This window comes from Stenotrophomonas sp. 1L-E-5-B-C3 (genome assembly GCF_057292075.1).
In genome coordinates, this window is the sequence record NZ_JBXAWS010000001.1 from 501526 (window position 1) to 545580 (window position 44055).

Consider the following 44055-nt stretch of genomic DNA (forward strand, 5'->3'; position numbering starts at 1 on the left):
CCTCGGCAGATTCACCGCGCTTGATCTCGATGTAGATGCGCATGCCGTCCTTGTCGGACTCATCGCGCAGCTCGCTGATGCCTTCGATCTTCTTTTCCTTGACCAGCTCGGCGATCTTTTCGATCAGACGCGCCTTGTTCACCTGGTAAGGAATTTCAGTGACGATGATCGATTCGCGGCCGTTGTCGGCCACTTCGATGTCCGCCTTGGCACGGATGCGCACGCGGCCACGGCCGGTGCGGTAGCCGGCGATGATGCCGGCGGTGCCATTGATGATGCCGGCAGTCGGGAAGTCCGGGCCCGGGATGTACTCCATCAGGCCGTCGACATCGATTTCCGGGTTGTCGATCAGCGCGATGCAGGCGTTGATCGACTCGGTCAGGTTGTGCGGCGGGATGTTGGTGGCCATGCCCACCGCGATGCCGGCCGAACCGTTGACCAGCAGGTTCGGGAACCGGGTCGGCATGACCGTCGGCTCCAGTTCCTTCTCGTCGTAGTTGGGCTGGAAATCGACGGTTTCCTTGTCGATGTCCGCCATCAGCTCATGCGCAAGGCGCGACATGCGCGCCTCGGTGTATCGCATCGCCGCAGCGGAATCGCCGTCGACCGAACCGAAGTTACCCTGGCCATCGACCAGCATGTAACGCAGCGAGAACGGCTGCGCCAGGCGCACCAGCGTGTCGTACACCGACTGATCGCCATGCGGGTGGTACTTACCGATGACGTCACCGACGATACGCGCCGACTTGAAGTAGGGCTTGTTGCTGTGCGCGTTCAACTCGTTCATCGCGAACAGCACACGACGATGCACCGGCTTGAGGCCATCGCGCGCATCTGGCAGCGCGCGGCCCACGATCACGCTCATGGCGTAATCGAGGTAGCTCTTGCGCATCTCGTCTTCCAGGTTGACCTGGATGATTTCCTTGGCGGTTTCTGCCATTCGGGTTCCGTTGTCTGGTAGCGGTCCAGTCCGGCGCAGCCCTCTGCGGGAGGGGGTCGTGCCGGAACCTCGATTCAACCTGTGGATACTACCACAACAGGCCGTTCCCTGCCTCCATTTACGGGGATTTTACCGGCACAAATCAGGAACTTAGGGGGACTGCCGGCCAGCGGCCGGCACTACCGGGGGCGGAGCTCACGCTGCCCCCTCCCCTGTGCCTCAACCGCCGAAGGCGGCGCGCATGTTCCCGGCGGTCGGGTTCAGGATCACGCCACGCTCGGTCACGATGGCGTCGATCAGCTCACCCGGGGTCACGTCGAATACCGGGTTCCAGGCGGCGATGCCCTCGGCCACGGTGCGGGTGCCGCCCACGCCGTACAGCTCGCCCGGGTCACGCTGCTCGATCTCGATCTGGCTGCCATCCACGGTCTCCATGTCTACCGTGGAAGACGGGGCCACAACCATGAACTTCACCCCATGGTGGCGGGCGGCGATGGCCAGCTGGTAGGTGCCGATCTTGTTGGCGGTATCGCCATTGGCGCAGATGCGGTCGGCGCCGACGATCACCCATTGCACCGCGCCGGTCTTCATCAGGTGCGAAGCCGCCGAGTCGGCGATCAGCGTGGCGTCGATGCCATCCTGTTGCAGCTCCCACACGGTCAGGCGCGCGCCCTGCAGCCACGGCCGGGTCTCGCCAGCGAACACGCGGGCGATGCGATGCTGGGCCATGCCGGCGCGGATCACGCCCAGGGCGGTACCGAAGCCAGCGGTAGCCAGCGAGCCGGTGTTGCAATGGGTCAGCACGCCACTGCCCGCTTCGATCAGGCCCGCACCGAGCGCGCCCATGTGGCGGTTGGCGGCCAGGTCTTCCTCGGCGATGGCCTGCGCCTCCGCCTCCAGCAGCGCCTTCCAATCGGTACCGGCGGCACTCAGGCAACGACGCATGCGCGCCAACGCCCAGGCCAGGTTCACCGCCGTCGGGCGCGAAGCATTGAGCCGCTGCAGCGCAGGTTCCAGCTGCTGCAGGGCATGCGCGCCATCGGCAGCCTGCACGTCCCGCGCAGCCAGCACCACACCCCAGGCAGCGGCAATGCCGATCGCCGGCGCGCCGCGCACGGTCAGCGCATGGATCGATGCAGCAACCTCGTCGCTGTCATGGCAGACCACGTGTTCAACCACAAACGGCAGCTTGCGCTGGTCGAGCAGTTGCAGGGCTTCGCCGGTCCACAGGATCGGGCGGATGTGGTCGTAACGGGCGTAGTCGATGTCGGAGGCAGTGTTCATGAGCCCATTGTAGGGCCAGGCCCCGCGTGGTTGGAGCCTGCCCGGACTCAATTCACCGAGAATTCGGCACGGCAGCCGCCGTCCACCCAGATCCCGTTGCGGCTCCAGCCCCAGGTGCTGCCCTCTTCGCACGGCGTGCTGGACAGCTGCTGGGTAACGACCGCTCCAACGGAGATGCTGGCACCGCAGAAGCGGCGCTTCTTCGACTTCGATTCGCAGGTCAGACGCCGCGGCACGTCGACGAAACGACCCTCGTCGTCGGCCACTTCGAAATCGCCCTGGCAGCCACGCGTGGTCCAGACTTCATTGCGCTTGTAGCCCCAACCCTGCCCTTCCCGGCACGGAAGCACCGACAGCTGGCGCAGCAGGCGTACCGGGGCGCCATCGAGCCGCACCGGGCAGCTCTGCGGGCGACCGTTGGACTCACAGCGCACAACCCGGCGCACGAGGCGCTTGCCCTGGGTGCTGGCCGGTGCTGCCGCCCCCTGCGCACGGCGTGCGCGGAACTCGGCACGGCAACCAAGGGTGACCCACACACCACTGCGGTCGGTCCCCCACTCACTGCCGCGGATGCAGCTGTTGCTGGACAGCTGGCGGACCAGGTCGATGCCGTTGCTGACATCGATATCGCAGTGCACCCAGGCCATGTCACGCGATTCGCAGGTCACCACTTCGCCGTCATAGCCGGCCTGCTGGGCCAACGCCGACGACGGTGCGAACACCCCCCATATCGCGAGGGAGTACACCGGTACAGCGACGACCGCGAACCACTTGACCAAAGGCTTCCCCACGAGACTGGATGAACTGCCATGCCAGTGTGAGGCACGTGGGATGATGAGAGCATCATCCTGCTTGCTGAATCAAGCGCGAAATCCGTCGATTCCGTTCAGCCTGAAGATTTCAGAAAGACCCGAAAAACTCAGGCGTGGGCAAAATCGTAGGCCAGCACATCGGCGATGCGCGGCGTGCGGTTCATCGCCATCAGCAGGCGATCGATGCCCACCGCCACGCCGGCACAGGCCGGCATCGACGGCAGCGCTGCCAGCAGTGCCTCATCCAGCGCCGGCTGCACCTGCCCGCGCTCATGCCGACGCTGCAGATCACGCTGGAAGCGCGCACGCTGCTCCTGCGCGTCATTCAGTTCGTGATAGCCGTTGGCCAGCTCCACCGCCCCCAGGTATAGCTCGAAACGCTCGGCCAACGGCGGCGTGCCGGGGCGGATGCGCGCCAACGCGGCCTGGCTGGCCGGCCAGTCGTGGACCACGGTCATGACCGCGTCATCGAAGTGCGGTTGGATGTGGTGGGTCATCAGCAGGTCCAGCCAGTCGTCGCGGGTCAACCCGACCGGATCGATATGCACGTCGCCCAGTGCGGCACGCAGCGCGGCTTCATCGGCACCGAACGGATCCACGCCTACATGCTGCTGGAACAGCTCGCGATAACTCAACACGCGCAAGCGGGCGCTGCGCCCGACCAGCGCCAGCGCCAGCCCGACCAACTCGGCGGTTTCCTGCACCAGCCTATGGTGATCCCAGCCGACCCGGTACCACTCCAGCATGGTGAATTCCGGATTGTGGCGACCACCCGCTTCGCCATTGCGGAACACACGGCCCAGCTCATAGCAGTCGCCGACGCCCGCAGCGAGCAGGCGCTTGAGCGGATACTCCGGTGAGGTGCGCAACCAGCGGCGGCGGCCACCGGCATCGACATGCCCGGTGAAATCGGTGTGGAAGCTGTCGATGTTCGGCTCGGTGTTGCCGGCCACCGACAGGATCGGGGTTTCCACTTCCAGCACATCGCGCTCGGCGAAGAAGCGGCGCACCAGCGCGTTCAGCGCGGCGCGCTGCTGCAGCGCGCGCAGCAGGGCCTCGCTCACAGGATGCCCTCCGGGCGCGGATGGTCCAGCGGCAGGGTCAGCAGGTCACGGGTGTCGTCGATGTAGCCGCTGGCCAGGTACAGGCGTCGGGCCAGTTCGTTGTGGTGGTTCACTTCCAGGCGCAGGCGGCTGACGCCACGACCGCGTGCGCGCTGTTCGCAGATCGCCAGGGCCTGTTTGCCGCGACCACGACCGCGCGCGCGATGGCTCAGGTACAGCTCGTCCAGCAGCATGAAGTGACCGCCCTGCTCCAGGCTGAAACCCATCGCGATCACCGCATAGCCGACCACCTCGCCGGCTTCGTCCAGCCACAGCAGTACTTCACCGTTGCGCGGGTCGGCCAGCAGTGCATCCACGCCGCGACGCACGCGGGCGTCGTCGAAGTCGATCTTGTCTTCGGCGTAGAACTCGCGCATCAACGCGATCAACAGTTCCTCATCGGCACGGGTGGCCAGGCGGAAATCCAGCGGGGCGGTCTGCATCGGTGTTCCTTTGTATTTCATGCCGGGCGCAGAAGCGCCCGACGGGGGCTTCATTCGTGTTCGGCGAGATAGGCCCGCAGGCGGTCTTCGTCCCACACCGGCACGCCCAGCGACTGCGCCTTGTCCAGCTTGGAGCCGGCCTCGGTACCGGCCACCACGAAGCTGGTCTTCTTCGAGACGCTGCCGGAAACCTTGGCACCCAACGCTTCCAGGCGCTCCTTGGCGGCATCGCGGGTGAGCTGGGCCAGGGTGCCGGTCAGCACCACGGTCTGCCCATCCAGCGGGCCAGCCACGATCTCCGCAAGCGCGGGGGCCTTGGCCAGAATCTGCCGCATCGCTTTCTCAGCAGCCAGCAGCATCGCGCCATGGCCCTCGGCATCGAGCCACTCGGCCAGTCCGCGTGCGGTGTCGTCGGGCAAGCCGGCGTTGACGAACTGGCCATGCTCGGCGTCGAGCACTGCCTGCGCGCTGGGCAACGCAGCGACCAGTTTTTCCGCACGCAGGCGGGTGATGCCGGGAATCTCCGATTCCACCAGCAACTGCGCCAGGTCCAGGCCCTCGCGCAGCTTGGCGCTGGGGGCATGTGCATCGCTGATGCGCACCTGGCCGACCTGCAACAGATCATCGATGGCCTGCTGGTTGCCCTGCTGTTCGAAGAAATGACCGAGCGAGCGGGCTACTTCGCCACCGATGTCCGGCACGCGCTTGAACAGCGGCCACGGCAGATGGCGGATCAACTCCAGATCGCCAAACCACTGCGCCAGCGCCTTGGCCGTGCTTTCGCCGACGTGTTCGATGCCCAGTGCGAACAGCAGGCGTTCGAGCGTGGCAGCACGACTGGCGTCGATCGCCGCGATCAGGTTGTCAGCCCACTTGGTGGCGATCTTCTTCGTGTTCCATTCAAAGCTGGCCGGCTGCACCAGTGCCTGCGCGCGCCAGCCCGGATCGTTGCCGTCCAGCTTGAGCACGGCATTGAGCACCGCGCCGCTGCCTTCGGCAGGCAGATGCAGCTTCAGTGCGGCAGCCAATGCCGAAGGATCTTCGGCATCCAGCACCAGTTTCAGGTGCAGCAGCTGGTCACGGCTGAGCCGGTACAGATCGGCCACGCCCTTGACGATGCCGGCGTCGACCAGGGTCTCGATGTACTTGTCGCCGAGACCGTCGATGTCCATCGCGCGGCGCGAGGCGAAGTGCGCGATGGCTTCCTTGCGCTGCGCTGGGCAGGACAGCTCGCCCGAACAACGCCACGCCGCCGCTCCCTCCTCGCGCACGATCTCCGAGCCACACACCGGGCACTGCGTCGGCATCTGCCAAGGCGTGGTGCCCTGCGGACGGCGGTCGAGGATGACGCTGACCACTTCCGGGATCACGTCACCGGCACGGCGCACGATCACGCTGTCGCCGACGCGCACATCGAGGCGCGCGATCTGGTCGGCATTGTGCAGGGTGGCATTGGAGACGATCACACCGGCCACGGCCACCGGCGCCAAGCGCGCGACCGGCGTGGCGGCACCGGTGCGGCCGATCTGGATCTCGATCGCTTCCACGGTGGTGCTCTGTTCCTGCGCCGGGAACTTGTGTGCGATGGCCCAGCGCGGTGCGCGCGACACGAAGCCCATCGCCTGCTGCCCGGCGCGGTCGTCCAGCTTGTAGACCACGCCGTCGATATCGAACGGCAGGCCGTCACGGCGCTCGCCGATGTCACGGTAGTAGCCAAGCAGGCCATCGGTGCCATCCACCACCCTGCACAGCGCACTGACCGGGAAGCCCCAGCTGCCGAGCTGTGCCAGCGTGCCCGAATGGGTATCGGGAAGCTCGCCACCCTGCACCTCGCCGGTGCCGTAGGCAAAGAAACTCAGCTTGCGCTGCGCGCTGATCTTCGGGTCGAGCTGGCGCAGCGAGCCGGCCGCAGCATTGCGCGGATTGGCCAGCACCTTGCCACCCTGCAGGCGCGCACGCTCGTTGTAGGCCTCGAAGTCGGCGCGGGCCATGTAGACCTCGCCGCGTACTTCCAGCACATCCGGCCAGTCCTTGCCGTTCAGGCGCTTGGGGATATCGCCGATCTCGCGCAGGTTGGCCGTCACGTCTTCGCCGGTGCTGCCATCACCGCGGGTCGCGCCCAGTACGAAATGCCCCTCTTCGTAGCGCAGGCTGATTGCCAGGCCGTCCATCTTCGGCTCGGCCGAGAACTGCAGGCTGCGGCGGCCCAGGCGCTCATCGATGCGACGCACGAAATCGGCCACTTCCTCATCGCTGAAAGCATTGGACAACGACAACATCGGCACCGCGTGGCACACCTCGGCGAAACGGCCCGAGGGACGCGCTCCTACCTGCTGGGTCGGGCTGTCGGCACGGGCCAGTTCCGGATGCTCGCGCTCCAGCGCTTCCAGTTCGCGCACCATCCGGTCGTAGTCGACGTCGGGGATCTCCGGTGCATCCAGCTCGTGGTAGGCGCGGTTGGCCTGGGCGATCTGCCGGCGAAGGTCTTCGGCGCGTTCGGCGGGGCTGGGGCTCATCGGGATCCGGTGGTTCTGGGATGGCCGGGAATTCTACCGCGCCCGGGCGTCAGGCCCTGTAACACCACCGCCTTTGTAGCGTCGAGCTTGCTCGACTGACGCTCCCCCGCTCTGGCAGGTGCCAACCACTCCCCGCTCGGGTAGGTGCCAACCATTCCCCGCTCGGGTAGGTGCCAACCTTGGTTGGCACATCTGCAGTCGAGCACGACTCGACTCTACAAAAGTGGGCTTGCCGCCCGCCCCCACCGGCGCTAGCGTGCAGCAGCTACCCTTCGGAATCCCGCCCGTGACCCTGCCTGCCTCCCGTCGCCGTTTCCTGCAACTGGCCGGTGCCGGCCTTGCCGTGGCCGGCAGCAGCCTGCCCCGCCTTGCCCAGGCCCAGCCTGCTGCGGCCGCAACGGCGCCGCCCAGCGAGGGCGCGGTACTGCTGAACTTCAATGAATGCCCATACGGCCCCTCGCCCGCCGCCCAGCAGGCGGCGTGCGACAGCATCGCCAGCTGCGGCCGCTACCGCTTCGAGCTGGCGGGCCAGGTGCGCGACGCTTTCATCGGGCAGGCCGGCATCCCGGCCGATCATGTGCGCCTTTACCCCGGTTCCAGCGAACCGCTGAATCGTGCCGCCACGCTGTGGACCGGCCCGCAGGCGGGACTGGTAGTTGCCGACCCGACCTTCGAAACGCTGGGTGAGGTGGCCGCCGCGCACGGCGCGCACGTGCAGAAGGTGCCGCTGCGCGATGACGGCGCACACGACCTGCGTGCGATGGTGGCTGCCGCGCATGCACGCCCGACCGGGCTGCTGTACGTATGCAATCCGAACAACCCCACCGGCTCGATCAGCCCACCGGTCGAGCTCGCCTGGCTGCTGGCCCACAAGCCTGCGGCCACCCGTGTGCTGGTCGACGAGGCCTATCTGCAGTACAGCGAACAGCCCAGCCTGATCGCGCAGGTGGCCCAGCGCGATGACCTGATCGTGCTGCGCACGTTTTCCAAGCTGTACGGCATGGCCGGCCTGCGCCTGGGCGTGGCCGCTGCACATCCGGACCGGCTGCGTGAACTGGCCAGCCTCGGCGACAATCCGCTGCCGGTACCGGCACTGGCAGCGGCACTGGCCAGCCTGCGCGATCCGCATCTGATCCCACAGCGGCGCCTGCAGAATGCCAAGGCACGTCAGGCCACCGTCGCCTGGCTCGGCAAGCGCGGCTTCAACTGCGTGCCTTCGGAGGCGAACTGCTTCGTGGTCGACGTCCAGCGTGACGGCGGCGCGTTCGCCAAGGCAATGGCGGAGAACGGCGTGGTGATCGGTCGCAGCTGGCCGATCTGGCCGCAGCGCGTGCGGGTGACCGTGGGCACCGAAGAAGAGATGGCGGCGTTCCGCAAGGCGTTCGCGAAGGTGGCCGGCGTACCGGCGTAGACCGCATCCACGCATGGCGTGGATCTACTATTGTGGGTGCCGACCGTTGGTCGGGGTGGGTGCCGACCGTTGGTCGGGGTGGGTGCCGACCGTTGGTCGGCACGCCATGGCGCTTACCAGCGCGGGGTCTTGGTCAGCGGCGGTGCCTGGTGCTGGCGATCATAGGCACGCAGCTCGTCGCGGATGTGTGCGATGCGCTGACGACCCAGGGCATTGCGGCCGTCATCCAGCACCACGCCGTCGAGCAGTTCGGCCATGCGCTGCACGGTCGGCAGCATCTTCTCCCAGGCATCCAGCGCGGTCAGCGGTGCCGGCAGGGTCAGGAAGAAGGCGATGGCCGGAGTCTCCATGGCGCGGATGTTGGCCATGTCGAAGCTGCCCGGATTGATGACGCTGGCCATCGAGAAGATCGGTCCGCGCTCGGGGTAGCCCTCCACCAGGCGGTGGAACACGTTCATATGGCCGAAGACCAGGCCAGTCTTCTCGGCGGCCACCACGATGTCCTCGCCGCGCAGCTGTTCGCCGGCGCGGGCCGCCACCAGCAGCGAAACGATCTTGTCGAAATCCTGGGTAGCGCGCTTGCCGAGATCGCTGGCTGCGCCCAGGTCGGTGTCGGGCAGGCCAAGTTCGGCCTGCTCGCCTTCCCCGCCCATGCCCGGTTCAATGCGGCCATCGGCCACGGGGACGCCGTCATCGCCCAGCACCGGCTCGCGGCGTTCACCGCTGGTCGGTTCCGCGCCTTCCACGCGGCGCCCCTGGGGCTTCTTTTTCGGACGGCCAAACAGGAAGATCGCGGCGATCAACAGCAGGCCGGCGGCCAGGATGCCGATGCGCAACAGTGCCGTGTCGGACATTCGATAGGTTCTCCGGCTAGTTCATTCAGGTAACTAGGATGGCACGTCAGGCCGCGCCCGCCAATCGTGCGGCTTCTTCCAGGTCCACGCTGACCAGGCGGCTGACGCCCGGCTCGCGCATGGTCACGCCCGACAGCTGGTGCGCGGCCTCCATGGTCGCCTTGTTGTGGCTGACGAACAGGAACTGCACCTTCTCGCTCATTTCCTTGACCATGTTGGCCAGGCGGCCGACGTTGGCCTCGTCCAGCGGCGCGTCCACCTCGTCCAGCAGGCAGAACGGCGCGGGGTTCAGCTGGAAGATGGCGAACACCAGCGCTACCGCGGTCATTGCCTTTTCGCCACCGGACAGCAGCGAGATGCTGGACACGCGCTTGCCCGGCGGGCGCGCCATGATGGTCACGCCGGTGTCGAGCAGGTCTTCACCGGTCAGTTCCAGGTAGGCGTGTCCGCCACCGAACAGGCGCGGGTACAGAGCCTGCACGCCGGCATTGACGCGGTCGAAAGTGTCCTTGAAGCGGCCGCGGGTCTCGCGGTCGATCTTGCGGATGGCATCTTCCAGGGTCTCCAGCGCAGTGGTCAGGTCCACATGCTGCGCGTCCAGGTACTCCGAGCGCTGCGAGGCCTCGCCGTACTCGTGGATGGCCGCCAGGTTGACCGGCTCCAGCCGGCGCATGCGGCCGTCGATCTGGTGCACGGCCTGCTCCCAGTCGCCCAGGCGGGCTTCTTCGGGCAGCGCGTTGAGCACATCCTGCATCACGAAACCAGCCTTCTCCACCGCAGCCTGCAGCGTGTCGGCACTGAGCACCAGCGCCTGCTGGTCCAGCTTGCGCTGGGAAATACGCTCGCGCTGGGCCAGTGCCTGTTCGTCGCGTTGGTGGCGGGTCTGCTCGTAATTGCGCAGTTCGGCATCAATGCCGTCCAGCAGCGTACGCGCCTCGGTCAGCACACGGTCGGCACGCACGCGCTCTTCCAGCGCGTTCTGGTGCTCGGCCTGCAGCGATTCGACCGGCGAATCACCCTCATCGAGCTGCGAGTGCAGTTCGCCCAGGCGTGAATCGAGCTGGCCACGCTGGGTGCTCATGCGCTCCAGTGCCTGGCTCAACGAGGCGAGCTGTGCACGCTGCGATTCCAGGGTCAGGGCCAGCGAATGCGAACGCTCGCGCACCGCGCGTGCGGCTTCACGGGCCAGGTCGCGCGCGTCGGTCAGCTGGCGTCGTTCGCCTTCCAAGCCTTGCCGGGTCGATTCCAGATCGCCCATGCTGCTGACCGCGTTTTCCAGCCGCGAGCGCGCCTCGCGCACCTGTTCGTTGTTGGCATCCAGCGTTTCCAGCAGCTGCTTCAGCTCGCCCTCGATACGATCGATGCGCGTGCGCGCGGCTTCCACCTTGCCCTGCTGGCCCTGCAGCTGGCCGGCCAGCTCGGACACCGCACGGTGCGCCTGGTACAGCGCCCGTTGCGCATCTTCGCGCTGCTGTTCGGCGGCCCGCAGCTGCTCGCGGAAGCCGGACAGCTGTTCTTCCAGCTCGGCCTCGCGGTCCTGCAGCGCCTCGATCTGCTCACGCAGCTCGTTGATCTCGCGTTCGCGCAGCAGCGCGCCCTGCTGGGCCGCACCGGAGCGCGCGACGCGCAGCCAGCCCTGGCCCAGGCGCTCGCCACCCTGGGTGATGATCGAATCGCCTTCGGGCAGGCGGGCCTGCAACGTTTTCGCTTCGGCCAGATCGCTTGCAGCGTGCAGATGGGCCAGCAGGCGACGGATCGCCGCCGGGCCACGCACACGAGCGGCCAGCGAGGTAGGGGCAACCTTCAGATCTGCGTCGTCGCTGGCAACCAGCGCAATACGGCCATCGCCGAGCTCACCCAGTGCATCGACCAGGCTGGACGGATCGTCCACCAGCACGCCTTCGATCAATTGGCCAAGCGCGCTTTCCACCGCGTTTTCCCAGCCGGCGTCGACATCCAGCCGCTCGCCGACACGCGCGGCCGAATCCAGCCCACGTGCCTTCAGCCAGGCCACGGCGGCGCCCTGCTCCTGGCCAAGTGCAGCCTGCTGCAGAGTCTCCAGCGAGGCCAGCCGGCCACGCAGGCCGTTGACCTGCTTGTGCAGCTCGGCCAGCTCGTTCTGTCCGTTGCGCTGCTGTTCCTGCACTGCTGCCACGCCCTGCTTGCGCAGCTCGACGTCTTCACTCAACTCATCCAGCGCGGTCTTCTGCGTGTCGTGCTGCAGGTGCAGCTGCTCGAAGGCTTCTTCAAGCGCATCCACGTCCAGCCCCGCGCGTTCGGCCGCCAGCGCCTCGCGACGACGGTCGGCATCGAGGACCTGCTTGTCCAGGTAGTCCACGCGGGTACGCTCGACATCGCCAGCACGCGAGGCTTCGGAGCTCTGCGAGGTATGCTGCTCCCAGCGCTGCTGCCAGTGAGCCAAGCGCTCTTCCGCTTCGCGCAGGCTCTCCTGCTTGATCTCGTTTTCTTCCTGCAGCGCTTCCAGCTGCGGGGTCGCGGCGTCCACCGCCTCGCGCAGCACCATCAACCTGGCCTCATCGCCACTGATGTGCTGGCCGAGCTCGGACAGGGCCTGGCGGGTTTCATCACGCGCCTTGTGCAGGCGCTGCGACAGTTCGCGCTGATGCTGGATCTGCTGTTCGACACGGGCCAACGTGCTGCCGACCTGATAGACCGCGGCCTGCGCGGTATTCAACGCGTCAGCGGCCTCTTCGCGGCGCACGCGCGAGGTCTCGATGCGGGCCTCGGCGTCGCGCTGGTCGGCGATCAGCTGCTGCAGCCTGGTCTCTTCCTGCGACAGGCCTTCGCGCAACTTGGACAGGCGTCCATCCAGGCCACGGAACTCCAGCGCCTTCCACTCCGCGTCCTTGACCCGGCGTTCTTCCTGCAGCGCCTGGTACTGCTCGGCCTGCCGGGCCTGGCGCTTGAGGTGCTCCAGCTGCTTGCTGATCTCGTCACGCAGGTCGCCCAACCGGTCCAGGTTCTCGCGGGTGTGGCGGATGCGGGTCTCGGTTTCCTTGCGGCGCTCCTTGTACTTGGAGATGCCGGCGGCCTCTTCCAGGTACACGCGCAGGTCTTCCGGGCGCGCCTCGATGATCTGGCTGATCATGCCCTGCTCGATGATCGAGTAGCTGCGCGGGCCCAGGCCGGTGCCGAGGAACAGATCGGTGATGTCGCGGCGGCGGCACTTGGTGCCGTTGAGGTAATAGTTGCTGGTGCCGTCGCGGCTGACCGTGCGCTTGACCGAGATTTCGTTGAACGAGGCGTATTCGCCCGAGATCGTGTGGTCGGAGTTGTCGAAGATCAGCTCGACGGTGGCCTGCGAGACCGGCTTGCGGGCATTGGAACCGGAAAAGATCACGTCGGTCAGCGAGTCGCCGCGCAGGCGGCTGGCCGAACTCTCGCCCATGACCCAGCGCACGGCGTCGATGATGTTCGACTTGCCGCAGCCATTGGGCCCCACCACGCCGGTCATGTTGGTCGGCAGGTGCAGGGTGGTCGGATCGACGAACGACTTGAAGCCGGACAGCTTGATCGTGGAAAGACGCATAGGGTTTCCGGACTGGGGCCGGCAAGCGGCCTGCGTTTACCCTCCAAGTCATTGATCCGATTGGGATCGCTGGCCGTGGAACGGATGTGACGCCCTGAGTATACCGATGTGGCCGTGTTCTACGAATGGGCGTGGAACATTGCCTGGCCGGGGGCGCTGGTCGAGCGTCGCCCGGCGCCCCGGATCGGGCATTCGCCCAAAACAAAACGGGCACCCTCGCGGGCGCCCGTTCTGCGGTGATACCAGGCCTTGCGGCGTGGGATCAGGCCTTTTCGGCTTCGACCACAACCTTGACGGTGGTTTCAACGTCAGCGTGCAGGTGCACCAGGACGTCGTACTCACCGATGTTGCGGAAGGCGCCTTCGCCCAGGATGACTTCGCTCTTGTTCAGCTCGAGGCCGGCAGCGGTGAAGGCATCAGCGATTTCGCGGGCGCCGACCGAGCCGTACAGCTTGCCTTCGGTCGAAGCGTTGGCGGCGATGGTCACGCTCGCGCCTTCCAGCTTGGCCTTGCGGGCGTCAGCGTCGGCGTGGATGGCCTGGGCCTTGGCTTCGTAGTCGGCGCGCTTGGCTTCGAACTCGGCCTTGTTGCTCTCGGTGGCCGGAACGGCCTTGCCCTGCGGCACGAGGAAGTTACGGCCGTAGCCCGGCTTCACGTCGACCAGGTCGCCCAGGTTGCCGAGGTTGGTGACTTTCTGCAGAAGGATCAGCTGCATGGTATTGCTCCAGATGAGTTATTCGTTAGCGAGGCGATGGCCCCGCAACAAAGGCTGTCCGAATAGCTGGCACAGGGGAGCGGCACGTGGCCGCCCCGCCGGCATCAGATGTCGTGGTTGTCGGTGTACGGGATCAGGGCCAGGAAGCGAGCGCGCTTGACGGCGGTCGCCAGCTGACGCTGGTACTTCGACTTGGTACCGGTGACGCGGCTCGGCACGATCTTGCCGTTCTCGGTCAGGTACTGGCGCAGGGTGTTGAGATCCTTGTAATCGATCTCCTTGACACCTTCAGCGGTGAACTTGCAGAACTTGCGGCGACGGAAGAACTTGGACATGTCAGTGCTCCTTAGGCGGCCGAAGCGGCGTCGTCGCCGGCATCGTTGTCAGCGGCGGGGGTGGTTTCGCCTTCTTCGTCATCACGACGACGACGCTCACCACGCTCGGGCTTGTCGCCCTTCTCGTCCTTGCTCTTCATGATCAGCGACTGCTCGGTGTCAGCCTCGTCACGCTTGATGACCAGGTTGCGCAGCACGGCGTCGTTGAAGCGGAAGCTTTCGGTCAGCTCGTTCAGCACGGCCTGGTCGGCTTCGATGTTCAGCAGCACGTAGTGCGCCTTCACCAGGTTCTGGATCGGGTACGCCAGCTGGCGGCGGCCCCAGTCTTCCAGACGGTGGATGGTGCCGTTGCCGTTCTCGACCAGCGACTTGTAGCGCTCGATCATGGCCGGGACCTGCTCGCTCTGGTCCGGATGGACCATGAACACGATTTCGTAATGACGACTCATGTTTTTTCTACCTTTCGGATGTGGCCTTGCGGCCGGACAGCCCCCCGCCGTTGATACCGCGGTGGGGCAAGGATTCCCGCCAGGGAGGCAGGAAGCCGCGCATTATGGCGCAGATGGGGTGGCCGGGCAACCGGCGGGCCATAGGGCAACCTGAACCGGGGGGCAGCCTTCATGCCAACCAAGGTTGGCCGCTACCGGAGCCCCGCACAGTCCACGAATCCGCCTGGATTCACCCCAGGTCGACGTGAAGGCGATGCTGGCCGCATTCCAGGCACTGGAACAGGCAGCCGACCATCATCCCGTCCCGGCTCAGGTGCGCCAGCACCCAGTCGGCGTCGCGTGGATTGACTGCCGCCACATCGGGCCGGACCTGATCGAGGATGGGCAGCAGATCTTCGCTGCCGGCGAAGCCGAGGAAGGCGCAAGGTCGTTCACAATGGCTCAGCCATACCGATTGCTGCCAGGACGAGTAGCCCGGGGTGCGCTCGCAGATCTCCAGCAGCAGCTCGCGGGCGATGGTCGGCGGCGGATCGGCCGGATCCGGGGATACCCCCTCGATATCGCTCCAGCCGGTGAATTCACCCTCGTAATTGGCCGCTGCCCTGCCATCGGCGATACACCAGGGGCACAGGTAATCGGGACGCAGAGGTGTGTAGAACGGCCCCCGGTAACGAAGCGTCCGCGACTGACCGCAGCAGTCACAGATCCCGTCGACCTCTTCGAAGGAGAGGGCGTAGGCCTTGGGGTGATAAATGAAAAGCGGTCGTTCCATCCGTGAATCCCGTCCCTGCCGACCAAGGTCGGCATCTACCAGAGCAGGTTCCGATAGCATCGGACCACGCCCGGCGGACGCCAGAACCGGCCGTCAGGCCTTGTCGGCGTCGGTGGTGAAGCTTTCGCCGCAGCCACACTCGGCGGTGGCGTTGGGGTTGCTGAACGTAAAGGTCTCGCTCAGTCCGTGCTTGCCGAAGTCGATCACGGTGCCATCCACCAGCGCCAGACTCTTGGCATCGACGTAGATCTTCACGCCATCCTGGTCGAACACGGTATCGCCCTCGCGCTCGTCGCGGGCCAGGTCGGTGATGTGACCCCAGCCCGAGCAGCCGGTCTTGGTTACGCCGAAACGCAGGCCCAGCGCGCCGGGGGTCTGGGCGACAAAGCGCTGCACGCGCTCGAAGGCAATGGGGGTCAGGCTGACGGCCATGGGGCTACTCCAGAGGTACGGGGACATTATAAGGAGCCGACGGCCGCGAAAAATGCCTCGCAAGCAGAACGCTGCAACCGGTAAACTCCCGTGTTCACAGATCGAGTCGATCAGCAGAGGATTCAAGTCATGACGGTGGTCAGCGTTGAACATGCGCTTGCCGGGAAGATCCCGGAAGGCGGCGAAGTCACGGTACGCGGATGGGTGCGCACGGTGCGCGGTTCAGCGAATCTGGCTTTCGTGAATGTGAGCGACGGCTCCTGCTTCGCCCCGATCCAGGTCGTGGCCGGCGACAGCCTGGCCAACTTCGACGAAATCAAGCGCCTGACCAGCGGCTGCTCGGTCATCGCCACCGGCACCCTGGTGAAGTCGCAGGGCAAGGGCCAGTCGTTCGAGATCCAGGCAAGCGCGCTGGAAGTGGTCGGCTGGGTTGAAGACCCGCTCACCTATCCGATCCAGCCCAAGCCGATGTCGCCGGAGTTCCTGCGCGAAGTGGCGCACCTGCGCCCGCGCACCAACCTGTTCGGCGCGGTCACCCGCATCCGCAACTGCCTGGCCCAGGCCGTGCACCGTTTCTTCCACGAGAACGGCTTCAACTGGATCAGCACCCCGATCATCACCACCTCCGACGCCGAAGGCGCCGGCCAGATGTTCCGTGTGTCCACCCTGGACATGGTGAACCTGCCACGTGACGAGAAGGGCGCCATCGATTTCAGCCGCGACTTCTTCGGCAAGGAAACCTTCCTGACCGTGTCCGGCCAGCTGAACGTCGAGGCCTACTGCCTGGCGCTGAGCAAGGTCTACACCTTCGGCCCGACCTTCCGCGCCGAGAACAGCCACACCACCCGCCACCTGGCGGAGTTCTGGATGATCGAGCCGGAAATCGCCTTCGCCGACCTGGCCGAAGACGCGCGCCTGGCCGAAGAGTTCCTGAAGTACCTGTTCCGCGCAGTGCTCGACGAGCGCGGCGACGACCTGGCCTTCATCGCCGAGCGCGTGGACAAGAACGCGATCACCAAGCTGGAAGACTTCATCAATGCGCCGTTCGAGCGCATCGACTACACCGATGCGGTCAGCCTGCTGCAGAAATCCGGCAAGAAGTTCGACTTCCCGGTGGAATGGGGCCTGGACCTGCAGACCGAGCACGAGCGCTGGCTGACCGAGGAACACGTCGGCCGCCCGGTGGTGGTGACCAACTACCCCGAGCACATCAAGGCCTTCTACATGCGCCTGAACGACGACGGCAAGACCGTCGCGGCGATGGACGTGCTGGCCCCGGGCATCGGCGAGATCATCGGCGGCAGCCAGCGCGAAGAGCGCCTGGACGTGCTGGACGCGCGCATGGCCCAGTTCGGCCTGGATCGTGAGCACTACAGCTGGTACCGCGATTTCCGCCGCTATGGTTCGGTGCCGCACGCCGGCTTCGGGCTCGGCTTCGAGCGCCTGGTGGTCTACGTCTGCGGGCTGTCCAACATCCGCGATGCGATCCCCTACCCGCGCACCCCGGGCAGCGCGGACTTCTAAGCCACCCCACACGACCACGGAGGTACTGTCCCCATGACCCTGTTCTTCGCCCTCTGTTTCGTTGGCGTCGCAGTGGCCGGGTTCAGTGCCTTCGTGATCTTCTGGCCGCTGACCCTGGTGCACGTGCGCGATCGCCATCCGGCGCTTGCCGAGCGCTTCGGCAGTGGCGCCTTCCTCAAGCCCGACGCCCTGGGCTGGTTGCTGCGCCGCGATTACCGGCAGCAACCGGACCGATCGCTGTCCGGGCTGGCGACACCGGCCTGGGTATCGCTGCTGACCCTGCTGACCGGACTGGGCATGGCTGCCCTGCTCTGGTTGGCCTCGCTCTGGTAAGACACACATGAACGACATCTCCGCCGCGCGCGACAGCTGGTGGCTGGCCAGCCTCGGCAACACCCTGATCTGGGCACGCCTTCGCATCCGTGCCGCCGGCACCGCCGAAGTGCTCGACAGTGATGGCAATACGCTGAGCTATGACAGCGAAGACACCGCCCGTTCGCAGCTGTTCGACGCCGAGTTCGTCGAGTACGACGGCCTGGACGAGGAAGACGCGCTGGTGCGTGGCTTCTCGCTGCATGAAGTGCAGCCGCCGCACGCCGACAACGATGAGGGCCTGCGCGGCCGCATGGTGCAGTCCCTCGGGGCCCGCGCCTGAGACCACGCCATGTTCACCCCACGCGCCTTCGCCGAGACCGACCTGCTCTGGCTGGACCGCCTGCTGGCGCGTGATCCGTTCGTCACCGTGCTCACGACCGGCAGTGATGGTCTGCCGGAGCTGACCCGGATACCCGTGCTGTACCGGCGTGACGGCGACCAGATCGAACTGCGCGGCCACTGGGCGCGCGCCAACCCGCAGTCGCGCCACAGCGGCGCGGCCAAGGTCCTTATCGACGGTCCGCACGGCTATGTCTCGGCCAGCTGGTACCCGGACAAGGAGCCCGCCGCGCGGGTGCCGACCTGGAACTACGCCGCCGCCGAACTGCGCGGCCAGCTGCAGACGTTCGACGATGCTGAAGCGCTGGCTGAACTGGTCGGCGCGATCAGCGACCGCTTCGAAGCCAGCGTCGGCCAGTCCTGGCAGTTCGATGCAACGCGCACGGAGCATGGCCCGGAACTGCGCGCCATCGTCGGCTTCCGCTTCCAGGTTGAACACGTGCAGTTGAAGCTGAAGCTGAGCCAGAACCATCCAGAGGCCAACCAGCAGGCGGTGATCGCCGCGCTGGACACGCTGGCCACTCCCTCCTCACAGGAACTGGCGCAGTGGATGCGCTGGCATCGCGAACAGGCCGCCACCGGCGGCTGAACGCCACAGATTCCCGCGCCGCAGCTGGACAGCTGCAGCTCGCCCCTACCCGACGCCAGGGAAACCGCACATGAAAGACATCCGCCGCCTGCTGCAGAACAATCGAGACTGGGCCGACCGCGTCGCCAAGGAAGATCCCGACTTCTTCCACCACCTGGCCAAGCAGCAGCACCCCGAGTACCTGTGGATCGGCTGCTCCGATTCGCGCGTACCGGCCAACCAGATCATCGGCATGGCACCGGGCGAAGTATTCGTTCATCGCAACGTCGCCAATGTAGTGGCGCACAGCGACCTGAACTGCCTGAGCGTGGTGCAGTACGCCGTGGACCAGCTGAAGGTGAAACACATCCTGATCGTCGGCCACTATGGCTGTGGCGGCGTTCACGCCTGCCTGCACAACACCCGCGTGGGTCTCGCCGACAACTGGCTGCGCCACGTCGGCGACGTCGCCCAGAAGCACGCCGCCATCCTCGACGCGATCGACGATGACGAGCTCAAGCACGCCCGCCTGTGCGAACTGAACGTGATCGAACAGGTCGCCAACCTGTGCCGCTCGACCATCGTCGAAGATGCATGGGCACGCGGCCAGAAGCTGATGGTGCACGGCTGGGTCTACAGCCTGAAGAACGGTCGCGTCAGCGAGATGGGCATCGACGTGGGTGCCCCGGAAGAGTTGAAACAGGCCTACGAGAATGCCCTGTCCTTTGTCCCGCGCCAGGGCCGGCGCGACTGACCGCACACGGAATGCCACCATGCTCGCTTCGCCGATCAACCTGCACGCCTGGATCGAAGAACACCGCCACCTGCTGAAGCCGCCGGTGGGCAACAAGATGATCGACAACGGCGACTTCATCGTGATGGTGGTCGGCGGGCCGAACTCGCGCACCGACTACCACTACGACGAAGGCCCGGAGTGGTTCTACCAGCTCGAAGGCGAGATGGTGCTGAAGGTGCAGGAGGATGGCGCGGTGCGTGACATCCCGATCCGCGCCGGCGAGATCTTCCTGCTGCCGGCGAAGGTTCCGCACTCGCCGCGGCGCCCGCCCGGTGGCATCGGCCTGGTGGTCGAGCGCAAGCGCCTCCCGCATGAGATGGACGGCGTGATCTGGCATTGCGAACGCTGCAACCACAAGCTGCACGAAGAGTATTTCCCGCTGCAGAACATCGAAACCGACCTGCCGAAGGTGTTCGCGCGTTACCACGCCAGCCTGGAGCTGCGCACCTGCAGCCAGTGCGGGCACGTGGACCCATTACCGGCGCCGGCGGCGGGCTGACCACCCGCCCCTGTAGAGCCGAGCCCATGCTCGGCTGCCGGGCCACGAAGCCGAGCATGGGCTCGGCACTACAGCAATAGCGGTACGCAGGCATTCCGGGCATCGGTCCCGCCGTGCCAGGCGCTACACTGACGGTCCCGTTGCAGCCTGTTGCCCGACCATGTCCGACCTGCTCAGCCGCACCCACGCCATTGCCCTGGACGCCGCCGATCCGCTACGCCCGCTGCGCAGTGAATTCCTGATTCCGCGCCATGGTGGCGGCGAGCAGACCTACTTCGTCGGCAACTCTCTGGGCCTGCAGCCGCGCGGCGCACAGGCCGCCGTGCAGGAAGTGATGAAGCAGTGGGGCGAGCTGGCCGTGGAAGGCCACTTCACCGGCCCCACGCAGTGGCTGTCCTATCACCGTCTGGTCAGCGCACAACTGGCCCGCGTGGTCGGCGCGCTGCCCAGCGAAGTGGTGGCGATGAACACGCTGAGCGTGAACCTGCACCTGATGATGGTCAGCTTCTACCGGCCAACCGCCGAGCGTCCGGTGATCCTGATGGAGGCCGGCGCGTTCCCGACCGACCGCCACGCCGTGGAAGCACAGATCCGCTTCCATGGTTTCGACCCGGCCGAGTGCCTGGTGGAAGTGCAGCCGGATGAAACCAACGGCACGATCTCGCTGACCGCGATCGAGCGCGCCATCGCCGAGCACGGTCCGCGCCTGGCGCTGGTGCTGTGGCCGGGCGTGCAATACCGCACCGGCCAGGCCTTCGATCTGGATGCGATCACCCGCGCCGCCCGCCTGCAGGGTTCGCGCATCGGCTTCGATCTCGCCCACTCGGTCGGCAACCTGCCACTGCGCCTGCATGACGTGGCCCCCGACTTCGCCGTGTGGTGCCACTACAAGTACCTCAACAGCGGCCCGGGTGCGGTGGCCGGCGCCTTCGTGCACGAACGGCACCATCGCGACAGCAGCCTGCCGCGCTTTGCCGGCTGGTGGGGCCATGAAGAGTCCACCCGCTTCCAGATGGCACCGCAGTTCACTCCGGCCATCGGTGCTGAAGGCTGGCAGCTGAGCAATCCGCCGATCCTCGGCCTGGCTCCGCTGCGCGCCTCGTTGGAGCTGTTCGAGCGTGCCGGCATGGACTCGCTGCGCAGCAAATCGCTGGCGCTGACTGGCATGCTCGAAGCGCTGGTGCGCGCGCGCCTGCCTCAGGTGCTGGACATCATCACCCCGGCCGACCCGCAACGCCGCGGCTGCCAGCTGTCGCTGCGCGTGATCGGTGGCCGCGAACGTGGCCGCGCACTGTTCGAACACCTGCGCGGCATCGGCGTGCTCGGCGACTGGCGCGAGCCCGACGTGATCCGTATTTCGCCGACCCCGCTCTACAACCGCTACCTGGACGTGCACCACTTCGTCGAGGAAGTGGAAGCCTGGGCCGGCCTCTAAGCCGGCCCCTCCCCTTCTGCTGGACAGTTCGTTGATCGCACACGCTTCCCGCTCGTTGAGCATTATCGGTGCCGGCCTCGCCGGGTCCCTGCTGGCCATCCTGCTGTCACGCCAGGGCTGGCGCATCACCCTGTACGAACGCCGCGGCGATCCACGCGTGGCCGACTACGAGAGTGGCCGCTCGATCAACCTGGCGTTGGCCGAGCGTGGGCGCAACGCACTGCGTCAGGCGGGCGTGGAAGACGAGGTGATGGCGCGCGCGGTGATGATGCGCGGACGCATGGTGCACCCGCGCGAGGGCGAACCGCAGCTGCAGCGCTACGGCCGCGACGACAGCGAAGTGATCTGGTCGATCCACCGCAGCGACTTGAACACCACGCTGCTGGAACTCGCCGAACAGGCCGGCGCTACCGTGCACTTCCATCGCCGCCTGCACACCGTCGATTTTGATGCCGGCTACGCGCGCTTCATCGATGACCGCGACGACAGCCCGCACGACATCCGCTTCGACACCCTGATCGGCGCTGACGGTGCCGGCTCTGCGCTGCGCGCGGCGATGAACCGCCGTGCGCCGCTGGGCGAGGACATTGCCTTCCTCGACCACTCCTACAAGGAGCTGGAGATTCCGCCGGCCGCCGACGGCAGCTTCCGCATCGAGCGCAACGCACTACACATCTGGCCGCGCGGCCACTACATGTGCATCGCCCTGCCCAACCACGAAGGCACCTTCACCGTCACCCTGTTCCTGCCCAACCAGGGCGACCCAAGCTTCGCCACGGTCAACACCGGCGCGCAGGCCGAGGCGCTGTTCGCGCGCGAGTTCGCCGACACCCTGCCGTTGATCACGAACCTGCGCGCGGACTGGGAGCAGCACCCGCCGGGCCTGCTTGGCACGCTCACGCTGGAGCGCTGGCATCAGCAGGGCCGTGCCGTACTGATCGGCGACGCCGCACATGCGATGGTCCCGTTCCACGGCCAGGGCATGAACTGCGCGTTCGAGGACTGCGTTGCGTTGGCCCGTCACCTGATGGAGGCCGATGATCTGGAAGCTGCGTTCGCCGCGTTCGAAGCCGAGCGCAAGCCGAATGCACGTGCCATCCAGCAGATGGCGCTGGAGAACTATCTGGAGATGCGCGACCGCGTGGCCGACCCTGCATTCCTGCTGCGGCGCGAACTGGAACAGGAGCTGCAGCGCCGCTGGCCGACCCGCTTCGTGCCGCATTACACCATGGTCACCTTCCTGCACACACCCTACGCCGAGGCCCTGCACCGCACCGAACTGCAGCGCGGGATGCTGGTGGCGGCGACCACCGGCCACACCACATTGGACAACATCGACTGGGCGACACTGGAAGCGCAGATCCACGCGCAGCTCCCGGTCCTGGAGGGCGCGCACTGATGGCCGACAGCTTCCTGTTCTACGACCTGGAAACCTTCGGCCAGGACCCGCGGCGTACGCGCATCTCGCAGTACGCGGCAATCCGCACCGACGCCGACCTCAACGAGATCGATACCCCGGTCAGCTTCTTCGTGCGCCCGGCCGATGACCTGCTGCCCTCACCGATGGCCACGCTGGTGACCGGCATTACTCCGCAGCAGGCACTGGCCGAAGGCATCAGCGAAGCCGAAGCCTTCGACCGCATCAACGAGCAGCTGTCGCGCCCCGGCACCTGCGCGCTGGGTTACAACACGCTGCGCTTCGACGATGAGTTCGTCCGCTACGGGCTGTTCCGCAACTTCCACGACCCGTACGAACGCGAGTGGCGCAACGGCAATTCGCGCTGGGACCTGCTGGACATGCTGCGGCTGATGCGCGCGATGCGCCCGGATGGCATCCAATGGCCGCTGCGCGAAGATGGCGCCACCTCGTTCAAGCTCGAACACCTGGCCGAAGCCAACAACGTGCGCGAAGGCGATGCGCACGAAGCACTCTCTGACGTGCGCGCCACCATCGGCATGGCCCGCCTGTTCAAGCAGTCGCAGCCGCGCCTGTGGGACTACGCCCTGAAGCTGCGCGACAAGCGCTTCGTCGGCAGCCTGCTGGACGTGGCCGCGATGAAGCCGGTACTGCACATTTCCATGCGCTACCCGGCCAGCCGTCTATGCGCGGCACCGGTGCTGCCGCTGTCGATGCATCCCACCATCAACAACCGGGTGATCGTGTTCGACCTGGAGGGTGACATCGACGACCTGCTGGAGCTCCCGGCCGAGGTGATCGCACAGCGCCTGTACATGCGTGCCAGCGAACTGCCCGAGGGCGCGACGCGGGTGCCGCTGAAGGAAGTACAACTGAACAAGGTGCCGGCGCTGATCGCCTGGAACCACCTGCGTGCCGATGACCATGCGCGTCTCGGCCTGGACGTGGCCGCGATCGAGGCCAAGGCCGAGCGCCTGCGTGCGTTCGCCCCACAGCTGGCCGAGAAGGCACGACAGGTCTACAACCAGCCGCGCGTGGCCAGTGTGGCCGACGTCGATGCCTCGCTGTACGACGGCTTCCTGGGTGCCGGCGACAAGCCACTGCTGGCACTGGCGCGCACCACCGCGCCGGAGCAGCTGGCAGCGCTCGAAGGCCGTTTCCGCGACCCGCGGCTGCCGGAGCTGCTGTTCCGCTACCGTGCGCGCAACCATCCCGACAGCCTCGCACCGGATGAACGCCAGCGCTGGCAGGATTACCGCCGCCAGCGCCTGCTCGGAGACGGCGGCCTGGGCGAACTCAACCTGCCCCAGTACCAGCAGCAGCTGGATGCACTGGCTGCCGAAGCGCCCGATGACGCGCGGCGCCAGGATCTGCTGCAGTCACTGCGCGACTGGGGCCAGCACCTGCAGGAGACCCTGTGAGCACATATTTTTCGGATGCCAGCTTCAAGTTCCTGCGCAGCTTGGCGCGGCACAACGACAAGGCGTGGTTCAACGATCATCGCCAGCAGTATGAAGACCATGTGCGGCAGCCGTTCCTGCGCCTGCTGGGCGACCTGCAGCCGGCACTGACCGAGGTCAGCGAGCACTTCCGCGCCGACACCCGCGGCGTCGGCGGTTCGCTGTTCCGCATCCATCGCGATGCGCGCTTTTCCAACGACAAGTCGCCGTACAAGACCTGGCAGGGTGCGCGCCTGTTCCATGAGCGCCGCCGCGAAGTGGCCGCGCCCTCGTTCTATGTGCACCTGCAGCCTGGCGAGAACTTCGTGGGTGCTGGCCTGTGGCATCCAGAGCCGGAAACCCAGCGCCGCGTGCGCCACTTCATCCTCGACAACCCCGGCAGCTGGAAAGCCGCCGCGCAAGCACCGGCGCTGCGCAAGCGCTTCGACTTCGAGGAAAGCGAGAAGCTGGTTCGGCCGCCGCGCGGCTTCCCGGCCGACTTCGAGTTCATCGACGACCTGAAGCACCGCAACTGGGTGATGTGGCGCTCGCTGGACGATGCCACGATGACCGGCCCGCGCCTGCTGTCCACGCTGGGCAAGGACCTGGCCGCGCTCGGCCCGTTCGTCGACTATCTGTGCGCGGCGCTGGACCTGGAATTCTAGGTCGCATCACCTGCCGTTCACCACTGGCTGCGGCAGTTGCGGCAGTCTGGGCGGCATGAAGAAGCTCAGCGCACTCGTGGTCCTGCTGGTCCTGGCACTGGCCGCCTGGTGGTTTGGCGGCCCGTACATGACCGTGCACGGCCTGTCCAAGGCCATCGAACAGCGTGACACCGCCCGATTGGAGCGCTACGTCGACTTCCCGCGGGTACGCAGCAGCGTGCGCGCCCAGCTCAACGACTACCTGGTGCGCCAGGCCGGTCCGGATGTGGCAGCCAGCCCCTTCGGCGCCCTGCTCTACGGGCTGGGCAACCAGCTGGGCGGTGCGGCGGTGGAGACGCTGGTAACTCCGACTGGCATCGGCGCGATGCTGCAGGGCCATGTGCTGTGGAAGCGTGGCCGCAATGAACTGCAGGGAGGCGATGCATTCGGCCCGACCGAACCGGCGCGGCCGCTGAAGCATGCCGAGCACCATTTCGAAGCACTGGACCGCTTCGTGATCGACGTTGATCGTGGCCCGGGCCAGCCGCCGCTGAAGGTGGTGCTGGAACCGCAGGGCCTGCGCTGGAAGGTGGTGGACCTGCAGCTGGGGATGTCGGCCACCCAATAACCGGTAGCCGCCCACCTTGGTGGGCGCCGTTCAACCGAGGTGCCAACCAAGGTTGGCAACTACCGGAAGCACGGGACTCTGGTAGATGCCCACCTTGGTGGGCGCCGATGCATGGCAGTGCCAACCAACGGTTGGCACCCACCCGGCATGGTTTCAGCCTTCGTTGGCGACGCCGTGCGGCACGTGGCCAGCCGCCACATGCTCGCGGGCACTGTCGATGTTGTGCTGCGAATCATCGAAGAAGATGTCGGCACCAAAAGCCTGCAGGAACGGGCCCTTGTGGCGGCCGCCGAGGAACAGGGCCTCGTCCAGGCGCACACCCCATTCGCGCAGGGTGCGGATCACCCGTTCGTGCGCAGGTGCCGAGCGCGCGGTCACCAGCGCGGTACGGATCGGCGCACTATCACCCGCCGGGAACACTTCCTGCAGCGTATGCAGGGCCGACAGGAAACCGCGGAACGGCCCGCCGCTGAGCGGCTCGCGCGCGCGTTCGCGCTCGTGCCGGCCGAATGCCTCCACGCCCTGCTCGCGCGAAATGCGCTCACTCTCGTCACCGAAGATCACCGCATCGCCATCGAAGGCGATGCGCAGCTGCCCGGCCGGCCGTGTGATATCGATCTGGTCGGCGGCCGCGGCTGCAGTTTCGCCCGGCGGTTTGGGCAGGATGGTGGCCGCAGCGATCCCATGGCGCAGCGCGCTGCGCACCGATTCCGGGTTGGCCGACAGGAACAGGTCGGTGCCGAACGGCTTCACGTACGGCCAGGTCGGCTCGCCGGCGGTGAACGTCGCACGGATGATGCCCAGGCCGTAGTGCTGGATCGAGTTGAAGATGCGCAGGCCGGTATCGGCCGAGTTGCGCGACAGCAGGATCACCTCGACCCGCGGGTTCTCGGGGCTGGCGCCCTGGTTCAGCGCCAGCAGCTTGCGCACCACCGGGAACGCCACGCCGGGACCGAGGATGTCGTCCTCGTGCTGGCGCTGGAACTCGGCATAGGCCGCCACGCCATCGCTCTCGAACAGCGCGTGGCTTTCCTCGAGGTCGAACAGGGCGCGCGAGGTCACCGCGACGGTCAGCAAACGGGGGGAGTTGTCGCCCATCGGTGGGGGTCCTTCAAAGCGATCGGCGGGGCCGGCGGCCTATTGTCCTCAAAAAACGAACTGTTCGCTCAGGATCCGGTCTTCCAGGTTGTGCTCCGGGTCGAACAGCAGGGTCACGCGCCGGTCCTTGGACTCGCGGATGGTGACTTCGACCACATCACGGGTCTCGTGCGAGTCGGCAGTGACGCTGACCGGGCGCTTGTACGGATCAAGCACGCGGAAGCGCACCTCGGTGTTGGCCTTGAGGATCGCCCCGCGCCAGCGCCGCGGCCGGTACGGGGCCAACGGCGTCAGCGCGATGGTATGCGAGCCCAGCGGCAGCACCGGGCCATGCGCCGAATAGTTGTAGGCGGTGCTGCCGGCCGGGGTGGCCACCAGTACACCGTCACCGATCAGCTCGGCCACGCGCTCCTGGCCGTTGAGATCGATGCCGATATGCGCTGCCTGCCGGGTCTGGCGCAGCAATGACACGTCGTTGTAGGCCAGCGAACCGGTGCTGGTGCCCGATTCGGTCAGCGCCACCATCTCCAGCGGCCGCAGGTTGGCCGGCTCGGCACGGGCGATGCGCGCCTGCACGTCATCGTCGCCGCGGTACTGGTTCATCAGGAAGCCCACGGTACCCAGTTTCATGCCGAACACCGGCTTGCCCAGGTGACCATGCCGATGCAGGGTCTGCAGCATGAAGCCGTCGCCGCCCAGCGGGCACAGCACGTCGGCCTGCTCCGGCGCGTGGTCGCCATAGCGCGAAACCATCGCCGCGCGGGCCATCTGCGCGGGCTCGGTGGTGCTGGCCAGGAAAGCGATGCGGGGGGTGTCGCTCATCGGTGGATCCGGGTGGGTATGCCAACAAGAGCATACCCGGTAGTGCCGGCCGCTGGCCGGCAATCGCCCATGCGCGGAGATGCGGTTGCCGGCCAGCGGCCGGCACTACCCTTAAAAACAAAAAAACGGCCCCGCTTTCGCGGGGCCGTTCTGTCCAACGCACGCCGGGCATGGCCCGGCGCTACATCACTTACGCACCATGTGCAGCCAGTTGGCCCAGGCGCTGCACCGCGACCGAGACGGTCGGATAATCCAGGGTCTTCTGCTCAGCCAGTTCAGCCAGCATCGCCAGGGTGAAGCGCAGGCTGCTGTCGTCACGACCGATCCACGCGGCCACCTTGGCTTCAGCGGTGCTGCCCTTGGTGCCCAGTGCCTGGCCGGCCAGGCTGCGGTGGTGTGCTGCCAGTTCGTCGCGCAGCACGCCACGTGCCACCGCGTGCCAACGGCCATTGACCTCCAGCGCGTCGATCTGCTCGAACAGCCACGGCAGCTGCAGCGCATCGCCCAGGCGGAAGTGGATCTTGGACACATCCACCGGCTTCAGCTTGCGGGTACGGGCCAGTTCGATGATGTCGAACGCCGGCTCCAGGAAGTGCAGCTCGGCCAGCTGCTGCGCCAGCGCAGACGGCAGGCCCTTTTCCTTCCACTCGGCCACAAGGGCTTCGTAGGTCGGACGCTGCGAATCCGGCAGCACACCCGAAGCAACGCGGATGTCGTTGAACGGACCCTGGTAGCGGTTGACCGCCTCGGTGATGCCCGGCATCGGGCCCGGGCGCGACAGCAGCCAGCGCACGAACGAACGCTGCAGCTTCCAGATCACTTCCAGCGCATCGATCTGCACCGACTCCGGCAGGGTGCCGTCGAGGGCGTCGATCTGTGCCCACAGCGCGCGCGCGTCCAGCGTTTCGCGGCTGATGGTGTAGGCCTTGGCGACCTCGGCGATGGAACGGCCGGTGTCTTCCTGCATGCGCATCAGGAAGGTGGCGCCCATGCGGTTGATGGTCTGGTTGGTCACGGCCGTGGCGATGATTTCGCGCTTCAGGCGGTGACGCTCCATCGCATCGGCGTACTTCTTCTGCAGCGGCGTCGGGAAGTAGCGCTGCAGTTCCTTGGACAGGTACGGATCTTCCGGGATGTCCGAATCCAGCAGCTGGGCAAACGCCACCAGCTTGGAATAGGACAGCAGCACCGACAGTTCCGGACGGGTCAGGCCCTGGCCGCGCGCCTTGCGCTGGGACAGCTCGGCATCGGACGGCAGGAATTCGATCTGGCGATCGAGCAGGCCCTGCTGTTCCAGGGTACGGATGAAGTGCTGCTTGGAACCCAGGCGCTTGACCGCCATCCGTTCCATCAGGCTCAGGGCCTGGTTCTGGCGGTAGTTGTCGTTGAGCACCAGCGCGGCCACTTCGTCGGTCATCGACGCCAGCAGCTTGTTGCGCTGTTCAACGGTCAGCTTCTTGGCCCGCACCACATCGTTGAGCAGGATCTTGATGTTGACTTCATGGTCGGAGGTATCCACACCGGCCGAATTGTCGATGAAGTCGGTGTTGAGCAGCACGCCGGCCTGGGCAGCTTCGATGCGGCCAAGCTGGGTCATGCCCAGGTTGCCGCCCTCGCCCACCACCTTGCAGCGCAGCTCGCCACCATTCACGCGCAGCGCGTTGTTGGCACGGTCGCCGACATCGCTGTGCTGCTCGCTGGCGGCCTTGACGTAGGTGCCGATGCCGCCGTTCCACAGCAGGTCGACCGGCGCCTTCAGGATCGCGCTCATCAGATCGTTCGGCGACAGCGCCTTGACACTCTCGTCCAGGCCCAGCACGTCACGCACCTGCGGGGTGATCTCGATCGACTTCAGGCTGCGCGGGTACACGCCGCCGCCCTTGCTGATCAGCTTGGCATCGTAGTCCGCCCAACTCGAACGCGGCACGGTGAACAGGCGCTCACGCTCGACGAACGTGGTGGCCGCATCCGGGTTCGGGTCCAGGAAGATGTGGCGGTGGTCGAACGCAGCCAGCAGGCGGATGTGGCGCGACAGCAGCATGCCGTTGCCGAACACGTCGCCGGACATGTCGCCGACGCCGACCGCAGTGAAGTCCTGGCTCTGGCTGTCACGGCCCAGCGCACGGAAGTGGCGCTTGACCGACTCCCACGCACCGCGAGCGGTGATGCCCATGCCCTTGTGGTCGTAACCGACCGAACCACCGGAGGCGAAGGCATCGCCCATCCAGAAGCCGTGCGCGATGGCCAGGCCGTTGGCGATGTCGGAGAAGGTCGCGGTGCCCTTGTCGGCGGCCACCACCAGGTACGGATCGTCCATGTCGTGACGGACCACATCCACCGGCGGCACGATCTTGTTGTTGACGATGTTGTCGGTGATGTCCAGCAGGCCCTGGATGAACAGCTTGTAGCAGGCCACGCCGTTGGCGAAGATCGCATCGCGGTCGCCGTTCACCGGCGGCATCTTGGCGAAGAAGCCGCCCTTCGCGCCAACCGGTACGATGACGGTGTTCTTGACCATCTGCGCCTTGACCAGGCCCAGCACCTCGGTGCGGAAGTCTTCGCGACGATCCGACCAGCGCAGGCCACCACGGGCCACCGCACCAAAGCGCAGGTGGGTACCTTCCACGCGCGGGCCGTACACGAAGATTTCGCGGTACGGACGCGGCTTGGGCAGGTCCGGCACCAGCGCCGAATCGAACTTGAAGCTGATGACATGGCCGTGCTGGCCATTGGCATCGGTCTGGTAGTAGCTGGTGCGCAGGGTCGCGTCGATCACGCCCATGAACGAGCGCAGGATGCGGTCCTCGTCCAGGCTCGACACGCGGTCCATCAGCTTCAGCAGCGCATCGCGCGCGGCCTGCATCTGCGCATCGCGGTCACCCTTGCGGGCGTCGACCACGGTCTTGAGCACCTTCAGCGTGGCCTCGTCACCTGCAGCCAGCACATCCAGGTGTGCCTTCAGCTGGGCCTGGCCGGCGGCGATGTCGTCCTTGCTTTCGTGGCCGGTGGCCGGATCGAAGCGGGCTTCGAACAGCTCCACCAGCAGGCGTGCCAGCAACGGGTAACGGGTGAAGGTGCCTTCCACGTAGGCCTGCGAGAACGGCACGCCGGTCTGCAGCAGGTACTTGCAGTAGCCACGCAGCATGGCGACCTGGCGCCAGTGCAGGCCGGCAGCCAGCACCAGGCGGTTGAACGCATCGTTCTCGGCATCGCCGTGCCAGACGCGGGCGAAGGTCTCGCCGAAGGCTTCATCGACACTGGCGGCATCGATCGCACCGGCGGTCGATTCGACCTCGAAGTCCTGCACGTACACCGGCGCGTTGTCCACCGACAGGCGGTAAGGACGCTCGGCGATCACGCGCAGGCCCATGTTTTCCATCATCGGCAGCGCGTCCGACAGCGGGATGTCATCCAGCTGGCGATACAGTTTCAGGCGCAGGCCATCACCGGATTCACGCGGCACCGCCTGCAGGCTCAGGCGCAGGTCGTCCGGGCCGGTCAGAGCGTCGAGCTGGCTGACATCGTTGGCGGCAACAGCGGTGCTGTTGTCTTCGATGTAACCGGCCGGCAGCGCCTTGCCGATACGCGCAGCGATGCGCAGGCCTTCGGCTTCACCATGGCGGGTAACCAGCGCTTCGCGCAGATCGTCCTGCCAGTTGCGCAGCACCTGGGCCAGCTTCTGCTCCAGTTCGGCGGTATCGACGTCGAGCATCTCGCCCGGCTTCGGGCGCACGATCAGGTGCACCTGGGCCAGCGGCGATTCGCCCAGCACCACCGAGCTGTCCACGTACTCACCGTGCAGCGCTTCCTTCAGCATCGCTTCGATGCGCAGGCGCACGTCGGTGTTGAAACGCTCGCGCGGCAGGTAGACCAGCGCGGAAATGAAACGGCTGTACTTGTCACGGCGCAGGAACAGGCGGCTGCGCACGCGCTCCTGCAGGCCCAGCACGCCCATTGCGGTGCGGAACAGTTCGTCCTCGCTGGACTGGAACAGTTCTTCGCGCGGCAGGGTTTCCAGGATATGGCGCAGCGCCTTGCCGCTGTGGCTCGAGCCGGCCAGGCCGGACTGCTTCATCACGTGTTCGTAGCGCTGGCGCACCAGCGGAATTTCCCACGGGCGACGGTTGTAGGCGCTGGAGGTGAACAGGCCGAGGAAGCGCTGCTCGCCGATGATCTTGCCCTTGGCGTCGAATTCCAGCACGCCGATATAGTCCATGTAACCGGCGCGGTGCACGCGCGAACGGGCATTGGTCTTGGTCAGGATCAGCGCGTCCTTCAGCCCGGACGTGGTGTTCAGGCCCTGCGCGGCCAGGGTCTTGACCGGACGTGCGGCAGACTTGTCCTTGCCGCGCATCAGGCCCAGGCCGGTGTCGTTCAGCGGCGCCAGCACGTCTTCCTTGCCCTGCTTCTCGACGCGGTACTCGCGGTAGCCGAAGAAGGTGAAGTGGTTATCAGCGGCCCAGCGCAGGAATTCCTGCGCTTCCTTGCGCGAGGCATCGTCGACCGGCAGCTGGCGGCTGCCAAGGTCGTCGGCCAGCGCCAGCGCCTTGTCCTGCATCGGCTGCCAGTCGCGCACGATCGCACGCACTTCATCCAGCGCCTTGTTGATCGCCTGCTCGATGGCGGCCATGGCCTCGGCCGGCTGGCGGTCGATCTCCAGCAGCATCACCGATTCCAGCTGGCCGTCACCGACCTTGACCAGCTTGCCGGCCTTGTCGCGGGTGAAGAGCAGCACCGGGTGGCCCAGCACGTGGACGCCGACGCCCTGTTCGGCCAGCGACATGGTGACGGTGTCGACCAGGAACGGCATGTCGTCGTTGACGATCTGCAGCACGGTGTGCGGCGATTCCCAACCGTTGACCTTGGCAGTCGGATTGAACACGCGGACGTTGGCCTTGCCGGCCTTGCGGGCACGGGCGAACTCCAGCGTCTCAGCCGCGAGCGCGGCCCACTCTTCAGCGCTGTGGTGCGGGAACTCGTCCGCCTCCATGCGCTTGTAGAAATCAGTGGCGAAGGCCACTGCTTCGGCCTGTGCGGCCGCCGGGTAGCGCTTGCGCAAAGCCGTGTACACCGGCTCCAGGGAGAAACCAGCGGTCACTGCGACCTCCGACTCTGCTGGTTTGGTCTTGTTTTTCACGGTCTTGGCTGCGGTCTTTTGCGGTTTCATGGCAGAGCGGGGCGCTTGCTCAGTTGGGAAAATGAAATTGTAGCCCTACCGCACGAAAAGGCCTTGCTGCAGGACGGAATAAGTAGATTCGGGTTTGCTGCGGTTTAGACGCCTATTCAGTTCGCTCCGGTATGGAGTGATCAAGGCACGCAGCACTGCCGACAGGATCGGCAAAGCGTGTTACCGGAAGACACACGCGGCGACGACTGTGCGATTCCACAATCCTGAACTGGACGGTATAGTCCACCGCGTGAATCCGGCCTACCTCCCCGTTGCCCTCGACGCGCGCGATGAGCGCGTGTTCGACGCCGTGCGCGAACTGCTGGCCCAACAGGGCATGCAGATGAGCATGGACGCGGTGGCGCAGCACGCCGGATGCTCCAAGCAGACCCTGTATTCGCGCTACGGCAGCAAGCAGCAACTGCTGCGCCGGGTGATGCAGCGCCATGTCGGCCACGCCACCGGGGCCATGGTTCGTGCACTCCGCAGTGACGACCTGCGTGCCAGCCTGCTCCAGTTCGCCACCGACTTCCTGGAGCATTTCAACCAGCCGCACGTAGGACAGGCCTGTCGGCTGATTGCCGCCGACGCGTCCCAGTTTCCCGAAGAGGCGCGTACGCTGTACCGGCATGGTGCCGGCGCGTTGACGCTTCATCTTGCTGAATGGATTGAAACCGTTTGCAGGAGTGGTCAGCTCCGGCATGACGACCCGCACTTCATGGCCGAACTGCTGCTGAGCATGATCGCCGGTCAGGATTTCGACAAACAGCGCTTCCATACCCCCCATCGTGATGACGCGCAGCTGCGTCGGCGCTGGGCAGAGTTCTCCGTCGACAGCTTCCTGCGCGCCTTTGCGCCACAGCCGTCGCCGGCCCCGTCTACAAACCAACCCCGGAGTTCCTCCTGATGACCGCCCCACTCCGCACCCTTGCCCTGACGTGCGCCGTTGCTGTCGCGCTGGCTGCCTGCAAGAAGCCGGAACAGCAGATGCCCCCGCCGCCGGAGGTGGGCGTGATCGACGCCAAGCCGCAGACCTTGCCGCTGCAGCGTGAGCTGGTCGGCCGCCTGTCGCCGTTCCGCAGCGCCGACGTGCGTGCGCGCGTGCCGGGCGTGCTGCTCAAGCGCGTCTACCAGGAAGGCTCCCAGGTCAAGCAGGGCCAGACCCTGTTCCTGATCGATCCGGCCCCGTTGCGCGCCTCGCTCAATGCATCCGAGGCGCAGCTGGCCTCTGCCCGTGCAACCTACGCCAACGCCAAGGTCGCCGCCGACCGTGCGCGCTCGCTGGCCCCGCAGCAGTTCGTTTCCAAGTCCGACCTGGACAACGCCGAATCGGCCGAACGCACCGCGCTGGCCGCGGTCAAGCAGGCCGAAGCGGCAGTGACCTCTTCGCGCATCAACCTGGGCTACACCGAAGTGACCGCGCCGATCAGTGGCGTGGCCAACAAGCAGCAGGTCACCGAAGGCGCGCTGGTCGGCCAGGGCGATGTGACCCTGCTGACCACCGTCGACCAGCTCGACCCGCTGTACGTGAACTTCTCGCTGAGCGTGGATGAGCTGACCCAGCTGCGCGCGCAGCAGGCCAAGGGCGCGCTGGCGCTGTCGGGCGACGGCAAGGCCACGGTCAACGTCAAGCTGGCCGACGGCAGCACCTACAGCGAACCGGGCACCCTGGACTTCTCCTCGACCACGGTCGACCCGGCCACCGGCGCGGTGTCGCTGCGTGCGCAGCTGCCGAACCCGCAGCAGATCCTGCTGCCGGGTGCCTTCGTCAGCTTCCAGGCCAACCTGGGCGAACGCAACAACGCCTACCTGGTGCCGCAGCAGGCGCTGCTGCGCGACACCACCGGCGGTTACGTGATGGTGGTCGGCACCGACGGCAAGGTCGTGCGCAAGAACGTCAAGACCGATGGTGCGCAGAACGGCAGCTGGCTGGTCAGCGACGGCCTGGCCGCCGGTGACAAGGTGATCGTGGCCGGCGTGCAGAAGGTCAAGGAAGGCGCACCGGCGGTGGCCAAGCCGTGGACCCCGGGCCAGGATGCCAACGGCAAGCCTGCCGCTGGCGGCGCCGCTCCGGCGGGCGCAGCACCGGCCGCGGCCAAGGCGCCGGCCGATGCAGCCAAGCCCGAGCAGGCCGATGCGGCCAAGCCGGCCGCCACCGATTCGAACAAGCAGTAACGGGAACCTTCCGTCATGCCTAAATTTTTCATCGAACATCCAGTCTTCGCCTGGGTGGTTGCGATCCTGATCTCGCTCAGCGGCGTGATCGCGATCCTCAACCTCGGCGTCGAGTCCTATCCCAACATCGCCCCGCCGCAGGTGACCGTCTCGGCCACTTACCCGGGCGCCAGCGCGGATACCACCGAAAAATCGGTCACCCAGGTGATCGAGCAGCAGCTGACCGGCATCGATCACCTGCTGTACTTCAGCTCCTCGTCCGCCTCCAACGGCCGCGCCTCGATCACCCTCACCTTCGAGACCGGCACCGATCCGGACATCGCCCAGGTGCAGGTGCAGAACAAGGTGTCGCTGGCCACGCCACGCCTGCCTTCGGAAGTGACCCAGCAGGGCGTGGTGGTGGCCAAGGCCAACGCCGGCTTCCTGATGGTCATCGCACTGCGTTCCGATACCCCGACCATCAACCGTGACGCGCTGAACGACATCGTCGGTTCGCGCGTGCTCGACCAGGTCTCGCGTATTCCGGGCGTCGGCAGCACCCAGCAGTTCGGTTCCGAGTACGCCATGAACATCTGGCTCAACCCGGAAAAGATGCAGGGCTACGGCCTGTCGGCCAGCCAGGTGCTGGCTGCGGTGCGCGCGCAGAACGTGCAGTTCGCTGCCGGTGCGCTGGGTTCGGACCCATCGCCGGAAGGCCAGCACTTCACCGCGACCGTCTCGGCCGAGGGCCGCTTCAGCTCGCCGCAGGAGTTCGAGGACATCATCCTGCGGGCCAATCCTGACGGCTCGCGCGTGCTGCTGAAGGACATCGCCCGCGTCGCCTTCGGCGCCAACAACTACGGCTTCGATACCCAGTACAACGGCAAGCCGACCGGCGCCTTCGCCATCCAGCTGCTGCCGGGCGCCAACGCCCTGAACGTGGCCGATGCGGTGCGCGCCAAGATGGACGAGCTGCAGCCCAGCTTCCCGTCCGGCGTGACCTGGTTCTCGCCGTACGACAGCACCACCTTCGTCAAGATCTCGATCCAGGAAGTGGTCAAGACCCTGTTCGAAGCGGTGTTGCTGGTGTTCCTGGTGATGCTGATTTTCCTGCAGAACTTCCGCGCCACGCTGATCCCGACCCTGGTCATCCCGGTGGCCCTGCTCGGTACCTTCCTGGGCATGTGGATGATCGGCTTCACGATCAACCAGCTGACCCTGTTCGCGATGGTGCTGGCGATCGGCATCGTGGTCGATGACGCGATCGTGGTGATCGAGAACGTCGAGCGCATCATGACCGAGGAAGGCCTGGCGCCGAAGCCGGCCACGCAGAAGGCGATGACCCAGATCACCGGCGCGGTGGTGGCGATCACCGTCGTGCTGGCGGCGGTGTTCATCCCGTCAGCCCTGCAGGGCGGCGCCGCCGGTGAAATCTACAAGCAGTTCGCGCTGACCATCGCCATCTCGATGGCGTTCTCGGCATTCCTGGCGCTGGGCTTCACCCCGGCGCTGTGCGCGACGTTCCTCAAGCCGACGCACAACGACAACCCGAACATCATCTACCGCACCTTCAACAAGTACTACGACAAGATCAGCCACACCTATGTGGGCCACATCACCTCGGCGGTGCGCCACGCCCCGCGCTGGATGATCCTGTTCGTGGTGCTGACCGCGCTGTGCGGCTTCCTGTTCACCCGCATGCCGGGCAGCTTCCTGCCCGAAGAAGACCAGGGCTATGCGCTGGCGATCGTGCAGCTGCCGCCGGGCTCGACCAAGGGCCAGACCAACGAAGTGTTCGCGCAGATGCGTGGCGTGCTGGAAAAGCAGGATGGCTATGAAGGCATGCTGCAGGTGGCCGGCTTCAGCTTCGTCGGTTCCGGCGAGAACGTGGGCATGGGCTTCATCCGCCTGAAGCCGTGGGAGGAACGCAAGTTCACCGCGCCGGAGTTCATCCAGAACATGAACGGCGCGTTCTACGGCATCAAGGAAGCGCAGATCTTCGTGGTCAACCTGCCCACCGTGCAGGGTCTGGGCCAGTTCGGCGGCTTCGACATGTGGCTGCAGGACCGCAGCGGTGCCGGCTACGAACAGCTGACCCAGGCGCGCAACATCCTGCTCGGCCAGGCCGCGCAGAAGCCGGACCATCTGGTCGGCGTGCGCCCGAACGGCCTGGAAAACGCCCCGCAGCTGCAGCTGCATGTCGACCGTGTGCAGGCACAGTCGATGGGCATGTCGGTGTCGGACGTGTACAGCACCATCCAGCTGATGCTGGCCCCGGTGTACGTCAACGACTTCTTCTACGAAGGCCGCATCAAGCGCGTGACCATGCAGGCCGATGGCCCGTACCGCACCGGCCAGGAGTCGCTGAAGAGCTTCTACAGCCCGTCCAGCCTGGTCAAGAACGCCGATGGCACCAACTCGATGATCCCGCTCAACACGGTGGTCAAGTCCGAGTGGGTCTCGGCACCACCGTCGCTGAGCCGCTACAACGGCTACTCGGCGATCAACATCGTCGGCTCGCAGGCCCCGGGCACCAGCTCGGGTGAGGCAATGCAGACCATGGAGGCAATCGTCGCCGACGACCTGCCGGCCGGCTTCGGCTATGACTGGTCGGGCATGTCCTACCAGGAAATCCTGGCCGGCAATGCCGCGACCCTGCTGCTGGTGCTGTCCATCGTGGTGGTGTTCCTGTGCCTGGCCGCGCTGTATGAAAGCTGGTCGATCCCGGTAGCGGTGCTGCTGGTGGTTCCGCTGGGCGTGCTCGGTGCACTGGCGCTGTCGATGATGCGTGGCCTGCCCAACGATCTGTTCTTCAAGATCGGCCTGATCACCGTGATCGGCCTGGCCGCGAAGAACGCGATCCTGATCGTCGAGTTCGCGGTGGAGCAGCGTGCCGCAGGCAAGAACCTGCGCGATGCGACCATCGAGGCCGCCCGCCTGCGCTTCCGCCCGATCCTGATGACCTCGTTCGCGTTCATCATGGGCGTGATCCCGATGGCGATCTCCAGTGGCGCCGGCGCCAACTCCCGCCACGCCATCGGCACCGGTGTGATCGGCGGCATGTTGTTCGCCACCCTGCTCGGCCTGCTGATGATCCCGGTGTTCTTCGTGGTCGTGCGCCGCATGCTGGGCGACAAGCTGGATGAACCCTCCAAGGAGTTCATGGAACGCCAGCGCGACGCGGAAACCGCACACCGCCCGGATCGTTGATCCGATGGTGAGCTGAAATGAAAAGGCCCCGGAGCGATCCGGGGCCATTTTCTTTGCTGCCTGGTAGATGCCAGCCTTGGTTGGCGCTCTCCGATCCGTGCCAACCAAAGTTGGCAACTACCAGGGCGGTGTCTCAGCGCAGCCCGGTCTCGTTGCGGGCGATCACCAGGCGCTGGATCTCCGAGGTACCTTCGTAGATCTCGGTGATCTTGGCATCACGGAAGTAGCGCTCCAGCGGCATTTCCTTGGAGTAACCCATACCGCCGTGGATCTGCACGGCCTGGTGGGTGATCCACATCGCCGCTTCCGAAGCGGTCAGCTTGGCAATGGCCGCTTCATTGCTGAAGCGCTTGCCCTGGCCCTTCACCCACGCCGCGCGCAGGGTCAGCAGCAGCGCTGCGTCCAGCTTGCACTTCATGTCGGCGATCTTGGCCTGGGTCATCTGGAAGGTGCCGATTGCGGCGCCGAATGCCTTGCGCTCCTTCACATACTCGATCGTCGCTTCATAGGCGGCGCGGGCGATGCCGATGGCCTGCGAAGCAATGCCGATGCGGCCAGCATCGAGCACGCCCATGGCGATCTTGAAGCCCTCGCCTTCCTGGCCCAGCACGTCTTCGGCCTGTGCCACGTAATCGTTGAACTCGATCTCGCAGGTGGCCGATGCGCGGATGCCCAGCTTCGGCTCGGTCTTGCCGCGGCCGAAGCCCGCCTTGTCGGTGTCGATCATGAACGCGGTAATGCCACGCGCGCCCTTGTCCGGCTCGCTCATCGCAAACAACACGATGTACTTGGCCACCGGGCCGGAGGTGATCCAGCTCTTCTTGCCGTTGATGACGAAGGAGCCGTCGGCCTGCTTGACCGCGCGGCAGCGCATGGCAGTGGCGTCAGACCCGGACTGCGGCTCGGTCAGCGCGAACGCGCCAATGGCCTCACCTTCGGCGATGGCACGCACGTACTTCTGCTTCTGCGCTTCATTGCCGTGGGTGAGGATGCCGTTGCAGAACAGCGAATTGTTGACCGACATGATGGTCGAGTGCGCAGCATCACCGGCGGCGACCTCCACCATCGCCAGCACGTACGCAATCGGGTCCATGCCCGCGCCGCCGTACTCGGCCGGCACTTCGATGCCCATCAGGCCGTTCTCGCCCAGCAGGCGGATGTTGTCCAACGGGAATTCGCCGGTGCGGTCATGGTGCTCCGCACTGGGGGCGATCTTCTCCTGCGCGATGCGCCGCGCCACGTCCTGCAGCATCAACTGCTCTTCAGTAAAGCTGAAATCCACAACACCCTCCCGGGTACATGATGATGTGGGCCGCACACGGCGCGCCCAGGTGCCCAGATTGTAACGGGGCCGAGGGCTTCCGTACGCCAGCGACTTGACCGGGACAGGCAACCTCAGCGAATATATCTCTATATCGCGATAGGTAGATATTTATGGATCTGGAAGACTGGTCGACACGCCTGAAGGTGTTCGCCGATGCCACCCGCGTGCGCCTGCTGGCGCTGCTGGAGCAGGAGGAGCTGACCGTGGCCGAACTGTCGGCGATTACCCGGCTGGCGCAGCCGCGCGTGTCCACCCACCTGGCGCGCCTGAAGGAAGCCGGTCTGGTGCGCGACCGCCGTGCCGGCGTGTCGGCCTACTACCGCTTCGACGAGGCCCAGCTGGACCCGGCGCAGCGCGCATTGTGGCATGCATTGAGCAACGGAAGCGACGACCCGCTGCTGCGCCAGGATGCTGAACGGGTTGCCGCCGTGCTGGCCCACCGTGCCTCCGACCAGAACTGGGCCGACAGCGTGGCCGGCGACATGGAGCGCCACTACTCCCCGGGTCGTACCTGGGAAGCGCTTGCACGCACTGCGCTGCCGCTGCTGGAAACCGGTGACGTGCTCGATATCGCCTCCGGTGACGGCGTGCTGGCCGAACTGGTGGCCCCGCATGCCAAGCGCTACATCTGCATCGACACCAGTGCGCGCGTGGTTGCCGCCGCCAGCGAACGCCTGCGCCGCCTGCCCAACGTGGAAGTGCGCGAAGGCGACATGCATGCCCTGCCGTTCAAGGACCGCAGCTTCGACCTGGTGGTGCTGATGCACGCGCTGACCTATGCCAGCAAGCCGGCGCAGGCAGTAACCGAAGCCGCGCGCGTGCTGCGCCCCGGCGGCCGCCTGCTGCTGTGCAGCCTGGCCCGGCACGAACACAAGGCCGCGGTGGAGGCCTACGGCCACGTCAACCTCGGTTTCAGCGACAAGGAACTGCGCAAGTTCGTCGACAAGGCCGGCCTGCAGGTGTCGAGCCTGGAGACCGTCACCCGCGAGAAGCGCCCGCCGCACTTCGAAGTGATTTCGCTGATCGCCAACAAGCCCTGAGCCCGAGACCGCCATGCCCGCCCTGCCCTGGTTGCATCCCGATCGTGCCAATGCCCTGCTCGATGCCCTGCGCGAGCGGATCCTGATCATCGATGGCGCGATGGGCACGATGATCCAGCGCCATGGGCTGCAGGAAGACGACTATCGTGGCGAGCGCTTCGCCGGTGGCTTCGACCATGCCCATGGCCCCGGCTGCGACCACGCAGCGCAGGAAGGCCATGACCTGAAGGGCAACAACGATCTGCTGCTGCTGACCCGGCCGCAGATCATCGCCGACATCCACACTGCGTACCTGGACGCTGGCGCGGATCTGGTCGAGACCAACACCTTCAACGCCACCTCGGTCAGCCAGGCCGACTACCACCTTGAACACCTGGTGTACGAGTTGAACAAGGCCGGGGCGGCAGTCGCACGCGCCTGCTGCGATGCCGTGGCCGCGACCACGCCGGGCAAGCCGCGCTTTGTCATCGGCGTGCTCGGGCCGACCAGCCGCACGGCCTCGATCAGCCCCGACGTGAACGATCCCGGCTTCCGCAACACCAGTTTCGACGAGCTGCGCGGCACCTATCGCGAAGCCATCGACGGCCTGATCGACGGTGGTGCAGACACCATCATGGTCGAGACCATCTTCGACACGCTCAATGCCAAGGCCGCCCTGTATGCCGTGGAGGAAGCCTTCGATGCACGTGGTGCGCGGCTGCCGGTAATGATCTCCGGCACCATCACCGATGCATCGGGACGCACCCTGTCCGGGCAGACCGCCGAGGCCTTCCATGCCTCATTGGCGCATGCGCGGCCGCTGTCGATCGGCCTGAACTGCGCGCTGGGCGCCGATGCGATGCGCCCGCATGTGGAAACCCTGTCACAGGTGTCGGACTGCCATGTCAGTGCGCATCCCAACGCAGGCCTGCCCAACGCGTTCGGCGAGTACGACGAAACGCCTGAAGAAATGGCCGCGACCCTGCGTGGCTTCGCCGAGGCTGGGCTGTTGAACCTGGTCGGTGGCTGCTGCGGCTCCACGCCCGACCACATCCGCGCGATCGCGCAGGCGGTGGCCGGTCTGCCGCCGCGAGCCCTGCCCGGCGCGCAGGAACAGGCTGCATGAACGTCGCCGCCACCGTCCCGCATTCTCCGCCCTATTGCTGTTGAGCCGCCGCCAACCATGACGCCTGTCCACCCTACCCGCCTGTCCGGCCTGGAACCTCTGGTCATCACCCCGGACCTGCTGTTCATCAACGTCGGTGAGCGCACCAACGTCACCGGCAGCGCGCAGTTCCGCAAGCTGGTCAAGGAAGGTCGCTACGAAGAGGCGGTGGACGTGGCCCGCCAGCAGGTGGCCAGCGGCGCGCAGATCCTCGACGTCAACATGGACGAGGGCCTGATCGATTCGGAAGCGGCGATGACCCGCTACCTCAACCTGATCATGTCCGAGCCGGACATCGCGCGCATTCCGGTGATGGTCGATTCCTCCAAGTGGAGCGTGATCGAGGCCGGCCTGAAGTGCCTGCAGGGCAAGAGCGTGGTCAACTCGATCTCGCTGAAGGAAGGCGAAGCGCTGTTCCGCGAGCATGCGCGCAAGGTGCTGCGCTATGGCGCGGCCGCGGTGGTGATGGCCTTCGACGAGGCGGGCCAGGCCGATACCTGCGCGCGCAAGGTCGAGATCTGCACCCGCGCCTACCGCCTACTGGTCGATGAGATCGGTTTCCCGCCGCAGGACATCATCTTCGACCCGAACATCTTCGCCGTCGCCACCGGCATCGAAGAGCACGACAACTATGCGGTGGACTTCATCGAAGCCACCCGCATCATCAAGCAGACCCTGCCGCACTGCCATGTATCCGGCGGCGTCTCCAACGTCTCGTTCTCGTTCCGTGGCAACGAGACCGTGCGCCAGGCGATCCACTCGGTGTTCCTGTATCACGCCATTGCTGCCGGCATGGACATGGGCATCGTCAACGCCGGCGCCATGCCGATCTACGACGAGCTGGAGCCGGAGCTGCGCGAGCGCGTCGAGGATGTGATCCTCAACCGCCGCAGCGACGCCACCGAGCGCCTGCTGGAGATTGCCGAGCGCTACAAGGGCAAGAAGGGCGCAGCGAAGACCGAGGACCTGGCCTGGCGCGAGAAGCCGGTCGCGCAGCGCCTGGCACATGCACTGGTGCACGGCCTGGACGCATGGGTCGAAGAAGACACCGAGCTGGCACGGCAGGCATCGAGCCGCCCGCTGGACGTGATCGAAGGCCCGTTGATGGATGGCATGAACGTGGTCGGCGACCTGTTCGGCGCCGGCAAGATGTTCCTGCCGCAGGTGGTGAAATCCGCGCGGGTGATGAAGAAGGCCGTGGCCTACCTGCTGCCTTACATCGAAGCTGAAAAGGCACGCAGCGGCGATACCGCCAAGAGCAACGGCCGCATCATCATGGCCACGGTGAAGGGCGATGTGCACGACATCGGCAAGAACATCGTCGGCGTGGTCCTGGCCTGCAACAACTTCGAGGTGATCGACCTTGGCGTGATGGTACCGGCGCAGAAGATCCTCGACGCCGCGCGCGAGCACAATGCGGACCTGATCGGCCTGTCCGGCCTGATCACGCCCTCGCTGGAGGAAATGAGCCACGTCGCCCGCGAGATGGAGCGCCAGGGCTTCGACCTGCCGCTGCTGATCGGCGGCGCGACCACCTCGCGCGCGCACACCGCGCTGAAGATCGACCCGCACTACAAGGCGCCCACGGTGTGGGTGAAGGATGCCTCGCGTGCGGTCGGCGTGGCCCAGTCGCTGATCTCGCGCGACCTGCGGGAGGCCTTCGTCGCCGCCAACGAAGCCGACTACGCCGAGATCCGCGCGCGCCACCGCAACCGCGGCGATGCCAAGCGTCTGGTCTCGCTGGAACACGCACGCGGACAGAAGTTCCAGGGCGACTGGGACAGCTATGTACCGCCGGCTCCGAATCAGCCCGGCCTGCACGTGTTCGACGACTACCCGCTGGCCGAACTGGTGCCCTACATCGACTGGACCCCGTTCTTCCAGGCCTGGGAACTGGCCGGCAAGTACCCCGCCATCCTCACTGACGAGATCGTCGGCACCCAGGCCAGCGATCTGTACAAGGATGCCCGCGCGATGCTCGAGCGCATCGTCGGCGAAAAATGGCTGACCGCCAAGGCCGTGTTCGGCCTGTGGCCGGCCAACAGCATCGGCGACGACGTGCGCGTGCAGCACCCCCAGGGCGAGACCACCCTGCACTTCCTGCGCCAGCAGGTGGACAAGCCCGCCGAGCGCCCGGACTTCTGCCTGGCCGACTTCATCGCACCGGCCGACAGTGGCCGCCAGGACTGGATCGGTGCATTCGCGGTCACCGCCGGGATCGGCATCGATGCACACGTGGCCCGGTTCGAGGCCGACCACGACGACTACAACGCGATCCTGCTGAAGGCCCTCGCCGATCGCTTCGCCGAAGCGCTGGCCGAGCGCCTGCACCAGCGCGTGCGTACCAAATTCTGGGGCTACGACCACGCCGAGACGCTGGACAACGAGGCGCTGATCGACGAGCAGTACAGCGGCATCCGCCCGGCTCCCGGCTATCCCGCCTGCCCTGAGCACAGCGAGAAGCGCCGCCTGTTCGACCTGCTGCAGGCAGAAGCCAACGCCGGCATGGAACTGACCGAAAGCTTCGCGATGCTTCCCACCGCAGCGGTATCCGGCTACTACTTCAGCCATCCGCAGAGCCAATACTTCGTGGTCGGCCGGCTCAGCCGCGAGCAGGTGGGCGACTACGCCCGGCGCAAAGGCGTGGATCGCGCCCAGGCCGAGCGCTGGCTGGCCTCCAACCTCGACTACGATCCCGAATGATCCGGTAGCGGGGGGGGAAGGGAAGGGGGGAGTCCCTTTCCCCCCATAGAGTACAAGGCGAAAAGGTAGCGTTTCTTGGTCTTGCACTCCCTTTTCCCCTTCTTTCCCTTCTC

The 44055-nt window shown here is 66.2% G+C and carries 35 protein-coding genes (1 of these 35 only partly in view); 18 read left to right on the plus strand and 17 right to left on the minus strand.

Annotated features, from left to right (window positions below):
* The 6 genes from gyrA to ligA form a co-directional block, all read right to left on the minus strand.
* A protein-coding gene (gene gyrA, locus AC0Z6F_RS02435; RefSeq protein WP_153675940.1) for a DNA gyrase subunit A crosses the window boundary here: on the minus strand, positions 1 to 940 show its start. The gene continues 1775 nt to the left of window position 1, outside the view; only the first 940 of its 2715 coding nucleotides appear in the window; it begins with the start codon at positions 938 to 940; its stop codon lies beyond the left edge, outside the window.
* Between the two features lie 219 nt (positions 941 to 1159).
* Positions 1160 to 2224, minus strand: coding sequence for an S-methyl-5-thioribose-1-phosphate isomerase (mtnA, locus tag AC0Z6F_RS02440; RefSeq protein ID WP_153675942.1), 1065 nt, complete (start codon positions 2222 to 2224; stop codon positions 1160 to 1162).
* Between the two features lie 47 nt (positions 2225 to 2271).
* Positions 2272 to 3003 (minus strand): DUF3011 domain-containing protein, encoded by a 732-nt coding sequence (locus tag AC0Z6F_RS02445; protein ID WP_153675944.1) that lies wholly within the window; start codon positions 3001 to 3003, stop codon positions 2272 to 2274.
* 140 nt (positions 3004 to 3143) lie between these two features.
* Positions 3144 to 4100 (minus strand): EF-P lysine aminoacylase EpmA, encoded by a 957-nt coding sequence (epmA, locus tag AC0Z6F_RS02450; RefSeq protein ID WP_153675946.1) that lies wholly within the window; start codon positions 4098 to 4100, stop codon positions 3144 to 3146.
* A complete protein-coding gene (locus tag AC0Z6F_RS02455) occupies positions 4097 to 4582 on the minus strand; it encodes a GNAT family N-acetyltransferase (RefSeq protein ID WP_006376440.1) in 486 nt (161 codons plus the stop codon). The genes epmA and AC0Z6F_RS02455 overlap by 4 nt, the downstream gene beginning before the upstream one ends.
* A gap of 50 nt (positions 4583 to 4632) precedes the next feature.
* Positions 4633 to 7098: an NAD-dependent DNA ligase LigA gene (gene ligA, locus AC0Z6F_RS02460; RefSeq protein WP_485616348.1), complete on the minus strand. Its 2466-nt coding sequence runs from the start codon at positions 7096 to 7098 to the stop codon at positions 4633 to 4635.
* Positions 7099 to 7384: 286 nt separating this feature from the next.
* Between ligA and AC0Z6F_RS02465 the strand changes: the two genes are divergently transcribed.
* The gene (locus AC0Z6F_RS02465) at positions 7385 to 8509 is read left to right on the plus strand and encodes a pyridoxal phosphate-dependent aminotransferase (RefSeq protein ID WP_012511551.1); all 1125 of its coding nucleotides are present in this window, start codon (positions 7385 to 7387) and stop codon (positions 8507 to 8509) included.
* Between the two features lie 113 nt (positions 8510 to 8622).
* Here AC0Z6F_RS02465 and zipA read toward each other — a convergent pair whose 3' ends face one another.
* The 7 genes from zipA to AC0Z6F_RS02500 all read right to left on the minus strand — a co-directional run bounded on the left by zipA (position 8623) and on the right by AC0Z6F_RS02500 (position 15616).
* The gene (zipA, locus tag AC0Z6F_RS02470) at positions 8623 to 9363 is read right to left on the minus strand and encodes a cell division protein ZipA (protein WP_012511552.1); all 741 of its coding nucleotides are present in this window, start codon (positions 9361 to 9363) and stop codon (positions 8623 to 8625) included.
* A 46-nt stretch (positions 9364 to 9409) separates the two neighbouring features.
* Positions 9410 to 12913, minus strand: a complete 3504-nt coding sequence (gene smc, locus AC0Z6F_RS02475; RefSeq protein ID WP_006376491.1) for a chromosome segregation protein SMC — start codon at positions 12911 to 12913, stop codon at positions 9410 to 9412.
* Positions 12914 to 13175: 262 nt separating this feature from the next.
* A complete protein-coding gene (gene rplI, locus AC0Z6F_RS02480) occupies positions 13176 to 13628 on the minus strand; it encodes a 50S ribosomal protein L9 (RefSeq protein WP_006376492.1) in 453 nt (150 codons plus the stop codon).
* A gap of 104 nt (positions 13629 to 13732) precedes the next feature.
* Complete coding sequence (rpsR, locus tag AC0Z6F_RS02485; RefSeq protein ID WP_005926280.1) at positions 13733 to 13963, minus strand: 30S ribosomal protein S18; 231 nt, start codon at positions 13961 to 13963, stop codon at positions 13733 to 13735.
* Positions 13964 to 13974: 11 nt separating this feature from the next.
* The gene (rpsF, locus tag AC0Z6F_RS02490; protein WP_006376493.1) at positions 13975 to 14412 is read right to left on the minus strand and encodes a 30S ribosomal protein S6; all 438 of its coding nucleotides are present in this window, start codon (positions 14410 to 14412) and stop codon (positions 13975 to 13977) included.
* A gap of 229 nt (positions 14413 to 14641) precedes the next feature.
* Positions 14642 to 15184: a CbrC family protein gene (locus AC0Z6F_RS02495; RefSeq protein WP_006376494.1), complete on the minus strand. Its 543-nt coding sequence runs from the start codon at positions 15182 to 15184 to the stop codon at positions 14642 to 14644.
* Between the two features lie 93 nt (positions 15185 to 15277).
* Positions 15278 to 15616 carry a HesB/IscA family protein gene (locus tag AC0Z6F_RS02500; protein ID WP_006376495.1) on the minus strand — a complete coding sequence of 113 codons (339 nt, stop codon included), beginning with the start codon at positions 15614 to 15616 and terminating at the stop codon, positions 15278 to 15280.
* 129 nt (positions 15617 to 15745) lie between these two features.
* Here AC0Z6F_RS02500 and asnS point away from each other — a divergent pair, with 129 nt between their 5' ends.
* The 11 genes from asnS to AC0Z6F_RS02555 all read left to right on the plus strand — a co-directional run bounded on the left by asnS (position 15746) and on the right by AC0Z6F_RS02555 (position 25280).
* Entirely contained in the window at positions 15746 to 17140 is a 1395-nt protein-coding gene (asnS, locus tag AC0Z6F_RS02505) for an asparagine--tRNA ligase (protein ID WP_485616346.1), read from the plus strand.
* A gap of 33 nt (positions 17141 to 17173) precedes the next feature.
* The gene (locus AC0Z6F_RS02510; RefSeq protein ID WP_448123195.1) at positions 17174 to 17473 is read left to right on the plus strand and encodes a hypothetical protein; all 300 of its coding nucleotides are present in this window, start codon (positions 17174 to 17176) and stop codon (positions 17471 to 17473) included.
* 7 nt (positions 17474 to 17480) lie between these two features.
* Positions 17481 to 17795, plus strand: coding sequence for a hypothetical protein (locus AC0Z6F_RS02515; RefSeq protein WP_065724446.1), 315 nt, complete (start codon positions 17481 to 17483; stop codon positions 17793 to 17795).
* Positions 17796 to 17804: 9 nt separating this feature from the next.
* Positions 17805 to 18443, plus strand: a complete 639-nt coding sequence (locus tag AC0Z6F_RS02520; protein ID WP_065724445.1) for an FMN-binding negative transcriptional regulator — start codon at positions 17805 to 17807, stop codon at positions 18441 to 18443.
* Between the two features lie 70 nt (positions 18444 to 18513).
* Positions 18514 to 19176: a carbonate dehydratase gene (gene can, locus AC0Z6F_RS02525; RefSeq protein ID WP_065724444.1), complete on the plus strand. Its 663-nt coding sequence runs from the start codon at positions 18514 to 18516 to the stop codon at positions 19174 to 19176.
* Positions 19177 to 19195: 19 nt separating this feature from the next.
* Complete coding sequence (locus AC0Z6F_RS02530) at positions 19196 to 19717, plus strand: 3-hydroxyanthranilate 3,4-dioxygenase (protein ID WP_485616345.1); 522 nt, start codon at positions 19196 to 19198, stop codon at positions 19715 to 19717.
* A gap of 160 nt (positions 19718 to 19877) precedes the next feature.
* Positions 19878 to 21152, plus strand: a complete 1275-nt coding sequence (gene kynU, locus AC0Z6F_RS02535; RefSeq protein ID WP_485616344.1) for a kynureninase — start codon at positions 19878 to 19880, stop codon at positions 21150 to 21152.
* A 31-nt stretch (positions 21153 to 21183) separates the two neighbouring features.
* Positions 21184 to 22551 (plus strand): FAD-dependent oxidoreductase, encoded by a 1368-nt coding sequence (locus AC0Z6F_RS02540; protein WP_485616343.1) that lies wholly within the window; start codon positions 21184 to 21186, stop codon positions 22549 to 22551.
* Positions 22551 to 23990, plus strand: coding sequence for an exodeoxyribonuclease I (sbcB, locus tag AC0Z6F_RS02545; RefSeq protein ID WP_485616342.1), 1440 nt, complete (start codon positions 22551 to 22553; stop codon positions 23988 to 23990). The genes AC0Z6F_RS02540 and sbcB overlap by 1 nt, the downstream gene beginning before the upstream one ends.
* Positions 23987 to 24673, plus strand: coding sequence for a DUF2461 domain-containing protein (locus tag AC0Z6F_RS02550; RefSeq protein ID WP_485616340.1), 687 nt, complete (start codon positions 23987 to 23989; stop codon positions 24671 to 24673). Before sbcB ends, AC0Z6F_RS02550 begins: the two co-directional genes overlap by 4 nt.
* A 55-nt stretch (positions 24674 to 24728) precedes the next feature.
* Entirely contained in the window at positions 24729 to 25280 is a 552-nt protein-coding gene (locus tag AC0Z6F_RS02555) for a DUF2939 domain-containing protein (protein ID WP_485616339.1), read from the plus strand.
* Positions 25281 to 25433: 153 nt separating this feature from the next.
* Here AC0Z6F_RS02555 and AC0Z6F_RS02560 read toward each other — a convergent pair whose 3' ends face one another.
* The 3 genes from AC0Z6F_RS02560 to AC0Z6F_RS02570 form a co-directional block, all read right to left on the minus strand.
* Positions 25434 to 26378 carry a 5'-nucleotidase gene (locus AC0Z6F_RS02560; RefSeq protein WP_012511563.1) on the minus strand — a complete coding sequence of 315 codons (945 nt, stop codon included), beginning with the start codon at positions 26376 to 26378 and terminating at the stop codon, positions 25434 to 25436.
* A 48-nt stretch (positions 26379 to 26426) separates the two neighbouring features.
* Positions 26427 to 27200: an NAD kinase gene (locus AC0Z6F_RS02565; RefSeq protein ID WP_485616338.1), complete on the minus strand. Its 774-nt coding sequence runs from the start codon at positions 27198 to 27200 to the stop codon at positions 26427 to 26429.
* 190 nt (positions 27201 to 27390) lie between these two features.
* On the minus strand, positions 27391 to 32367 hold the full coding sequence (locus AC0Z6F_RS02570) for an NAD-glutamate dehydrogenase domain-containing protein (RefSeq protein WP_197585073.1): 4977 nt from the start codon (positions 32365 to 32367) through the stop codon (positions 27391 to 27393).
* Between the two features lie 250 nt (positions 32368 to 32617).
* Here AC0Z6F_RS02570 and AC0Z6F_RS02575 point away from each other — a divergent pair, with 250 nt between their 5' ends.
* From AC0Z6F_RS02575 to AC0Z6F_RS02585, 3 genes are read left to right on the plus strand one after another with little or no spacing between them, the layout of a single operon-like run.
* Entirely contained in the window at positions 32618 to 33274 is a 657-nt protein-coding gene (locus tag AC0Z6F_RS02575; RefSeq protein ID WP_012511565.1) for a TetR/AcrR family transcriptional regulator, read from the plus strand.
* The gene (locus tag AC0Z6F_RS02580) at positions 33274 to 34542 is read left to right on the plus strand and encodes an efflux RND transporter periplasmic adaptor subunit (RefSeq protein ID WP_006376731.1); all 1269 of its coding nucleotides are present in this window, start codon (positions 33274 to 33276) and stop codon (positions 34540 to 34542) included. Before AC0Z6F_RS02575 ends, AC0Z6F_RS02580 begins: the two co-directional genes overlap by 1 nt.
* 15 nt (positions 34543 to 34557) lie before the next feature.
* Entirely contained in the window at positions 34558 to 37731 is a 3174-nt protein-coding gene (locus tag AC0Z6F_RS02585; RefSeq protein WP_006376733.1) for a multidrug efflux RND transporter permease subunit, read from the plus strand.
* 133 nt (positions 37732 to 37864) lie between these two features.
* Here AC0Z6F_RS02585 and AC0Z6F_RS02590 read toward each other — a convergent pair whose 3' ends face one another.
* Positions 37865 to 39013: an acyl-CoA dehydrogenase family protein gene (locus AC0Z6F_RS02590; RefSeq protein ID WP_006376774.1), complete on the minus strand. Its 1149-nt coding sequence runs from the start codon at positions 39011 to 39013 to the stop codon at positions 37865 to 37867.
* Between the two features lie 152 nt (positions 39014 to 39165).
* On the opposite strand from AC0Z6F_RS02590, the gene AC0Z6F_RS02595 reads away from it, so the two are divergent.
* Genes AC0Z6F_RS02595 through metH form a run of 3 tightly spaced genes read left to right on the plus strand, consistent with a single transcriptional unit; the run spans position 39166 to position 43942 of the window.
* Positions 39166 to 40095, plus strand: a complete 930-nt coding sequence (locus AC0Z6F_RS02595; RefSeq protein WP_006376775.1) for an ArsR/SmtB family transcription factor — start codon at positions 39166 to 39168, stop codon at positions 40093 to 40095.
* Positions 40096 to 40108: 13 nt separating this feature from the next.
* Positions 40109 to 41200: a homocysteine S-methyltransferase family protein gene (locus AC0Z6F_RS02600; RefSeq protein ID WP_153675950.1), complete on the plus strand. Its 1092-nt coding sequence runs from the start codon at positions 40109 to 40111 to the stop codon at positions 41198 to 41200.
* 57 nt (positions 41201 to 41257) lie between these two features.
* Complete coding sequence (gene metH, locus AC0Z6F_RS02605; RefSeq protein ID WP_153675952.1) at positions 41258 to 43942, plus strand: methionine synthase; 2685 nt, start codon at positions 41258 to 41260, stop codon at positions 43940 to 43942.
* Positions 43943 to 44055 lie beyond the last annotated feature (113 nt).

Bases quoted from the DNA above. Each gene is read 5' to 3' on its own strand.
- smc (WP_006376491.1), bottom strand. From the start codon at position 12,913: ATGCGTCTTTCCACGATCAAGCTGTCCGGCTTCAAGTCGTTCGTCGAT.
- kynU (WP_485616344.1), top strand. From the start codon at position 19,878: ATGTCCGACCTGCTCAGCCGCACCCACGCCATTGCCCTGGACGCCGCC.
- AC0Z6F_RS02555 (WP_485616339.1), top strand. From the start codon at position 24,729: ATGAAGAAGCTCAGCGCACTCGTGGTCCTGCTGGTCCTGGCACTGGCC.
- AC0Z6F_RS02500 (WP_006376495.1), bottom strand. From the start codon at position 15,616: ATGGCCGTCAGCCTGACCCCCATTGCCTTCGAGCGCGTGCAGCGCTTT.
- AC0Z6F_RS02530 (WP_485616345.1), top strand. From the start codon at position 19,196: ATGCTCGCTTCGCCGATCAACCTGCACGCCTGGATCGAAGAACACCGC.
- rpsR (WP_005926280.1), bottom strand. From the start codon at position 13,963: ATGTCCAAGTTCTTCCGTCGCCGCAAGTTCTGCAAGTTCACCGCTGAA.
- AC0Z6F_RS02455 (WP_006376440.1), bottom strand. From the start codon at position 4,582: ATGCAGACCGCCCCGCTGGATTTCCGCCTGGCCACCCGTGCCGATGAG.
- rpsF (WP_006376493.1), bottom strand. From the start codon at position 14,412: ATGAGTCGTCATTACGAAATCGTGTTCATGGTCCATCCGGACCAGAGC.
- AC0Z6F_RS02495 (WP_006376494.1), bottom strand. From the start codon at position 15,184: ATGGAACGACCGCTTTTCATTTATCACCCCAAGGCCTACGCCCTCTCC.
- rplI (WP_006376492.1), bottom strand. From the start codon at position 13,628: ATGCAGCTGATCCTTCTGCAGAAAGTCACCAACCTCGGCAACCTGGGC.
- AC0Z6F_RS02515 (WP_065724446.1), top strand. From the start codon at position 17,481: ATGAACGACATCTCCGCCGCGCGCGACAGCTGGTGGCTGGCCAGCCTC.
- AC0Z6F_RS02560 (WP_012511563.1), bottom strand. From the start codon at position 26,378: ATGGGCGACAACTCCCCCCGTTTGCTGACCGTCGCGGTGACCTCGCGC.
- AC0Z6F_RS02595 (WP_006376775.1), top strand. From the start codon at position 39,166: ATGGATCTGGAAGACTGGTCGACACGCCTGAAGGTGTTCGCCGATGCC.
- AC0Z6F_RS02510 (WP_448123195.1), top strand. From the start codon at position 17,174: ATGACCCTGTTCTTCGCCCTCTGTTTCGTTGGCGTCGCAGTGGCCGGG.
- sbcB (WP_485616342.1), top strand. From the start codon at position 22,551: ATGGCCGACAGCTTCCTGTTCTACGACCTGGAAACCTTCGGCCAGGAC.
- AC0Z6F_RS02580 (WP_006376731.1), top strand. From the start codon at position 33,274: ATGACCGCCCCACTCCGCACCCTTGCCCTGACGTGCGCCGTTGCTGTC.
- AC0Z6F_RS02565 (WP_485616338.1), bottom strand. From the start codon at position 27,200: ATGAGCGACACCCCCCGCATCGCTTTCCTGGCCAGCACCACCGAGCCC.
- mtnA (WP_153675942.1), bottom strand. From the start codon at position 2,224: ATGAACACTGCCTCCGACATCGACTACGCCCGTTACGACCACATCCGC.
- AC0Z6F_RS02570 (WP_197585073.1), bottom strand. From the start codon at position 32,367: ATGAAACCGCAAAAGACCGCAGCCAAGACCGTGAAAAACAAGACCAAA.
- asnS (WP_485616346.1), top strand. From the start codon at position 15,746: ATGACGGTGGTCAGCGTTGAACATGCGCTTGCCGGGAAGATCCCGGAA.
- AC0Z6F_RS02600 (WP_153675950.1), top strand. From the start codon at position 40,109: ATGCCCGCCCTGCCCTGGTTGCATCCCGATCGTGCCAATGCCCTGCTC.
- can (WP_065724444.1), top strand. From the start codon at position 18,514: ATGAAAGACATCCGCCGCCTGCTGCAGAACAATCGAGACTGGGCCGAC.
- AC0Z6F_RS02520 (WP_065724445.1), top strand. From the start codon at position 17,805: ATGTTCACCCCACGCGCCTTCGCCGAGACCGACCTGCTCTGGCTGGAC.
- AC0Z6F_RS02585 (WP_006376733.1), top strand. From the start codon at position 34,558: ATGCCTAAATTTTTCATCGAACATCCAGTCTTCGCCTGGGTGGTTGCG.
- metH (WP_153675952.1), top strand. From the start codon at position 41,258: ATGACGCCTGTCCACCCTACCCGCCTGTCCGGCCTGGAACCTCTGGTC.
- zipA (WP_012511552.1), bottom strand. From the start codon at position 9,363: ATGTCCGACACGGCACTGTTGCGCATCGGCATCCTGGCCGCCGGCCTG.
- ligA (WP_485616348.1), bottom strand. From the start codon at position 7,098: ATGAGCCCCAGCCCCGCCGAACGCGCCGAAGACCTTCGCCGGCAGATC.